This window comes from Erythrobacter sp. HL-111, assembly GCF_900105095.1.
Classification (GTDB): domain Bacteria; phylum Pseudomonadota; class Alphaproteobacteria; order Sphingomonadales; family Sphingomonadaceae; genus Erythrobacter.
The window spans coordinates 2,416,554-2,470,219 of record NZ_LT629743.1 but is presented as its reverse complement, the minus strand read 5'-3'; the positions used below and the strand labels follow the sequence as shown (position 1 = coordinate 2,470,219).

The 53,666-nt window shown below is 67.7% G+C and carries 63 protein-coding genes and 1 tRNA gene (1 of these 64 only partly in view); 30 read left to right on the top strand and 34 right to left on the bottom strand.

What is annotated here, in order from left to right; all coding sequences use genetic code 11:
* Positions 1 to 349: 349 nt before the first annotated feature.
* Positions 350 to 682, bottom strand: coding sequence for a UrcA family protein (locus tag BLU08_RS11725; protein ID WP_157674541.1), 333 nt, complete (start codon positions 680 to 682; stop codon positions 350 to 352).
* A 272-nt stretch (positions 683 to 954) separates the two neighbouring features.
* Between BLU08_RS11725 and guaA the strand changes: the two genes are divergently transcribed.
* The 5 genes from guaA (at position 955) to nth (BLU08_RS11700) (ending at position 5,015) form a co-directional block, all read left to right on the top strand.
* Positions 955 to 2,538, top strand: coding sequence for a glutamine-hydrolyzing GMP synthase (gene guaA / locus BLU08_RS11720; RefSeq protein WP_090199669.1), 1,584 nt, complete (start codon positions 955 to 957; stop codon positions 2,536 to 2,538).
* Between the two features lie 67 nt (positions 2,539 to 2,605).
* On the top strand, positions 2,606 to 3,250 hold the full coding sequence (locus BLU08_RS11715; protein ID WP_090199667.1) for a YceI family protein: 645 nt from the start codon (positions 2,606 to 2,608) through the stop codon (positions 3,248 to 3,250).
* A 103-nt stretch (positions 3,251 to 3,353) separates the two neighbouring features.
* Positions 3,354 to 3,518 (top strand): hypothetical protein, encoded by a 165-nt coding sequence (locus tag BLU08_RS11710; RefSeq protein ID WP_157674540.1) that lies wholly within the window; start codon positions 3,354 to 3,356, stop codon positions 3,516 to 3,518.
* 72 nt (positions 3,519 to 3,590) lie between these two features.
* Positions 3,591 to 4,292, top strand: coding sequence for an endonuclease III (nth, locus tag BLU08_RS11705; RefSeq protein ID WP_090199663.1), 702 nt, complete (start codon positions 3,591 to 3,593; stop codon positions 4,290 to 4,292).
* A 63-nt stretch (positions 4,293 to 4,355) separates the two neighbouring features.
* On the top strand, positions 4,356 to 5,015 hold the full coding sequence (gene nth / locus BLU08_RS11700) for an endonuclease III (protein ID WP_090199661.1): 660 nt from the start codon (positions 4,356 to 4,358) through the stop codon (positions 5,013 to 5,015).
* Between the two features lie 3 nt (positions 5,016 to 5,018).
* Here nth (BLU08_RS11700) and BLU08_RS11695 read toward each other — a convergent pair whose 3' ends face one another.
* On the bottom strand, positions 5,019 to 5,468 hold the full coding sequence (locus BLU08_RS11695) for a hypothetical protein (protein ID WP_157674539.1): 450 nt from the start codon (positions 5,466 to 5,468) through the stop codon (positions 5,019 to 5,021).
* Positions 5,469 to 5,632: 164 nt separating this feature from the next.
* Here BLU08_RS11695 and BLU08_RS11690 point away from each other — a divergent pair, with 164 nt between their 5' ends.
* Entirely contained in the window at positions 5,633 to 6,619 is a 987-nt protein-coding gene (locus tag BLU08_RS11690; RefSeq protein WP_090199657.1) for a nitronate monooxygenase family protein, read from the top strand.
* Positions 6,620 to 6,654: 35 nt separating this feature from the next.
* Here the strand turns inward: BLU08_RS11690 and BLU08_RS11685 are convergent, their stop codons facing one another.
* The 3 genes from BLU08_RS11685 to BLU08_RS11675 form a co-directional block, all read right to left on the bottom strand.
* Positions 6,655 to 7,110: a hypothetical protein gene (locus BLU08_RS11685; protein ID WP_233995959.1), complete on the bottom strand. Its 456-nt coding sequence runs from the start codon at positions 7,108 to 7,110 to the stop codon at positions 6,655 to 6,657.
* 85 nt (positions 7,111 to 7,195) lie between these two features.
* Positions 7,196 to 7,726, bottom strand: a complete 531-nt coding sequence (locus BLU08_RS11680; protein ID WP_157674538.1) for a DUF4402 domain-containing protein — start codon at positions 7,724 to 7,726, stop codon at positions 7,196 to 7,198.
* 171 nt (positions 7,727 to 7,897) lie between these two features.
* Positions 7,898 to 8,158: a zinc-finger domain-containing protein gene (locus BLU08_RS11675; protein ID WP_090199651.1), complete on the bottom strand. Its 261-nt coding sequence runs from the start codon at positions 8,156 to 8,158 to the stop codon at positions 7,898 to 7,900.
* 100 nt (positions 8,159 to 8,258) lie between these two features.
* Between BLU08_RS11675 and BLU08_RS11670 the strand changes: the two genes are divergently transcribed.
* Positions 8,259 to 9,221: an ABC transporter ATP-binding protein gene (locus BLU08_RS11670; protein WP_090199649.1), complete on the top strand. Its 963-nt coding sequence runs from the start codon at positions 8,259 to 8,261 to the stop codon at positions 9,219 to 9,221.
* A 24-nt stretch (positions 9,222 to 9,245) separates the two neighbouring features.
* Here BLU08_RS11670 and BLU08_RS15265 read toward each other — a convergent pair whose 3' ends face one another.
* A complete protein-coding gene (locus BLU08_RS15265) occupies positions 9,246 to 9,419 on the bottom strand; it encodes a hypothetical protein (RefSeq protein ID WP_157674537.1) in 174 nt (57 codons plus the stop codon).
* Between the two features lie 204 nt (positions 9,420 to 9,623).
* Between BLU08_RS15265 and nadB the strand changes: the two genes are divergently transcribed.
* From nadB to BLU08_RS11655, 3 genes are all read left to right on the top strand, one after another.
* Positions 9,624 to 11,255 (top strand): L-aspartate oxidase, encoded by a 1,632-nt coding sequence (gene nadB / locus BLU08_RS11665; RefSeq protein ID WP_090199647.1) that lies wholly within the window; start codon positions 9,624 to 9,626, stop codon positions 11,253 to 11,255.
* A 46-nt stretch (positions 11,256 to 11,301) separates the two neighbouring features.
* On the top strand, positions 11,302 to 12,282 hold the full coding sequence (locus BLU08_RS11660; protein WP_233995958.1) for a TraB/GumN family protein: 981 nt from the start codon (positions 11,302 to 11,304) through the stop codon (positions 12,280 to 12,282).
* A 62-nt stretch (positions 12,283 to 12,344) separates the two neighbouring features.
* On the top strand, positions 12,345 to 13,250 hold the full coding sequence (locus BLU08_RS11655) for an alpha/beta fold hydrolase (protein WP_090199646.1): 906 nt from the start codon (positions 12,345 to 12,347) through the stop codon (positions 13,248 to 13,250).
* Here the strand turns inward: BLU08_RS11655 and BLU08_RS11650 are convergent.
* Complete coding sequence (locus BLU08_RS11650; protein ID WP_090199644.1) at positions 13,247 to 14,704, bottom strand: sensor histidine kinase; 1,458 nt, start codon at positions 14,702 to 14,704, stop codon at positions 13,247 to 13,249. The genes BLU08_RS11655 and BLU08_RS11650 overlap by 4 nt on opposite strands.
* A 55-nt stretch (positions 14,705 to 14,759) precedes the next feature.
* Positions 14,760 to 15,113 carry a response regulator gene (locus tag BLU08_RS11645; protein WP_197676862.1) on the bottom strand — a complete coding sequence of 118 codons (354 nt, stop codon included), beginning with the start codon at positions 15,111 to 15,113 and terminating at the stop codon, positions 14,760 to 14,762.
* 153 nt (positions 15,114 to 15,266) lie between these two features.
* Here BLU08_RS11645 and dcd point away from each other — a divergent pair, with 153 nt between their 5' ends.
* Entirely contained in the window at positions 15,267 to 15,821 is a 555-nt protein-coding gene (dcd, locus tag BLU08_RS11640; RefSeq protein WP_090199642.1) for a dCTP deaminase, read from the top strand.
* A gap of 25 nt (positions 15,822 to 15,846) precedes the next feature.
* On the opposite strand, the gene BLU08_RS11635 is transcribed toward dcd, so the two are convergent.
* Entirely contained in the window at positions 15,847 to 16,200 is a 354-nt protein-coding gene (locus tag BLU08_RS11635) for a hypothetical protein (protein ID WP_090199641.1), read from the bottom strand.
* Between the two features lie 75 nt (positions 16,201 to 16,275).
* Complete coding sequence (locus BLU08_RS11630; RefSeq protein WP_090199639.1) at positions 16,276 to 16,818, bottom strand: hypothetical protein; 543 nt, start codon at positions 16,816 to 16,818, stop codon at positions 16,276 to 16,278.
* 233 nt (positions 16,819 to 17,051) lie between these two features.
* Here BLU08_RS11630 and BLU08_RS11625 point away from each other — a divergent pair, with 233 nt between their 5' ends.
* From BLU08_RS11625 to BLU08_RS11610, 4 genes are all read left to right on the top strand, one after another.
* On the top strand, positions 17,052 to 18,230 hold the full coding sequence (locus BLU08_RS11625) for a trans-acting enoyl reductase family protein (protein WP_090199636.1): 1,179 nt from the start codon (positions 17,052 to 17,054) through the stop codon (positions 18,228 to 18,230).
* Positions 18,231 to 18,344: 114 nt separating this feature from the next.
* A complete protein-coding gene (locus tag BLU08_RS11620; protein ID WP_172801032.1) occupies positions 18,345 to 18,563 on the top strand; it encodes a hypothetical protein in 219 nt (72 codons plus the stop codon).
* 88 nt (positions 18,564 to 18,651) lie between these two features.
* On the top strand, positions 18,652 to 18,885 hold the full coding sequence (locus BLU08_RS11615; RefSeq protein ID WP_090199633.1) for a hypothetical protein: 234 nt from the start codon (positions 18,652 to 18,654) through the stop codon (positions 18,883 to 18,885).
* 108 nt (positions 18,886 to 18,993) lie between these two features.
* The gene (locus BLU08_RS11610) at positions 18,994 to 20,364 is read left to right on the top strand and encodes an IS1380 family transposase (protein ID WP_090193770.1); all 1,371 of its coding nucleotides are present in this window, start codon (positions 18,994 to 18,996) and stop codon (positions 20,362 to 20,364) included.
* 185 nt (positions 20,365 to 20,549) lie between these two features.
* Here the strand turns inward: BLU08_RS11610 and BLU08_RS11605 are convergent, their stop codons facing one another.
* Entirely contained in the window at positions 20,550 to 22,772 is a 2,223-nt protein-coding gene (locus tag BLU08_RS11605) for a TonB-dependent receptor (protein ID WP_090199631.1), read from the bottom strand.
* Positions 22,773 to 22,999: 227 nt separating this feature from the next.
* Positions 23,000 to 23,074, bottom strand: a tRNA-Gly gene (locus BLU08_RS11600).
* A 213-nt stretch (positions 23,075 to 23,287) separates the two neighbouring features.
* Between BLU08_RS11600 and BLU08_RS11595 the strand changes: the two genes are divergently transcribed.
* From BLU08_RS11595 to BLU08_RS15260, 3 genes are all read left to right on the top strand, one after another.
* Positions 23,288 to 24,220, top strand: a complete 933-nt coding sequence (locus BLU08_RS11595) for a tetratricopeptide repeat protein (protein ID WP_090199629.1) — start codon at positions 23,288 to 23,290, stop codon at positions 24,218 to 24,220.
* A gap of 8 nt (positions 24,221 to 24,228) precedes the next feature.
* Positions 24,229 to 24,840 carry an LON peptidase substrate-binding domain-containing protein gene (locus BLU08_RS11590; protein WP_090199627.1) on the top strand — a complete coding sequence of 204 codons (612 nt, stop codon included), beginning with the start codon at positions 24,229 to 24,231 and terminating at the stop codon, positions 24,838 to 24,840.
* Between the two features lie 223 nt (positions 24,841 to 25,063).
* Positions 25,064 to 25,519: a hypothetical protein gene (locus BLU08_RS15260; RefSeq protein WP_157674535.1), complete on the top strand. Its 456-nt coding sequence runs from the start codon at positions 25,064 to 25,066 to the stop codon at positions 25,517 to 25,519.
* 124 nt (positions 25,520 to 25,643) lie between these two features.
* On the opposite strand, the gene BLU08_RS11585 is transcribed toward BLU08_RS15260, so the two are convergent.
* The 5 genes from BLU08_RS11585 to argB form a co-directional block, all read right to left on the bottom strand.
* Positions 25,644 to 26,282 carry a MarC family protein gene (locus tag BLU08_RS11585; RefSeq protein ID WP_090201335.1) on the bottom strand — a complete coding sequence of 213 codons (639 nt, stop codon included), beginning with the start codon at positions 26,280 to 26,282 and terminating at the stop codon, positions 25,644 to 25,646.
* Positions 26,283 to 26,328: 46 nt separating this feature from the next.
* Positions 26,329 to 27,096, bottom strand: coding sequence for a hypothetical protein (locus BLU08_RS11580; protein ID WP_233995957.1), 768 nt, complete (start codon positions 27,094 to 27,096; stop codon positions 26,329 to 26,331).
* Entirely contained in the window at positions 27,093 to 27,989 is an 897-nt protein-coding gene (folD, locus tag BLU08_RS11575; protein ID WP_090199625.1) for a bifunctional methylenetetrahydrofolate dehydrogenase/methenyltetrahydrofolate cyclohydrolase FolD, read from the bottom strand. The genes BLU08_RS11580 and folD overlap by 4 nt, the downstream gene beginning before the upstream one ends.
* Before the next feature lie 8 nt (positions 27,990 to 27,997).
* Positions 27,998 to 28,294 carry a YggT family protein gene (locus BLU08_RS11570; RefSeq protein WP_090199623.1) on the bottom strand — a complete coding sequence of 99 codons (297 nt, stop codon included), beginning with the start codon at positions 28,292 to 28,294 and terminating at the stop codon, positions 27,998 to 28,000.
* Between the two features lie 118 nt (positions 28,295 to 28,412).
* Positions 28,413 to 29,321: an acetylglutamate kinase gene (argB, locus tag BLU08_RS11565; protein ID WP_090199621.1), complete on the bottom strand. Its 909-nt coding sequence runs from the start codon at positions 29,319 to 29,321 to the stop codon at positions 28,413 to 28,415.
* Between the two features lie 191 nt (positions 29,322 to 29,512).
* Between argB and BLU08_RS11560 the strand changes: the two genes are divergently transcribed.
* Complete coding sequence (locus tag BLU08_RS11560) at positions 29,513 to 30,007, top strand: thermonuclease family protein (RefSeq protein WP_157674534.1); 495 nt, start codon at positions 29,513 to 29,515, stop codon at positions 30,005 to 30,007.
* Positions 30,008 to 30,067: 60 nt separating this feature from the next.
* Here the strand turns inward: BLU08_RS11560 and BLU08_RS11555 are convergent, their stop codons facing one another.
* From BLU08_RS11555 to BLU08_RS11545, 4 genes are all read right to left on the bottom strand, one after another.
* Positions 30,068 to 30,364 (bottom strand): hypothetical protein, encoded by a 297-nt coding sequence (locus tag BLU08_RS11555; protein ID WP_090199617.1) that lies wholly within the window; start codon positions 30,362 to 30,364, stop codon positions 30,068 to 30,070.
* Positions 30,365 to 30,445: 81 nt separating this feature from the next.
* A complete protein-coding gene (locus BLU08_RS11550; RefSeq protein WP_233995956.1) occupies positions 30,446 to 30,697 on the bottom strand; it encodes a hypothetical protein in 252 nt (83 codons plus the stop codon).
* A gap of 196 nt (positions 30,698 to 30,893) precedes the next feature.
* Positions 30,894 to 31,037, bottom strand: a complete 144-nt coding sequence (locus tag BLU08_RS15255) for a hypothetical protein (RefSeq protein WP_157674533.1) — start codon at positions 31,035 to 31,037, stop codon at positions 30,894 to 30,896.
* Positions 31,030 to 31,329 carry a YdcH family protein gene (locus tag BLU08_RS11545; protein WP_090199615.1) on the bottom strand — a complete coding sequence of 100 codons (300 nt, stop codon included), beginning with the start codon at positions 31,327 to 31,329 and terminating at the stop codon, positions 31,030 to 31,032. Before BLU08_RS11545 ends, BLU08_RS15255 begins: the two co-directional genes overlap by 8 nt.
* A gap of 500 nt (positions 31,330 to 31,829) precedes the next feature.
* Here BLU08_RS11545 and BLU08_RS11540 point away from each other — a divergent pair, with 500 nt between their 5' ends.
* Together BLU08_RS11540 and BLU08_RS11535 are read left to right on the top strand one after the other, a co-directional pair.
* The gene (locus BLU08_RS11540; RefSeq protein WP_233995955.1) at positions 31,830 to 32,333 is read left to right on the top strand and encodes a thermonuclease family protein; all 504 of its coding nucleotides are present in this window, start codon (positions 31,830 to 31,832) and stop codon (positions 32,331 to 32,333) included.
* 78 nt (positions 32,334 to 32,411) lie between these two features.
* The gene (locus BLU08_RS11535; RefSeq protein WP_090199611.1) at positions 32,412 to 33,233 is read left to right on the top strand and encodes a BglII/BstYI family type II restriction endonuclease; all 822 of its coding nucleotides are present in this window, start codon (positions 32,412 to 32,414) and stop codon (positions 33,231 to 33,233) included.
* Positions 33,234 to 33,242: 9 nt separating this feature from the next.
* Here the strand turns inward: BLU08_RS11535 and BLU08_RS11530 are convergent, their stop codons facing one another.
* A complete protein-coding gene (locus BLU08_RS11530; protein WP_090199610.1) occupies positions 33,243 to 33,890 on the bottom strand; it encodes an MT-A70 family methyltransferase in 648 nt (215 codons plus the stop codon).
* Between the two features lie 86 nt (positions 33,891 to 33,976).
* Positions 33,977 to 35,023: a ribonucleotide-diphosphate reductase subunit beta gene (locus tag BLU08_RS11525; protein WP_090199608.1), complete on the bottom strand. Its 1,047-nt coding sequence runs from the start codon at positions 35,021 to 35,023 to the stop codon at positions 33,977 to 33,979.
* A gap of 323 nt (positions 35,024 to 35,346) precedes the next feature.
* On the opposite strand from BLU08_RS11525, the gene BLU08_RS11520 reads away from it, so the two are divergent.
* The gene (locus BLU08_RS11520; RefSeq protein WP_090199606.1) at positions 35,347 to 35,691 is read left to right on the top strand and encodes a hypothetical protein; all 345 of its coding nucleotides are present in this window, start codon (positions 35,347 to 35,349) and stop codon (positions 35,689 to 35,691) included.
* A 122-nt stretch (positions 35,692 to 35,813) separates the two neighbouring features.
* Here the strand turns inward: BLU08_RS11520 and BLU08_RS11515 are convergent, their stop codons facing one another.
* The 4 genes from BLU08_RS11515 to ung all read right to left on the bottom strand — a co-directional run bounded on the left by BLU08_RS11515 (position 35,814) and on the right by ung (position 40,347).
* Positions 35,814 to 35,999, bottom strand: a complete 186-nt coding sequence (locus BLU08_RS11515) for a hypothetical protein (RefSeq protein ID WP_090199604.1) — start codon at positions 35,997 to 35,999, stop codon at positions 35,814 to 35,816.
* 294 nt (positions 36,000 to 36,293) lie between these two features.
* Positions 36,294 to 38,351, bottom strand: coding sequence for a ribonucleoside-diphosphate reductase subunit alpha (locus BLU08_RS11510; RefSeq protein WP_090199602.1), 2,058 nt, complete (start codon positions 38,349 to 38,351; stop codon positions 36,294 to 36,296).
* A gap of 479 nt (positions 38,352 to 38,830) precedes the next feature.
* Positions 38,831 to 39,616 (bottom strand): enoyl-CoA hydratase, encoded by a 786-nt coding sequence (locus BLU08_RS11505; RefSeq protein WP_090199600.1) that lies wholly within the window; start codon positions 39,614 to 39,616, stop codon positions 38,831 to 38,833.
* A 47-nt stretch (positions 39,617 to 39,663) separates the two neighbouring features.
* Complete coding sequence (gene ung / locus BLU08_RS11500) at positions 39,664 to 40,347, bottom strand: uracil-DNA glycosylase (protein WP_090199598.1); 684 nt, start codon at positions 40,345 to 40,347, stop codon at positions 39,664 to 39,666.
* Between the two features lie 116 nt (positions 40,348 to 40,463).
* Between ung and BLU08_RS11495 the strand changes: the two genes are divergently transcribed.
* Genes BLU08_RS11495 through BLU08_RS11485 form a run of 3 tightly spaced genes read left to right on the top strand, consistent with a single transcriptional unit; the run spans position 40,464 to position 42,323 of the window.
* Positions 40,464 to 41,084, top strand: a complete 621-nt coding sequence (locus BLU08_RS11495) for a ribonuclease D (RefSeq protein ID WP_090199596.1) — start codon at positions 40,464 to 40,466, stop codon at positions 41,082 to 41,084.
* Positions 41,085 to 41,103: 19 nt separating this feature from the next.
* On the top strand, positions 41,104 to 41,772 hold the full coding sequence (lptC, locus tag BLU08_RS11490) for an LPS export ABC transporter periplasmic protein LptC (RefSeq protein ID WP_090199594.1): 669 nt from the start codon (positions 41,104 to 41,106) through the stop codon (positions 41,770 to 41,772).
* Positions 41,769 to 42,323: an LptA/OstA family protein gene (locus BLU08_RS11485; RefSeq protein WP_090199592.1), complete on the top strand. Its 555-nt coding sequence runs from the start codon at positions 41,769 to 41,771 to the stop codon at positions 42,321 to 42,323. The genes lptC and BLU08_RS11485 overlap by 4 nt, the downstream gene beginning before the upstream one ends.
* A 32-nt stretch (positions 42,324 to 42,355) precedes the next feature.
* Here BLU08_RS11485 and BLU08_RS11480 read toward each other — a convergent pair whose 3' ends face one another.
* From BLU08_RS11480 to BLU08_RS11460, 5 genes are all read right to left on the bottom strand, one after another.
* Entirely contained in the window at positions 42,356 to 43,759 is a 1,404-nt protein-coding gene (locus tag BLU08_RS11480) for an exopolysaccharide biosynthesis polyprenyl glycosylphosphotransferase (RefSeq protein WP_090199591.1), read from the bottom strand.
* Positions 43,760 to 43,882: 123 nt separating this feature from the next.
* On the bottom strand, positions 43,883 to 44,947 hold the full coding sequence (holA, locus tag BLU08_RS11475) for a DNA polymerase III subunit delta (RefSeq protein ID WP_090199589.1): 1,065 nt from the start codon (positions 44,945 to 44,947) through the stop codon (positions 43,883 to 43,885).
* Between the two features lie 19 nt (positions 44,948 to 44,966).
* Positions 44,967 to 45,473, bottom strand: a complete 507-nt coding sequence (gene lptE / locus BLU08_RS11470) for an LPS assembly lipoprotein LptE (protein WP_090199587.1) — start codon at positions 45,471 to 45,473, stop codon at positions 44,967 to 44,969.
* 115 nt (positions 45,474 to 45,588) lie between these two features.
* Positions 45,589 to 48,186, bottom strand: coding sequence for a leucine--tRNA ligase (gene leuS / locus BLU08_RS11465; protein ID WP_090199585.1), 2,598 nt, complete (start codon positions 48,184 to 48,186; stop codon positions 45,589 to 45,591).
* 73 nt (positions 48,187 to 48,259) lie between these two features.
* Positions 48,260 to 48,712: a DUF3576 domain-containing protein gene (locus BLU08_RS11460; RefSeq protein WP_233995954.1), complete on the bottom strand. Its 453-nt coding sequence runs from the start codon at positions 48,710 to 48,712 to the stop codon at positions 48,260 to 48,262.
* Positions 48,713 to 49,060: 348 nt separating this feature from the next.
* On the opposite strand from BLU08_RS11460, the gene BLU08_RS11455 reads away from it, so the two are divergent.
* The 4 genes from BLU08_RS11455 to BLU08_RS11440 all read left to right on the top strand — a co-directional run bounded on the left by BLU08_RS11455 (position 49,061) and on the right by BLU08_RS11440 (position 51,933).
* Positions 49,061 to 49,816, top strand: a complete 756-nt coding sequence (locus BLU08_RS11455; protein ID WP_233995953.1) for a hypothetical protein — start codon at positions 49,061 to 49,063, stop codon at positions 49,814 to 49,816.
* Between the two features lie 117 nt (positions 49,817 to 49,933).
* Positions 49,934 to 50,656: an acetoacetyl-CoA reductase gene (gene phbB, locus BLU08_RS11450; protein ID WP_090201327.1), complete on the top strand. Its 723-nt coding sequence runs from the start codon at positions 49,934 to 49,936 to the stop codon at positions 50,654 to 50,656.
* Positions 50,657 to 50,887: 231 nt separating this feature from the next.
* Positions 50,888 to 51,529 carry a PilZ domain-containing protein gene (locus BLU08_RS11445; protein ID WP_090199581.1) on the top strand — a complete coding sequence of 214 codons (642 nt, stop codon included), beginning with the start codon at positions 50,888 to 50,890 and terminating at the stop codon, positions 51,527 to 51,529.
* 149 nt (positions 51,530 to 51,678) lie between these two features.
* Positions 51,679 to 51,933: a ribbon-helix-helix domain-containing protein gene (locus tag BLU08_RS11440; protein WP_090199579.1), complete on the top strand. Its 255-nt coding sequence runs from the start codon at positions 51,679 to 51,681 to the stop codon at positions 51,931 to 51,933.
* Here BLU08_RS11440 and BLU08_RS11435 read toward each other — a convergent pair.
* Both BLU08_RS11435 and murA read right to left on the bottom strand, forming a co-directional pair.
* Positions 51,930 to 52,154 (bottom strand): hypothetical protein, encoded by a 225-nt coding sequence (locus BLU08_RS11435; protein WP_090199577.1) that lies wholly within the window; start codon positions 52,152 to 52,154, stop codon positions 51,930 to 51,932. The genes BLU08_RS11440 and BLU08_RS11435 overlap by 4 nt on opposite strands.
* Before the next feature lie 67 nt (positions 52,155 to 52,221).
* On the bottom strand, positions 52,222 to 53,502 hold the full coding sequence (murA, locus tag BLU08_RS11430) for a UDP-N-acetylglucosamine 1-carboxyvinyltransferase (protein ID WP_090199575.1): 1,281 nt from the start codon (positions 53,500 to 53,502) through the stop codon (positions 52,222 to 52,224).
* Between the two features lie 151 nt (positions 53,503 to 53,653).
* Between murA and galU the strand changes: the two genes are divergently transcribed.
* Positions 53,654 to 53,666, top strand: partial view of a UTP--glucose-1-phosphate uridylyltransferase GalU gene (gene galU / locus BLU08_RS11425; RefSeq protein WP_090199573.1) — the start only. 869 nt of this gene lie beyond the right edge of the window; 13 of the gene's 882 nt are visible here — the first part of the coding sequence; the start codon lies at positions 53,654 to 53,656; its stop codon lies off the right edge, out of view.

The following is a 53,666-nucleotide window of genomic DNA, read 5'->3' as shown; positions in this document are numbered from 1 at the left end:
CGGGGAAGCGTTCGGCGATCCGTCATCCGTCTCTTCGCCGCGAAGGACAGCCAGGGCGCGGGGTACGCCGGGCTGCCTGCCGGGGCCAGCAGACTGCCTCCGGGCGGCCGTTTTCGGTCCGCCGGAAGGCCTGCATCGGGCGAGGAGGAGAGAGGAGCCTCGCCGCGCTGCAGCGCCTGAATGGCGCCGGGTTGCGCGAAACGCAAATGCGAAAATGCGTAATTATATTGCTATTATTGCAATCTTTTGAACAAACGCCTGATCTTTAAGACCTTTGTTTCGCAGATGCAAAACGGCCGCCGAACGCGAGTCCGGCGGCCGTTTCGGCATCGGGCGGGCGCGAAGCCGCTCAGTTGGCGGCGACGGTCCGGCCGCGGCGCGCTTCGGCGGCGGCGAGACGCTCGACCTCGGCGAGGGCGACGGTGCGCGCTTCCTTGACGCACTTCTCGTCGACCAGCGGGCCGACGACATAGGCCGGGCGCGAGGACATCGTGCAGGCGCGGCGCAGTTCGGCCTCGACGCGCTGTTCGAGCGCGGCGCGGTCTTCGGCCTTGGCGAGGTCGAGATCGTCGTAGGAGATCCGCACCTCGACGGTTTCGTCGGTGCCCTGCGGCGCGGCGACGGCCGGAACGGCGACGGCGGAGAGGGCTGCGAGGGCGATCATGGGCAGGGTGAAACGCATTGGTCGGGTTCCTTGGTTCGAAGAGGTTGCGATGCCGCGGACCGGCATTCAGTTGCTGTTTGAAACCATGGTGCACCGCACAAAATCATTTCGCAAATGCGAAAACCTCCAATATCGTTCCATTCTTTGCAACATGGCGGCGGGTTTTTGCGGGAACCGATTTCGATGCGGGCCTCCGGCGCTCCCGGGCTCCCGCGTCTGCCCGGGGCCGCTGGCAAAGGCGCGCGCAAGGACGCTGGACAGCCCCGCCATGCCGCGCCTAACTGCGCGCCATGCAGGACGACGCGACCCCTTCCGATCCGGATTCGATCCTGATCGTCGATTTCGGCAGCCAGGTGACCCAGCTCATCGCCCGGCGCGTGCGCGAGGCCGGGGTCTATTCGGAGATCGCCCCCTTCACCAAGGCCGAGGAGGCCTTCGCCCGGCTGAACCCCAGGGGCATCATCCTGTCGGGCTCTCCCGCCAGCGTGCCCGAAGACGGCAGCCCGCGCGCACCGCAGGCCCTTTTCGAGGCGGGCGTGCCGATCCTCGGCATCTGCTACGGCCAGCAGGTCATGACCCAGCAGCTCGGCGGCGAGGTCCGGCCCGGCCACGAAACCGGCGAAGGCGGCGAATTCGGCCGGGCCTTCCTCACCGTCACCAGGGATTGCGCCCTGTTCGACGGGCTCTGGCGCGAAGGCGAGCGGCACCAGGTCTGGATGAGCCACGGCGACAAGGTCACCGAGTTCGCCCCCGGCTTCGAGATCGTCGCCACATCCGACGGCGCGCCCTTCGCGGTGATCGCGGACGAGAAACGCCGGTTCTACGGCACCCAGTTCCACCCCGAAGTCGTCCACACGCCCGACGGCGGCAAGCTGCTCGCCAATTTCGTGCGCCATGTCTGCGGGCTCGCCGGGGACTGGACCATGGCCGAGTTCCGCAAGACCAAGATCGAGGAGATCCGCGCGCAGGTGGGCGACGGCAAGGTCATCTGCGGCCTGTCTGGCGGGGTCGATTCGGCGGTCGCGGCGGTCCTCATCCACGAGGCGATCGGGGACCGGCTCACCTGCGTCTTCGTCGACCACGGGTTGATGCGGATGAACGAGGCCGAACAGGTCGTCTCGCTGTTCCGCGATTCCTACAACATCCCGCTCGTCGCGGTGGACGCGGAGGAGACCTTCCTCGAAGGCCTCGCCGGCGTCACCGATCCCGAGGCGAAGCGCAAGTTCATCGGCAAGGCCTTCATCGACCTGTTCGAGGCCGAGGCGAAGAAGATCGGCGGGGCGGATTTCCTCGCCCAGGGCACGCTCTATCCCGACGTGATCGAAAGCGTCAGCTTCACCGGCGGGCCGAGCGTCACGATCAAGAGCCACCACAATGTCGGCGGCCTGCCCGAACGCATGAACATGAAGCTGGTCGAGCCGCTGCGCGAGCTGTTCAAGGACGAGGTGCGCGAACTGGGCCGCGAACTGGGCCTGCCCGAAGCCTTCGTCGGCCGCCATCCCTTCCCCGGCCCCGGCCTTGCCATCCGCATCCCGGGGGAGGTGACGAAGGAGCGCTGCGACATCCTCAGGAAGGCCGACGCGATCTATCTGGAGGAGATCCGCAATGCCGGGCTCTACGACGCGATCTGGCAGGCATTCGCGGTGCTGCTGCCGGTCAAGACCGTGGGCGTGATGGGCGACGGGCGAACCTATGACAGCGTGTGCGGCCTGCGCGCCGTGACCTCGACCGACGGCATGACGGCGGACGTCTATCCCTTCGACGCGGGTTTCCTGAACCAGGTCGCGACCCGCATCGTGAACGAGGTGCGGGGCATCAACCGCGTCGTCTACGACATCACATCCAAGCCGCCAGGCACGATCGAATGGGAATGACCGCAAGGGCCGCAACCGGCCCGCAGTGAACGCATTTGACTGCAACAGTTCCACCGGGGGAGTCGACATGAACCGGATTTCGAAGACCGCCGCTTTCGCCATCGCTGCGCCCGCGAGCCTCGCGCTGGCCGCCTGCGGGACACAGGCAGAGGAAGCCCCGCCCGCCAATACCGGCGAATGGCGGATCGTGCCCGAGGCCTCGCGCCTGACCTATGTCTCGGTAAAGTCGGGCGAGGTGCTCGAGACCAATCGCTTCACCGGCCTCGCCGGCTCGGTCAGCGAGAACGGCACGGCGACGGTGACGATCGACCTTTCGACCCTCGAAACCGGGGTCGACATCCGCAACCAGCGGATGCGCGACCTGTTCTTCGAAATCGCCGACCATCCGACCGCCACCGTCACCGCCGAGATCGATCCCGCAGCCTTCGCCGATCTCGCGATCGGGGAGACGAGGGTGCAGCCGCTCGCCGCGACGCTCGACCTCAAGGGCGTCGAAGGGCAGATCGACACGCAGGTCGACGTGACCCGCACCGCTCCCGACCGCGTGACGGCGGTTTCGAGCGAACCGGTGCTCGTCTATGCCGACGCCTTCGGGCTCGGCGAGGGGATCGAACAATTGCGCGAGCTCGCGGACCTGCCTTCGATCACCCCGGCGGTCCCCGTGACCTTCGCGCTGGCGTTCGAACGCGAGGAATCGCCCACAGCCGATTGATCGCCGTCAATGCGCGGCCCTGCACCGCCGGGCAGGTTCGCGGTCGCTTCCGCAAGACCGTAAGAGCGAAACAATGTTGAAGATCGCACTTGTCCTGTTTCCCATGATCGCGACGACCCTGATGGGGATCGCCGTAATTGCCGTGCTGACGATGGACCTTCAGGCCGGGATGCAACCGATCGCGATTGCGGCGCTCGTCGCTTTCGTGCTGTCGGTTCCGGCCTCCTGGTTCATCGCGCGTCAGATCCCGGGCGTCGGCAAGACCTGACCCCCGCCTGGCCGGGCACTTGCACGGGAGTGGCTCTTGCACGGGGGCGGGCGCTCGGCCATTCCTGCGCCGATGGAGCTCGATCTCGGCCCCGATCCGCGAAGCGACATCCTGCGCGCGATGCAGGCCGAGCTGATCGCGCGCTTCGGCCGGATCGTGCGTCCGCCGGACAAGCGCCGCACGCCCGAATGGGTCCTGGTTCACGGCGTCATCGGAGCGCAGACTAGGACCGCGGCCTCCAACGCCTCGACCGACGCGCTTCTCGCCGAATACGGATCGTGGGAAGCGGTCGCCGCCGCGCCGGTGGCCGAACTCGAAGCGCGCCTCGCCCGTCAGACCTTTCCCGCCGTCGCGGCCGGGCGGCTGAAGGCCTGCCTCGCGGCGATCATCGCCGAGCGGGGGAGCGTCGACCTGAGGCACCTCTCGAACGTTCCGACGGCGGAGGCGATGGCCTGGCTCGAACGCCTGCCCGGCATCGCGCGCAAGGTTTCGGCGGGAGTGATGAACGCGAGCACTTTCGAGCGCCGCGCGATGGTGATCGACGGGCACCACCGCCGCATCATGCAACGCATGGGGATCGTCCCCGCCCGCGCCGACACCGCGCGGACCTTCGACACGCTGATGCCGCTCGTGCCCGCCGAATGGAGCGCCGCGGACATGGACGAACATCACCTGCTGCTCAAGTCGCTCGGCCAGACCGCCTGCCGCCCGCGCGCGCCCCGTTGCGGCGGGTGCCCGGTGCGCGCGCTGTGCGAGACGGGCCGGACAGGGTGACGGGAACCGGGCCGGGGGCCTGTTCGCTGTCCTTCGCATGGGCGAAACCGGGCACCGGGGCGCATGATCGCCAAAGACGAGGTCGAGGAAGTCTATCGCCGCCTCGCCGAGGCGATGCCGGGCCGCGGAAAGGGCGCGAAAGGGCCGAAGGGGCAGCCCGACGCCTTCCGCTCGTGCATCGCCTGCATGCTTTCCGCGCAATCGCTCGACCGCAACACCGAAGCGGCGACCAAGGCGCTGTTCCGCCTCGCGGAAACGCCCGGGGAAATGCTCGCACTGGAGGACGACGCGATCCGCGACGCGATCAGGCCCTGCGGCCTCTACAACATGAAGACGAAGAACATCCGCCGCTTCTGCGAGACGCTGATCGAGGAGCATGACGGGATCATCCCCGACACCCGCGAAGGGCTGCTTGCGCTTCCCGGTATCGGGCGGAAATGCGCCGACATCGTGCTGAGCTTCACCTTCGGGAAGGACGTGATCGCGGTCGACACCGATGTCCACCGGGTGTGCAACCGGATCGGGCTGACGCGGGCCAAGACCGCCGAGAAGACCGCGCACCAGCTCGAGGAACGCAGCCCCCGGTGGGCGCTTGGCGAGGGGCATTTCTGGCTCATCCAGTTCGGCAAGAAGGTGTGCCGGGCGCGCACGCCGAGGTGCGACGCCTGCGTGGTCTGCGACATCTGCGAAACCGGCCCGATCGGGCGCGCGGCCGACGCCTGAAGCCTATCGTCCCGGCCGGGGCAGGACGATGCGCTGGGCCGTGTGCCCGGCGAGGGCCGCGACCCCGACGACGAGCGCCAGCGCGAGATAGTCGCCGCCGCCGTTCATCACGCCCGGCGGGGCGAAACCGAACAGGAACAAGGCGAAGAAGCCGAAGCCGATCGCCCCGCCCATCGCCGCTCCGAGCCATCGCGCCGGACCCGCGAGCCCGAGAAAGACGAGCACGAGGACCGTCCCGAGCGGAGCGATGACGCACACCGCCGCGGCCGCCGTGAACAGCAGGCCGTAGAAGCCGCCGACCAGGAGGACATCGAACGCCGCCTCGGGGCCCGCCTCGATCAGGGCGAGGACAAAGGCGAAGGCGAGAAGCACGAGGAAGACGAGGCCGCAAGCGACCAGGTTCGCGACGAAGATGCGGCCGATTCCCGGCCGCTCGCCTGCATTCCGGTCCACCATCGCCCCTTTCGCGACGTGTCATACAGCTTCTCCGGGGCCGCCGGAAGCCCCCGCGACGCTACGGCAGGCGCGCCCCTCGGCGGCCTTGCCAAGACCGGGCTTGCAAGCCGCGCCCAACTCCGCTTGTCTTGGGCGCGAACACGCCTTCGAGGGAGAGCCACATGAAGACCGCCATCACCGAAATGTTCGGCATCGAGCACCCCATCATCCAGGGCGGGATGCACTATGTCGGGTTCGCCGAAATGGCGGCCGCCGTTTCCAATGCGGGCGGGCTCGGCATCATCACGGGCCTGACTCAGGGCACGCCCGAAAAGCTCGCCAACGAGATCGCGCGCTGCAAGGACATGACCGACAAGCCCTTCGGCGTGAACCTGACCATCCTGCCGACCCTCACGCCGCCCGATTATCCGGGTCTGGTGAAAGCGGTGATCGACGGCGGCGTGCCGGTGGTCGAAACCGCCGGGCGCAACCCGATCGACCTGCTCGGGCCGTTGAAGGACGCGGGCATCAAGGTGATCCACAAGTGCACCAGCGTGCGCCACTCCCTGAAGGCGCAGGAGATCGGCTGCGATGCGGTCAGCGTCGACGGGTTCGAATGCGGCGGCCATCCGGGCGAGGACGATGTGCCCAATTTCATCCTGCTGCCCCGCGCGGCGGACGAGCTGGAGATCCCCTTCGTCTCGTCGGGCGGGATGGCCGACGGGCGCAGCCTCGTCGCCAGCCTCGCGATGGGCGCGCAGGGCATGAACATGGGCACGCGCTTCATCGCGACCAAGGAGGCGCCCGTACACGAGAACGTCAAGCGCGCCATCGTCGAGGCGAGCGAACTCGACACGCGCCTCGTCATGCGCCCGCTGCGCAACACCGAGCGGGTGATGACCAACGCCGCGGTGGAGCGGCTGCTCGAAAAGGAACAGGAACTGGGCGACGCGATCACGATCCAGGACATCCTGCCCGAGGTCGCCGGGGTCTATCCCGCGATCATGCTGGAGGGCGAGATGGACAAGGGCGCGTGGTCCTGCGGCATGGTCGCCGGGCTGATCCACGACATCCCGACCTGCAAGGAGCTGATCGACCGGATCATGCGCGAGGCGGACGAGATACTCGAGCGGATGAACGCGATGAGCCGGGCGCGCGTCGCGGCCTGACGCCGTCGGCGCCCCCGTCGTTGCAACCCTTCGCCCTAGCCCTCCTCGGCGTCCTCGACCAGGGTATAGGGCACGAAGTCCTCGAGGAAGACCGTGCCGGTGAAGAAGCCGAGGATGGGGTCGATCGTGGTCACGACGTCGAGCCGGCACAGCTCGCTCGCCCGGAAACGCTGCGTGACGAGCGCCTGCCTGCGGTCGATGTCCTCGGGATTGGCGGTGCGCTGGACATAGATCGTCTTGCCTCGCCCATAGACATAGGCGGTGCGGTCGATCGTGCGCATCGGCTGGTTGGGAAAGACGCGGATGCAGTCGACCGGCTCCCCGCGGACCCTGCCCTCGAGCAGCCTGGCGAGCTGCCTTTCCCCCTTCGTCATCTCCTCCGCCTCGGCCGGGGGCGGATCGTCCTGCGCCTGGAGCGCGGCCGGGGCCGCGAGCGCGAAGGCGGCGCCGATGACGAACATCGCGCGCGTCATGCGGAAAGGTCGTTTCACGGCTGCGTTCCTGTCAGACATGGCCGCAGGATTACCCCGTCCTGCCTGAACCGGCCATGAGCATCCGCCCGGCCCGATTTCCCGCTCACTCGTATTCGAGGCTGACCGTGAATTCGCCGCGATAGATCCCCGGCGTCTGGTTCGCCCCCACGCGCAGCCGGCCGACGATGGTGAAGGCGAAGTAGCCGTCGGGATTGGCGATCCGGAAGCGGGCGGGATTGGTGCGGATCCGCACCGGCGGCACGCTCCCGATCGAGAGCCGGTCGAGCCGCATCGTCTCGCCCCCGCCGTCGCGGGTGAGGATGTAATTGTTGCGATCGACATTGATCAGCAGGGTCTGGTTGAAGGTGCCGTAGCCCCAGAACAGCGCCGGGCCCGGATCGCCGCCGGCCGCCGTGACCCCGCCGGTGGTCGCCATGTTGCCGTTGGTGTCCATCGTCACCGTGCCGGAGGACTGCCCCGCGATGATGCCCCCGAAATCGAGATCGGTGTCCTTGACGAAGGAAAGCGGCGTCAGGACGAGGGTGCGCGCGTCGCTCGCGCTGGTGTCGCCGTCCTGCGCCGCTGCCGCGGTGCCCAGGACGGCCGCCAGCAGGGCGGCGATCGCCCGCAGCAAGCCGGCGCGTGAACAAATGCGCGAAAGGCGCGAAATGGCGGGAGCGAAGACCTGCGCGGCCCGCCCCTGTCTCGAAAATCCGGTCATCTGGCCTCGCCTGGTCCTGCGTGGTCCAAGCCTGTTAGACGCGATGGATTAACAATGCTTTGAGAGCGGCCCCCGCGGCCGGTTTCAGCGGTGCCCGGGGTCGGCCCCTTCGCTGATGTCCTTGAGCGCGGCCTGGTCCACCCCGTCCGCCGGCCCGCCCCTGAGGACGAAACGCCGGTCGCAATAGCCGCAATCGACATAGCCGTGCTCGTCGATCTCGAGATAGATGCGCGGATGGCCGAGCGCGGCGGGACGATAGCCGGCGCCGCCGCGGATGCCGCTCGATCCGTCGCAGCTCACCCGGCGCGTATCGACCAGCAGGACTTCGGGAGGGGGCGTGTTCATGGGCCGGTCCTCTATAACAGCTTGCGGGCAAGCTCAATCGCCCATCGTGCCCGGCTGCGGCGCTTGCTTTGCCGGGCGCGATCTTTCATGGGACGGGGCGATGTCCGCCGAGCCCGCCATCCGGATCGACAACCTGGTCAAGCGCTATGCCCCGCCCAAGGGGGTCAAGGGCGCGAAAAGCGCGGAGGAGGCGGAGGGCAAGCTCGCGCTGGCCGGGGTCAGCTTCGACGTGCCCGAAGGTTCGATCTTCGGCCTGCTCGGCCCCAATGGCGCGGGCAAGTCGACGCTGATCAACATCCTCGCAGGGCTGGTCAACAAGACCTCCGGCCGGGCCGAGATCTGGGGCTTCGACATCGACGAACACCGCCGCAACGCCAGTCGGGCGATCGGCATCGTGCCGCAGGAAATCGTGTTCGACCCGTTCTTCACCCCCTTCGAGGTGCTGGAGAACCAGGGCGGTTTCTACGGCATCCCCAAGGCGCGCCGGCGGAGCATGGAACTGCTCGAGGCGGTGCGCCTCGCGGACAAGCGCAACGCCTATGCCCGCACGCTGTCGGGGGGCATGAAGCGGCGCCTGCTGGTGGCCAAGGCGATGGTCCATTCGCCCCCGATCCTCGTGCTCGACGAACCGACCGCCGGGGTCGATGTCGAACTGAGGCGGCAATTGTGGGAACTGGTCGCCGAACTCAACCGCGAGGGCGTGACCGTCGTGCTCACCACGCACTACCTCCAGGAGGCGGAGGAATTGTGCGACCGCATCGCGATCATCAACCACGGTCGGTTGATCGCGAACAAGCCGACCCGCGAACTCGTCGAGATGGCGCGCGAGAAGGTCGTCGCGGTGACCGTGGCGAGCGAACTTTCCGAAGCGCCCCGGCACGAGGCCTTCATCCGCTCGGACCTGACCGGGGAACACTCGCTCGAGATCACCTATGACAAGGATCGCCTGAACGCAGGGCAGGTCCTCGCCATCCTGCAGGAGCAGGGCCTTAGGATCGAGGACGTGACCACGCGCGAAGCCGATCTCGAGGATGTCTTCGTCCAGCTGACCGGATCCGGCTGAACGCCCCCGGCCCGCCTGCCGCGGTCAGGGCCGCTCGGGCTCGTCCTCCCGTTCGCGCCATTGCCTGTGCGCGATGCGTTCGATCGGGGTGCGGCAGTGGCGACATTCCCCGACATACTTGCGCCCGTTCCACTTGACGTAGCGGCGCAGCGGCTCGTGGCGACCGAGGAGGCAGGTGATCGGCGAGAGGAAGGACATGTCTTGGCCCCGCGATTGGGAAAGGGGTTTCCGGCCGGCAGCGATGAGGGGCAACGCCCCGGCAATCCACCGCGAAGCTAGGGCGGCGGCGCGCCGCGCGCACCTCGTGGAGATTACTGAGGCCCGCCCGCCGGCGCCGGGCACCGCCCCCGCGGCGCGCGCTTTCCCTTGCCCGGCGCCGGTTTGCGCGCCAAAGCCTGCAGGATGAACGAGGCGAATGCAGGGGAAACCAGCGCGGCGGCGGGCGAACCGGACGTGGCCGGGCATGACGTGGTCGTGATCGGATCGGGCGCGGCGGGGCTGACCGCGGCGCTCGCGCTCGCCGTCTCGAAACGTGTGCTGGTGCTCGCCAAGGGCTCGCTTACGGGCGGGTCCACCGCATGGGCGCAGGGCGGCATCGCCGCCGTGCTCGACGCGGGCGACACCTTCGAGAACCACGTGCGCGACACGATGGTGGCGGGCGCGGGCCTGAACGACCGCGAGGCGGTGGAATTCGTGATCGAGCGTGCGCCCGCGAGCATCGACCGTCTGTGCGAACTCGGCGTGCCCTTCAACCGTGACGAGGATACGCTCCACCTCACCCGCGAGGGCGGCCATTCGCATCGGCGGATCGTCCATGTCGACGATGCGACCGGCTGGGCGGTGCAGGACGCGCTGCTGAGCGCGGCGCGCAAGAACCCCAACATCACCCTGCTGCCCGGGCGGACCTGCATCGACCTCATCACCGACCGCCACCGCGAGCACTATTCGGGCGCGGGCCACGTCTGGGGCGTCTATGCGCTGAACGAGGAGACCGGCCGGGTCGAGCGCCACGTCGCCCGCGCCACCGTGCTCGCGAGCGGCGGGGCGGGGCGCTGCTACCTCTTCTCCACCGCCCCGCGCGGCGCGACCGGTGACGGCATCGCGATGGCGTGGCGGGCGGGCGCGCGCGTCTCCAACATGGAGATGATGCAGTTCCACCCGACCTGCCTCTACAATCTCGACGTCAAGAACTTCCTCATCACCGAGGCCGTGCGGGGCGAAGGGGGGCGCCTCATCAATCCGCGCACGGGCAAGCGGTTCATGACCTATTACGATCCCGAACGCATGGAACTCGCGCCGCGCGACGTGGTGGCGCGCGCGATCGATGCCGAGATCAAGCGTTTCGGCCTCGACTACGTCCATCTCGACATCAGCCACGAGGACCCGGCCTTCGTCCGCCGCCATTTCCCGACCATCCACGAAAAGCTTTCCGGTCTCGGCATCGACATGACGACGGGGCCGATCCCCGTGGTCCCCGCGCAGCATTACACCTGCGGCGGGGTGGTGGTGGACCTCTACGCGCGCACCGACCTTCCCGGCCTGTGGGCGGCGGGCGAATGCACCGAAAGCGGCCTCCACGGCGCCAATCGCCTCGCGTCCAATTCCCTGCTCGAATGCTTCGTCTTCGGAGAGGCGGCGGCGAGCGACATCCTCACCATGTGGGACGAGCTCGACGAACCGCCCGCGATCCTGCCGTGGGACGAAAGCCGCGTGACCGATTCGGACGAAGAGGTCGTCATCAAGCAGAACTGGACCGAAATCCGCCGCTTCATGTGGAACTATGTCGGCATCGTGAGGACGACCAAACGCCTCGAACGCGCCGCGCACCGGATCGAACTCTTGAAGCGCGAGGTCGAGGACTATTATGGCTCCTTCCGCGTCACGACCGACCTCATCGAACTGCGCAATCTGCTGCAATCGGCCGAACTGATCGTGAAAAGCGCGCTCGCCCGCAAGGAGAGCCGGGGGCTGCACTACACGCTCGATTATCCGGAGACGCGGGCGGAGCCGCGCGATACGGTGCTGGTGCCGTAACTCCTGTCATCCCCGCGAACGCGGGGACCCGGAGCGTTCAAGCGCGATGCAGGATAGCAGGGATACCTATTCGATCATGCACACCCGCCACCTCGCTCTCCTGCTCGCAGCCCTCGCCGCCCCCCTTGGCGCACAAGGCACCGCGCAGGACCCCGCTCCCCAATCCGAAAACGCCATCCTCGTCACCGCGCAGCGTTCGGGCGCGCCGATGTGGACGATCGACACCGAAGAAGGCGCGATCATCCTTGTCGGGGAAATCCGCGCCGTTCCGCAAGCGACGCCGTGGCGGCCCGATAGGCTCGAGGAGGCGGTGGGCGAATCGCAGCGGGTGATCCTGCGCTCACGGCCCAAGTTCTCGCCCGGCGATTTCTTCCGCGTGATGTTCCGCGCCGGGCGGTTCCTGAAACTGCCGGACAAGAGCGTCGCGGGCGATTACCTCGACGAAGCACAGCGCGCCCGCCTCGCCGCGCTGGAGGCAGAATACGACAAGGACTACGACCGTTCGAGCTTCCTGATGACCGGGTTCGACCTGCTCGCCCGCAGGCTCGATTTCAACGACGATACGCTCGACGATGCAACCGAAGTGGTGAAGGATGCGGCGAAGAAGGCCGATGTGGAGATCATCCGCCCGCCCCGCTTCCGCGGCGAGGACCTGCTCGACAGCCTCTCCGAAGCCGATCCGCGCAGCCACATTCCCTGCCTCGAAGCCGCGATGACCGCGACCGAGATCGGCCCCGAGATCATCGAGGCGCGAGGGCTCGCGTGGCGCCGGTTCGACATTCCGGGCGTGATGGAAAACCCGCTCGAAATCGCGCTCGGATCGTGCTGGCCCTGGGCCGATCCGCAATTGGGCGAGGAGATCCGCGGCATCTGGGTCGATTCGATCACGCAGGCCATGGGCGAGGACGGCGTCACCGTCGCGGTCGTCCCCTTGCGCGTGCTGGCGGAGCCGGACGGCGTACTCGACATGCTCGAAGGCCAGGGCGCGGTCATCATGGGGCCGGACTGGCGCGGGCCGGACGAATGACGCGACGGCAGGCTTGAACTGATCCGCTCCATCGGCTTGGGTGGCGCCAGACAGGAGAGCCCATGCCCACGATCACGACGCCCAACACCGGAATCGAGCTTTTCTACGAGGATCACGGCGATCCCGCGCACCCGCCGGTGCTGCTGGTCATGGGGCTCGGCGCGCAACTCACCCTCTGGCCCGACGAAATGGTAGAGGCGCTCACCGGGCGCGGATTTCGCGTGATCCGTTTCGACAACCGCGACATCGGTTTGAGCCAGAAGATGGAAGGGGAAAAGGCGCCCAAGGTCGTGTGGCAGGTGCTGCTGACGAAGCTCGGCTTTCCCCCGCGCGTGCCCTACACGCTGACCGACATGGCCGACGATGCGATCGGGCTGCTCGATGCGCTGGGGATCGGGCGGGCGCACGTGGTGGGCGGCTCGATGGGCGGGATGATCGCGCAGCTGATGGCGGTGCACCATCCGGAGCGATTGCTGTCGCTCACCTCGATCTTCTCGACCACCGGCAATCCGAAACTGCCCAAGGCCGAGAAGGAAGCGATGGACGCGCTCACCGCTCCGCTCGAATCGCTCGACGAGGAAACGGTCGTCGCCCACGGGATGCGGGTGCAGCGCGCGATCGGCAGCCCCGCCTTTCGCCCGGACGACGAGGCGCTGCGCGAACGGGTGCTGAAATCGGTCCGCCGCAGCGTCTATCCCCCCGGCCTGCCGCGCCAGCTCGCCGCGATCATCGCCGACGGCGACCGGCGCGAGCGGCTTTCCCGGATCACCGCGCCCACCCTGGTGCTGCACGGCGAGGCCGATCCGCTGCTGAAGGTCGAGGCGGGCGAGGACACGGCGATGGCGATTCCGGGCGCGCGGCTGGTGACGATCCCCGGCTGGGGCCACGACCTGCCGGTCGAACTGGCGGACCGCCTTGCCGACGAGATCGCCGCCCACGCCCGCGCGGCCGAACCCGCGCTCGCCTAGCCGCGCTCCGCGCCGTCCGTGTCGAGCAGCACGTTCGCAGCCGCAGCAAGGTCGTAGGCCAGCCCTTCCGGTTCGAAACGCCACCGGGCCTCGGCCGCGAGCGCGTAGCGCGGCTGGTCGAGCATGAGCACGGAGCCGAACCCCTGCGCCCGCGGTTCGCGCACCTTCGGCCCGCCGGTCTCCCGCCAGGCGAAGCGGAACAGTCCCTCCCCGATCTCCCACGCGATCCGCACCCGCCCCGCCTCGCCAGAAAGCGCGCCGTACTTGATCGCGTTGGTCGCGAGTTCGTGCAGCGCCATGCCGAGCACCTGCGCCGCGCGGGAGGTGAGCGCGACGGCAGGCCCCGCAAGTTCGACCCGCGTGTCGATCAGCGGCCCGAGGAAACCGAGCTGCGAGCGCACCAGCGACGCCACCGGGACACACCGCCAGCTGTTCCGCACCAGCACGTCCTGGTTCGCGGCGAGCGCGGCCAGGCGTTCCTGGAATGCCCCGGGCGGGCCGTTGGCGGTCTGCTGCGCGATCGCCTGGACCAGCGCGAGCATGTTCTTCGAACGGTGGTTGACCTCGCCCATCAGCACCCGTTCGCGCCGCTCGGCCTCGCGGCGCTGGGTTATGTCGTTGATCGAGGCGAAGAAGACGTGGTCGGGCTGGGCGAAATATTGCAGCCGCACGGCGACATCGTAACAGGTGCCGTCCTTGCGCCGGTGGCGGCTCTCGAAACGGATGGCCTCGTCCTCCCCCGCGAGCAGCGGGGCGACCAGCGCGGAGAGGCTTTCCTCGGTGTGGTCCGGCTTGATGTCCCACGGCGACATCCGCACCAGTTCCTCCATCGTGTAGCCCAGGTTCTCGCGCGCGCCGCGATTGACGATCTCGAACCGGAAGGTGTCGGCGGAAAAGACATAGGCCTCGCTGAGCGATTCCTCGATGATCCGGCCGAGCCGTTCCATCAGCGGGCGTTCGATCAGGCGTTCGAGCTCGGCCCCGGCCCGAGGGCCCAGCAGGGCGAGCGCACGCTCGATCGCTTCGGGTTCGGCGATCGGCTTGTCGTCGAGCACGGTGGCGAAGCCGATCACGGCGCCGTCGGTTCCCCTGATCTGCCGGCCCACGCAGCCTTCCGCGCCCATCTGCCCGATCGCGCTGTCCTTTGGAAAAGAGGTCCGCAGCCGGTCGGCGAAGATGCAGTCGCCGGTCTCCAGCAGGTGTTCCCAGATGCTGTGGCGGAGGGGGAAGCGGTTGTTCTCGGCCAACCGCCGGTCCCAGAAGGCGATCGTGTTGGCCGATTTCTCGCCAGTAAGCGCATAGTGGCCGAACAGCACCCAGCGCACGCCGAAGACCTCGGCCAGCGCCTTGGCCGCCTCGACGAAGAAGCCTTCGCCCACCGCCCCGCCCGCGCCGAGCAGGATGCGGCCGGGAAGGTCGTCGGGGACGACGGAGGAACCGGATCGTTCGAGCATGAATTCGCTCTCCGAATGGCGGACGAAACCCGGTGGCCTCGCGCCTGGGCCGTGGTCAGGCGAACAGCGCCTCGCACACCGATCGCGGGAGGACCGGCTTGCGGTAATGCGGCACCTCGCGATAGAGCTGCGGCAATTCGTCCGCATCGTAGCCGGTCGAAAAGAGAAAGGGGACCCCCCGCGCGAGAAGCGCATCGGCCACCGGGAAGACCATGTCGCCGGCAAGGTTGATGTCGAGCACCGCCCCGTCGATCCGCGGTTCCCGCGCGATCAGGGCGAGCGCGGCTTCGACCCGGCCCACCGGTCCGAGCACCTCCGCGCCCTCCTCCTCGAAGGACTGGCAGAGCATGAGCGCGATCAGGTAGTCGTCCTCGACCACCATGACTTTCTTTCCCTCGAGCTTCGCCACTGCCGGCGCCCCCAATCCGTTTCGAACCGCAGGCTAGGCGATCCGGCCCGCAGGTTCCATCACATAAGACAACTCCGGCTACCCGCGACTTTCGCCGGATAAACCGCGACCACCGCTTGCCGGGCGCGCGGGCTTGGGGAATGACCATGAGCCATGGCGATTCTTTCCGACAAGTGGATCCGCACCCAGGCGCTCGAAAACGGCATGATCGAGCCCTTCGTCGAAGCGCAAAGGCGCGAAGGCTGCATTTCCTACGGCCTGTCCTCCTACGGTTATGACGCCCGGGTCGCGCCCGAATTCAAGATCTTCACCAATGTCGACAGCGCCATCGTCGATCCCAAGCATTTCGACGCCAACTCCTTCGTCGACCGCGAAACCGAAATCTGCGTCATCCCGCCCAATTCCTTCGCGCTCGCCCGCACGGTCGAGTATTTCCGCGTGCCCGAGGACGTGCTGGTGATCTGCCTCGGCAAGAGCACCTATGCCCGCTGCGGGATCATCGTGAACGTGACCCCGCTCGAACCGGGCTGGGAGGGGCACGTCACCCTCGAGTTTTCCAACACGACGCCGCTGCCCGCGCGCATCTACGCCAACGAGGGCGCGTGCCAGTTCCTGTTCCTGCAGGGCAACGAACGCTGCGAGACGAGCTACAGGGACCGCGCGGGCAAGTACATGGGCCAGCGCGGGGTGACCTTGCCCAGGCTTTAGGGTCGCGGGGGCAGGGGCGCGCCCGTCAGGAACCGGCGGCATCGCAGGTGTCGAGCGGGTCGGCGAGGACCCAGACGTCGCCGCTGCGCCGCAGTTCCGCCGAGTGGACGCTGCGTTCGCCGCCGTCGCTCAAGGCGAAATCGCACGAGAAAGGCCCCGCATCGGAGCCATCGGCTTCGCAGGAGGCCTCGCGCACATCCGCGCCCACGCCCTCGCACTGCACCACCCAGGCGGCGCGAAAGGCGATTTCGCCGGGTGGCCGGATGCCGCCTGCTCGGTCGCCCTGCGACGCGCGGGCAAGGGGCCGCTCCGATGCGGGACTTTCATCGCTGCCGCAGGCAGCCAGCAACATGACCAGCGCGAAGGTCGCAATACGCATGACTGATGCCCGTCGGATAGGTGGTTCTTGCGGAAAAAGGGGGCGCTCCGGTCGGGCGCCCCCTTCCTTGCACGGTCAGCGGGACTCGGGCGACGCGCTCATGGCTTCGCGGATCTGCGCCATGGTCGCGCGAACCGTAACCTCGCCCTGCTGGTTCAGCGCCAGCGACGCCTTCGGCAGCGTCATGGGGCCATTGTCGCCCTCGACGGTCACGTCGTTGCCGGAAACGGTCTGGATCGTGCCGAGCGAGCGATTGTCGACCGTCTGCACCGGTGCGCCCTCTTTCACGGCAGCATCGAACTCGGCTTCGTAAACCGCCTTTTGCTGTTCGAACTGAGCCATGAGCGCGTCGCGGGTCAGGTCGATCTGCGGACCTTCGGCCCCCTGGCTGATCGCTGCGCTGGGGATCGGGATCATCTCTTCTCCCACCTTGAGCAACACGACGTCGCCCTGTGCGCCGGCGACCGTCCCGACCTCCGCCCCGTCGGAGCCGTAGATCGCGGTCCCGGGCTGAATGGTGCTCGCCTCCGAAGATGCGGGCGGCATCCCCTCCTGGGCCACTGCCGGGGCGGTGAGGGCGAAAGCCATCGCGGCGCTCGCTGCGAGGAGTTTGTTCATCTGGTCGTCCTTTCATCAGGTCATTTGCGGGCGAGGCCGCGGGGTCCGGGAACGGGACCCGCAGATCAAGCGCGGACATGACGAACCGTGCATGAGACGCCATGTCCGGCATGGGAAGGCCGCATCGACCGGCGCGGCATTGCTCTGCCCGACGGGTCCGCGGCCCGACCTGCCGCCTTTGACTTGCATCCGCGCGCCCTGCATGACGGCAGAACCGCGAGGGAGACACGAGCATGAGCACAGGATCCGAATTCGACATCATCGTCTACGGCGCGACCGGCTACACGGGCCGCCTCGTCGCCGAATACCTGGGCGATCATTACGGCAGCCGCGAGGACGGGCCGAAATGGGCCATGGCCGGGCGCAGCCTGGCGAAGCTCGAAACGGTGCGCGACGCGATCGGCGCGCCCGCCGATACGCCGCTGGTGGTGGCCGATGCCGACGATCCCGCCTCGCTGAAGGCCATGTGCGAACGCACCCGCGTCGTGCTCACCACGGTCGGCCCCTACCAGCTCTACGGCGACAACCTGCTCGAAGCCTGTGTCGAAACCGGGACCGATTACGCGGACCTGTGCGGCGAACCGGCCTGGATGGCAGAGAAGATCGAACGGCACCACGAAAGGGCGAAGCAGACCGGCGCGCGGATCTGCTTTTCGAGCGGATTCGATTCGATCCCCTTCGATCTCGGCGTGATGATGGCGCAGGAGGCCGCGAAAGAGCGTTTCGGCCGGCCCGCCCCGCGCATTCGCGGCCGGGTGCGGGCGATGGAGGGCACGTTCTCCGGCGGCACCGCGGCGAGCCTCGGCGCGACCATGCAGGCGGCGATGCGGAAGCCCGCGATCCTCGGGATCCTGCGCGATCCCTTCGCGCTCACCCCCGGTTTCGAAGGGCCGGACCAGCCTTCGGGCCTGCTGCCGCGGCACGAGGACGACCTCGGAAAGTGGGCCGCACCCTTCGTCATGGCGCCGATCAACACCAAGAACGTGCACCGCACCAACTTCCTCCTCGGCCATCCCTATGGCGAGGATTTCAAGTATGACGAGATGGTGCTGACCAGCCCCGGCGAGGCGGGCCGCAAGATGGCCGAGGCGGCGCAGGAGATGATGAAGAACCCCTTCGGCGCGAATCCGCCCAAGCCGGGCGAGGGTCCGACGAAGGAGGAGCGCGAGAGCGGTTTCTACGACGTGCTGTTCGTCGCCGAGATGCCGGAGGGCGAGACGCTGCGCTACGGGGTCAAGGGCAGGTACGATCCGGGCTACGGCTCGACCAGCCGGATGCTCGCCGAAACGGGGATCGCGCTGCTTTCCTGCGAGGCGGACGGCGGGATCGGCACGCCCGGCTCCTTCCTCGGCAAGGCGCTGGTCGACCGCCTGCAGGAACACGCCGAGATCACCTTCGCCGCCGAGGACTGACCGCCGGGCCGCCGGCGCGGCGGGAACGCGATCGCGGCGCCGGGGTTGACGGCAGGAGGGGAACGGCCCCGCATTCGTGGAGACAATCCCATTTCACTCCCCTCGGTGCAGGCGATGCTGATGATCTTCAGCGCGACCTCCATCCTCTCCTCGGCCTGGCTGGTGCTGCACGCGCGCGACGTCGCGCTGCTGCTGCGCCACGTGCTGCCGATCGACCCCGGGCAGGGCAAGCGCCTCGCGAGCTTCCGGCAGGTCTGCGCCATGATCACCCTGTTCGGCTTCTCGCTGAGCGCAGAGGTGCTGATCGTGCTGCGCGTCTCGCTCGGCGGCTGACGGCCCCGCGCGCCACCTTTTGCGGAACCGGCGGCGAAATCCGCCCATTGGTCCTTCGCAAGCGCTTCAATTTGCAACGGAGGCGGACATGCCGCTCATCACCATGCAGGCCGCAATCTTCATCATCGGGGTCGTCACGCTCGGCAGCGGGGCCTGGCTGCTGGTCCACGCCCGCGATGTCGCCCGGCTGTTCAGGCGGGAACCCGATATCGCTGTCGGACCGGGACGCAAACAGGCGAGCAAGGCCACGACCTGGACCATGCTCGCCGTGTTCAACGCGGGCTGGATCATCGCCCTCGTGTTCTGGTCGCTGACGATCTAGCCCGGATTATTCACCGGCAGTGGTCTGACGGGTTGGCGGGAGTGGCGTAAGCATTTGCATTGTTGTAGGAATGTGGTTGCTTAAGCCAGACCTGCAACGGGGCAAAATATGCCACAGACCACACCCGCCGGATGCGATGATAGCGCGTCCGTATTTTCGTTTCCAGCAGTGCGCGGCAAGAAGGTCACAGCTGCGTTTGACGGCGGCAGGCTGACCTCGGATGGCGGGGTCCTGGTGCTGGCTCAGGCCGAGCGCATGATGGGGCTCTGCCAGCGGCTTGCGGCGTGTATTGCCGATCCGCGCGATCCTGCTCGGGTGGTTCATCGGCTTGAAGATATCCTGCGCGCGCGGATGTTCGCGATCGCCTGCGGCTATGAGGATGCCGATGATCTCGACGCTCTGCGCGATGATCCGGGCTTCCGCCTTGCGCTGGGCAAGCTGCCGGGATCGGGTGCGGGGTTGGCCAGCCAACCGACGATGAGCCGCTGGGAGAATGCGCCGAGCACGCGCGAGCTGGCAAAGATGCTGGGGATCATGATCGACATCTACTGCGCCAGCTACCCCACTCCGCCGGCGGCGGTGACGCTGGATATCGATGACACCTGCGACGTCGTGCACGGCTATCAGCAACTCTCCTTCTGGAACGGACATCATGGGGAGCGCTGCTTCCTGCCGATCCATGTCTACGACACGGCAACGGGCCGGCCGGTGGCGATGCTGCTGCGCACGGGCAAGACGCCTTCTGGCAAGGAGGCGGCAGGGCATATCCGGCGTCTGGTGCGCCATCTTCGCCGCCACTGGCCTGATACCCACATCACCATCCGCGGTGACGGGCATTATGGACGGCCCGAGGTCATGGCCTTCTGCGAGGCGGCCCATGTCGATTACGTGTTCGGTCTGCCGACCAACGCCGCGCTGCGCGCTGATCCGGTTATCGTCACTGCCGCCGATGCCTGCGCGGTCCGCCGCGCCGAGTGCCAACTCCCGGTCCTGCGCAGCTATGCCGAGACCCGCTACGGCGCGAAGAGCTGGAACCGCCAGCGCCGCGTCGTCGCCAGGATCGAGGCCAGCACGCTGGGCATGGATATCCGCTATGTCGTCACATCGCTAACCCAAGGCTCGGCTGAATACATCTATGACACGCTCTACTGTGCGCGCGGGCAGGCCGAGAACTTGATCAAGCTGCACAAGACCCAGCTGGCCAGTGACCGCACCTCGTGCCGGTCGGCGAACGCCAACCAGATGCGCCTGATCCTGCACACCGCTGCCTACTGGCTGCTGTGGCGCGTTCAGCAGGCGATCCCAAAGACCACCGCTCTGGCAAAAGCCGAGTTTACGACCCTGCGCCTGCGGCTGCTCAAGGTTGCTGCCCGCGTCATGGAAAGCGCCACCCGAATCCGCGTAGCGTTCGCCTCTGCGTGCCCCGATGCCGATCTGATGCGTGCCATCGTTCTCGCGCTCAAGCCTGCGCCGACGTAGCGGGCGCGGCAGTGCCGCAGAAACCCCGAGCCAAGTCCTTCAACCAGAAAAGCCCATCGATCACAGCGCGGTGAAACAGACGCCAGCGGTGCCGCACGCCCGCTCTACGCCGCCGCACGCAGCAGTGGCGTCAAGCTCGCGCCGAGAGGCGCCCAACCGCATCGCCGTGAATAAGAGAGGCTAGGTCAGAACGACATCCGCACGCTCGCCCGGATGTTGCGTCCGGGCAGGGGCACGAAATCCTTGGTGAAGCTGGTGTGGCGCCGGCCTTCTTCGTCGAACAGGTTCTCGCCCGCCAGCTGGACGACGACGTTGCGGTTGTTCTCCAGCGGCCGCCACGAGAGGTAGAGGTTGACGAAGGCGAAGGAATCGGTCGCGGTTTCGAATTCCGCGATCTCGTCCTGCTCGCCGAACCACTGCACCTCGCCGCGCAGGTCGAAGGCGTCGAACTGCGCCTCGAGCGCGCCGAACAGGCTGACCGGCGGGATGCGGGGCAGCTCGCCCGGGCCGTCGAGGTCGGCCTGGACGTAGGAGGCGCGCAGGTCGGTCAGGAGGGCGAAGCCGTCCCGTTCGACGAGCGGCAGCGCGACATCGGCCTCGAACCCGAAGAAATCGACATCGTCCTGCAGGAAGACGAAGACCGGCAGGTCGTCCTCCTCCTCGCCGGTGGGGGAGAGGTAGATGAAATCGTCGAAGGCCTGGAAATAGAGCGAGGCGCCGAAGGAGATGGCGCCGACATCGCCGCGCACGAAGGTTTCCACGCCCCACGCGGTTTCGGTCTCGAGGTCGACATTCCCGATCTCGAAAGCCTGGGTCGCGATGTGCGGACCGTTGGCGAACAGCTCCTCGCTCGCCGGTGCGCGCTGTGAGCGCGACCCGGTGATGCCCGCGCGCACCCCGCCCGGAGTTTCGGCCACGGCGGACAGCGCGCCCGAGAAGAGGTTGAAATCGCGCTCCACGCCGAGCGGTTCGGATTCGGTGTCGACGCGTTCATAGCGGCCCGCGGCCTCGACCTGGAAGCCGCCGAGGTCGATTTCCTGCACCGTGAAGAGCGCGAACTGGGTCGTCTCGTTCGGCGCGACGAAGGCTTCCGCGCCCTCCGCGCTGAAATCGCGCGTCTTGAACTGCGCCCCGACGATGCCGCCCCGGCGCTGGACGAGCTCGGCGCGCGCCTCGATCGTTTCGCTGTCGAACACGGTGCCGACTTCCGCACCCTCGAATTCGGTGTGGGTGTAGTCGGAATAGCCGCCGCGCAGCTTCAGGCGGGAGAATAACCCGTCGCCGAGCGCGATGTCGCCGCGCAGGTCGACGCGGAGCTGTTCGAGCCCGATCCGCACGTCCTCCTCGCCGTGTTCGTGATCGTGATCTTCGTCGTGATCTTCGTCGTGGTCATGATCTTCGTCGTGGTCATGATCCTCGTCGTGATCGTGATCGTCGCCATGCTCTTCCTCGCCGTGGGCGTGTTCGCTGCCCGGCCGCTTGAGCACGCCGTAATCCGTGTCGAAATAGCCGACGGAGGCCCCGAACGAGCTTTCGCCGAAGATGAAGCCCACGCCGCCATTGACGGTCCAGGTTTGCAGGTCGCTGTTGGGGATGAAACCTTCCTGCGCGGCGGCCTCGCGGAATTCCTCGGCCTCCTCGAATTCTCCTTCGGCCTCCTCCTCGGCGGCTTCGGCGAGCAGTTCGTTGCGCAGGCCCGGCGTGACCTGGAACCCGGGAATCTCCAGATTGCCGGTCTCGCGGAACGATCCGTCGAGGTGGAGCACCATGTTCTCGGTCACCGCCGCGTCGAGCGAGGCGCCGCCGCTGCGAAGGTCGGCCACCGTGTCGGCGGCGAAGAGCGCATCGACGTGGATCGTCTCCTCCGGCACCGCCACGGGAATGCGGCGGTCGATCACGTTGACGACACCGCCGATCGCCTGGCTGCCGAACAACAGCGCGCCGGGGCCGCGCAGCACCTCGACGCGCTGCACGGTGAGCGGGTCGATCGTGGTCGCGTGGTCGGCCGAGGTGTTGCCGACGTCCGCGGTGCCGATCCCGTCGATCAGCACGCGCACGCGCTCGCCGTCGAGACCGCGCAGGATCGGGCGCGAGGCACCCGGCGCGAAGCTGGTCGCCGAAACGCCCGGCACCTTGATCAGCAACTCGCCCAGCTGGCCGGCGAAGTTGCGCTGGATTTCCGCGACCTCCAGCACGTCCTGCCCGGCGATGAAGTCGAGTTCGCGCAGGCCCTCGGCCGAGACGAGGATGTCGCCGCGATCATGCACGTCGCGCTGCTCTTCCGGCTCGTCCGCGCGCGGTTCCTGCCGGGCCGCGGCAGCGGTTCCGGGCTGCTCGGCGAAAACAGGCGCGGCCAGCGCGAAGGACAGCGCCGTGGCGAGCGCGATGCGGGAAGTGAAGGATTTCATGGGAATGCCCGTCCTCGATCAAACATGATGTGATAATGTATCACGCGCATACAGGCTGCGACTGCACAATCAACCCCTTGCGGGGAGCCTTGCGGCGAATCGCGGACGGAGGATGCATCGGGTCGCGGGTGTGCGGCATTTCTGCAACATTCCCGGGCGGGGCAGGGGACGCGGCCCGATCGTCCCAAGGTCGCCCCGGGCACCGATACGCAGGAGGTGCGGGAGAATGGAGCGGGCGAAGAGATTCGAACTCTCGACCCCAACCTTGGCAAGGTTGTGCTCTACCCCTGAGCTACGCCCGCTCTGGCGCCGGGACAGGCGAGGGCGCATGGCCATCCCTGCCGGGGAGGCGGCGCGATTAGCAGCGGGCCTTGCGCCCTGCAAGCCCAAAAATCGCTTGATCGCATGCCGCCGAGGCTGCAGCGCAAATGCGCGCTTCACAATCCCCCAAAACCCACCACATTGTGGCATGTTGCCGCGATCCCCCAGACGACAGGAGCAATGCCTTGGCCAGCATGGGTCTCAATCTCGACGAACAGAAGGCGGTCGACCGCTTCCGCAAGAACGTGGTCGAACCGTCCCAGACGAAGCTCGTCATCCTCGATTTCTGGGCCGAATGGTGCGGACCTTGCAAGGCGCTCGCCCCCACTCTGGAAAAGGTCGCGGCGGATTACGCCGACAGGGGCGTGGTTCTCGCCAAGATCAACGTGGACGAGGAACAGTTCATTGCGGCCCAGTTCCAGGTCCGCTCGATCCCGACCGTCTATGCGATGTTTCAGGGCCAGCCGGTCGCCGACCTGACGGCCGCGCGGAGCGATTCGCAGCTGCGCCAGGTGCTCGACCAGCTGCTCGCGCAATTGCCGGTCGAGGGGGGCGCGGGCGGTGCGGACGGGCAGCAGCGGGGCCCCTCGCCCGAGGAGATCGCGCAGTTCGTGGCGATGGGCGAGGAAGCGCTCGCCGGCGGCGATGCGCAGCGCGCGGCGGGTATCTTCGGCCAGGTCACCGAATTCGCGCCCGACAACGCGCAGGCCGCATCGGGCCTCGTGCGCGCGCTCGTGCAGCTGGACCAGGTCGACGAGGCGCGCCAGGTCTACGAGGCGATGATGAACGATCCCCGCCTCGCCGCCGACCCGGCGATGGGCGCGGCGAAGAGCGCGCTCGACCTTGCCGGCACGAAAGTGGACGAGGGCGAACTCGCCGACCTCAAGGCCAAGGCCGAGGCGAACCGCGACGACATGGACGCGCAGCTCGCCTATGCCGAGGCCGCCTTCGCCGCGGGCAGGCGCGACGAGGCCGCCGACACCCTCCTCGCCATGATCGGCACGGACCGCGAATGGAACGAGGGCGCGGCCCGCACGCAGCTCATCAAGATGTTCGAGGCGATCGGGTTAGAGGACCCGTGGGTGGTCGCCACCCGTCGCCGCCTGTCCAGGCTGCTGTTCGGATAGGGCGCGCGATGACCACCCGCCTTTCGATCTTTCCCCTTCCCGGAGCGGTGCTCTTCCCCGGACTGCAACTGCCGCTCCACATCTTCGAGCCGCGTTACCGCTCGCTCGTCGGCGACGCGCTGGTGCGCGACCGGCGGATCGCGATGATCCAGCCGCAGCGCCCGCTCGAGGGCGCGCCGCTCTACACCGTCGGCTGCGTCGGGCGGATCGGCGAGATCGAGGCGATGGACGACGGGCGCTACAACCTCATCCTCGAAGGCGAGCAGCGCTTCCGGCTGATCCGCGAACTCGACGTGACCACCGCCTTCCGCCAGGTCGAGGCCGAGCTGATCGAGGACGACGAGGACGAGACGCTGACCCACGCCCAGCGCGGCGGGTTCGAGCGCGAGGCGCGCCATTTCGCCGACAGCCAGGGCTATTCGGTCGACTGGGATTCGGTAGAGCGGCTCGACGACCAGTCGCTGATCAACGGCGTCTCCCAGATCGCCCCGTTCGATCCGGCGTCGAAACAGGCCCTTCTGGAGGCGGAGAACCTGTCCGCGCGGTGCGAGCTATTGGTCCAGCTGATGCAGTTCTACGGCCGCCGCGATGGCGGCGAAGAGATCATGACCCTGCAATAGCGGCGGGTGTGCGGCGTCTGGTTTTGGGGCGATTCCTTGGCGGGTCGGATGCCGGAAGCGGGCGGGAACAAGCCGTCCTTGGGTCGCTCCGCTTCACACCTGCTTCGAACTGCGATTGCATTGCGAGATACAAACCCCATTTAAGTTGTATCGGCCTGGCATCCTTCTTGTAAGCGCCGCCGACTGAGAGACCTTGAGCTCCCGCTTACCCAGGGAGCATTTCATGTCTCAAGCATCAAACAAGAGCATTATCCCGTTCGCCAAGCAAAAGCCGGTTGCCTCAATGAGAACCGTCATCATCGCGGTTGGCCTTGCACTGTCCTTGGGCGCCTGCGCCACGGGTAGCTCCCCCAAAAGCACGGGCGAGCAGCTATCCGACAGAGGCAACGAAATTCGTGACTTTGGCACGGTCTGGTCGGAAGGGCAGGCACGCGTCGAGCAAGCAGAGCAAGCCATCAAGAAGAGCGATCGAACCCGAGCCAAAGCCGAGCGAGACTTGGAGCGGGCGCGCAAGGAGCTTGCAAAAGCAGAGCGACAGATCAGTGATGCATCCGCCTCAAGGGCAGCCGCTCTCAAGCATATCGAGACCGGAAGAGCACAAATGGGCAAGGCAGAGGCGGATTATGCGAAGACTAAAGCTGGCCCCTCTGCCATAAATCCAGGGGACGGAGGCGCTTGAGTAAATACGGCAAAAGCTTGCCTTGATTTATCCCTTGAATTGACCCCAGAACCTAACCGGCAAATGAGCCGACTGATTGGCTTCAACGGGGCCGCGAGCGGAAAGTCTGCTCACGGCCCCTCACTCAACCACCGAAGCTGCCCTTCACCCCGTCGATCACGTATTGCGCCGCCAGCGCCGCGAGCAGCACGCCGAGCAGACGCGTGATGACCGCCTCGACCTTGTCGCCGAGCACCCGGATCATCGGGCCCGCCGCGATCAGCGCTGCCGCCGTGATCGCGAGCACCGCGCCGAGTGCCGCGAAGACCTCGATCCGTTCGGCGGCGCTTGTCGCCTCGTTCATCAGCAGCATGATCGCCGCAATTGCGCCCGGGCCGGCCAGCATCGGCATTGCCATGGGAAAGACCGACACGTCCTCGACCTCCGGGCCGGGGCCGCTTTGCGCGGCGATCTTCTCGGCGCGTTCCTCGCGGCGCTGGGTGCGTTTCTCGAAGACCATGTCGAAGGCGATCCAGAACAGCATCAGCCCGCCTGCGATGCGGAAGGAGTCCAGCTCGATATGGAGGGCCGAAAGCAGCGGCTCGCCGAAGAAGGCGAAGATCAGGAGGATGATCGCCGCGATGCCGGTCGCGCGCAGCGCCATGCTCCGCGCCTGGGCCGTGGTCGCCTGCTTGGTCAGGCCCGCATAGATCGGCGCGCAGCCGGGCGGGTCGATCACCACGAACAGGGTGACGAAGGCCGAGACGAAGAGTTCGGAAAGGATCACGCGGTGTCAGGCCTCGGATGCTTGGCGGGCGAGCCGCCCCTCATCATTCCAGCGGGCCGGATGCAAGGCTTTCCTCGATCGCCGTCACCCATTCGCCCTCGTAGAAATAGTCGACCGCGACCTGTTTCGCTCCCTCCGCGCCGTGTTCCCAGCGCCAGCGCAGGGTCCCGTCGGGGGACAGGCGGGCATCGCCCGCGCCCTCGCCGATCGGGACGGGGGGCGGGGCGGGAACCTCGAGCCCGGCGGGCGGGCAGCTCGCGATCAGGCCGAGGATCGAATCCATCGCGGTGACGACGATGTCGCCCTCCTCCGCCTCGGGCCGCGGCGGGGGCTGCGGGTCGTCGCGCCCGGCGACGTCATAGGCCCACTTGTAACGGCCGTCCGGCTGGCGGGCCCAGGTCGTGACATAGGTGCCGACGAGGCCGCCGGGTTCGACGAACCGCCCCGCGCTCACCGCGAGCGCGCCGTCACAGCTCATCACGATCGTGCGCGGAGCCCACTGGACCGGCTCTTCCGGATCCTCGAGCGCGTCCGACAGCGCGGCGAAGGAAACGGGGCCGTCGCGGCCATGGAGGAGGGCGGTCGGTCCGGCGAATTCGCCCATCGCGGTGAACTGGCCGCGTTCGCGCGCGGCCCTCGCATAGGCACTTTCGACCGCGACGATGCGGCTTGGCTGGGCCTCGCCCGGGGTGCCGGTGAGGACCCGGCCGATCACCTCGTCCGACGGCCCGCGCGGCCGGTTCGAGGCGCAGCCGGCAAGGACCAGCGCGCCCGCGGCGAGCGACAGGGCGAATGCGGCGCGCCGCCTCACACGCCCTCCGGCGGGGCGAGCCCGGCGTTGCGGTGCGCCGCGACCAGCGTGTTCCTGAGCAGCACCGCGATCGTCATCGGGCCGACCCCGCCCGGCACCGGGGTGATCGCGCCCGCGACTTCGGCGGCTTCGCCGAACGCGACGTCGCCGACCAGCCGGCCCCTGTCGCTGCCCGGTTCGGGCGGGAGGCGGTTGATGCCGACGTCGATCACGGTCGCGCCGGGCTTGATCCAGTCGCCCCGCACCATTTCCGGCCGCCCCACCGCGGCGACGACGATGTCCGCCCGGCGCACGTGGGCGGCGAGGTCGCGGGTCCGGCTGTGGGCGATGGTGACGGTGGCGTTGGCATCGACGAGGAGCTGCGCCATCGGCTTGCCAACGATGTTCGAACGGCCGATCACCACCGCCTCCATCCCGGACAGGTCGCCGTGGAGATCCTTCAGCAGCATGATGCAGCCGAGCGGCGTGCAGGGGACGAAGCCCGCCTCCCCGACGGAAAGGCGCCCGGCATTGATGACGTGGAACCCGTCGACGTCCTTGTCCGGATCGATCGCGGCGATCACCGCCTGTTCGTCGATGTGATCGGGCAGGGGCAGCTGGACGAGGATGCCGTCGACCGCCTCATCGCGGTTCAGTTCCTCGACCAGCGCGACGAGGTCCGCCTCGCTCGTTTCGGCGGGCAGGCGGTGTTCGAAACTTTCCATGTTGGCGGCCAGCGTCGCCTTGCCCTTGGAGCCGACATAGACCTGGCTCGCCGGGTCCTCGCCCACCAGCACCACGGCGAGCCCCGGCCTGCGCCCGGCGCGCCGCGCGAAGGAAAGCGCGTGTTCGCCCACGGTTTCGCGCAGGCGCGCGGCGAAGGCCTTGCCGTCGATACGGGTCGCTCTCGTCATGCTTCGGTTCAATACGCGCTCTGGATCAGCGCCTGGATGATCCTCAGCAGGATCTGCAGCAGGATGATCAGCACCAGCGGGGAAAAGTCGATCGTGCCCGTGTCCGGCATCACCTTGCGGATCGGCCGCAGGATCGGGTCGAGCAGGTTGTTGATCGAGGTGTAGAACGCCATCAGGAACTGGTTCGAGGGGCTCACCACGTTGAACGCGAAGAGCAGCCCGATCACGAACTGGATGATGATCATCATCACGAGCGCGCTCGTGAGGATCGAGATGATGTCGTAGACTGCGAGTAATCCTTGCATGGGCCTGCCTGTTGTCCGTCTGGTGCGCCTGCTTGCGCTGGTGATCGCCGCTCGAGAAGCGTGTTGCAAGGGCAATACAGCTTGTGCCGGTGCCGCGAAAGGGGAGATGCGCCCCTAACTAGGGATTGGCCCCGGCGCGCACCAGCGTTCCGGCTCCGCGCGCGGTGAAGAATTCGATCAGCATGGCGTGCGGCACCCGCCCGTCGAGCACCACCGCCGCCTCGCAGCCCGCCTCGACCGCGGCGACGCAGGTCTCGAGCTTGGGCACCATGCCGCCCCTGATCGTGCCCTCTTCGCGCAGGGCTGCGATGTTCGCAGGGGTGAGGTCGGACAGCAGCTCGCCCGCCGCATCGAGCACGCCCGAAACGTCGGTCAGCAGGAACAGCCGCGCCGCGCCCAGCGCCGCCGCGATCGCGCCCGCCATGGTGTCGGCGTTGATGTTGTAGGTCGCCCCGTCCGCGCCCGCGGCGATCGGCGCGATCACCGGGATCATCCCGGCGGCGACCGCGGTGTCGATCACGCTGGTGTCGACCGCCTCGGGCTCGCCGACGAAGCCGAGATCGACCACGCTTTCGATCAGGCTTTCGGGGTCCTTCGTCGTGCGTTCGACCTTGCGCGCGGTGACGAGCCCGCCGTCCTTGCCCGACAGGCCGATCGCCTTGCCCCCCGCCGCCGCGAGCCAGCCGACCAGTTCCTTGTTGATCGCGCCCGACAGCACCATTTCGGCGACCTTGGCGGTCGCCTCGTCGGTCACGCGCAACCCGTCGACGAAGGTGCTCTCCACCCCGAGCCGCTTCAGCATCTCGCCGATCTGCGGGCCGCCGCCGTGCACCACCACCGGGTTGATGCCGACCGCCTTCAGCAGCACGATGTCCTCGGCAAAGTCGCGCGCGGCCTCCCTGTCGCCCATCGCGTGGCCGCCGTACTTCACGACGAAGGTACGCCCGGCATAGCGCTGGAAATAGGGCAGGGCCTCGATCAGCACTTCGGCCTTGGACAGGTTCTGGGCGAGATCGGTCCCGCTCATCTCATCGACTCCCTTTCGCGAGGAGCGCCCCCTAGCCGCTCGCGCGGCGCGTGCATAGCGCGGATGGATGCGCGGCGGCCGGGGCGGGCGAGTGGCGCAGGCCCGCGCGCGGTGCTAGGCCCTCGCGAATCATGCCGCCCCGCCGCTTTCGTTCCCGCCTGCGCCGGACCCGCTCCGGGCCTTCGCCCCGGATGCTGACGTGGTGGATGCTGTGGCGCGTGCCCGCCCTGCTCGGGATCGTCATGGCGGCGTGGTGGTTCGGCGTGCGTCCGGTGCTGCAGGAGCGCGGATGGGTGACGGTCGACACGCGCTTCGCCCTGTGCGGAGAGCGCGAGGCCGGCGCGGGCGGCTGCGTGATCGACGGCGACACGGTGATCCTGTTCGAAGGCGAGGAGTCCCGCCGCATCCGCCTGACCGGGTTCGATGCGCCCGAGCGGGACGGGGCGTGCGAGCGCGAGCGGGTGCTCGCCGAAAGGGCGCGGTCGGCGCTCCACGAATGGCTCGGCGCCGGCGCCTTCGAATGGAACGGCGGGGACGACCCGCCGCGCGATCGCTTCGGGCGCGAACTGCGCCGGGTGCGGCGGGTTTCGGAGGAGGGGACGGAGTACCTCGGCGACGCGATGGTCGCGCGCGGGCTGGCGGTGCGCGGTGGGCGGGATGCGGCGGACGCCGACTGGTGCGAGTGACGCGCCCGGCCGGGCTCGATCCCGGCGGCGGGCAAGACGAAGCCCGCCCGGCGCTGCGCCCTACTTGATCTCGACCTCGCTGGGGTCGTCCTCCTTGCCGTCCGGCCCGGCCCGGTTGGTCAGCGGCGGGCGCTCCTCCCCGGGATCGTTGATCCCGTCGGGCGAGCGGCCCGGTTCGTTGTCCTCGACCGGTTCGGAGCCGATGATCCGGTCCTGCGATTCCTCGGACAGCGGCCCGGTTTCCTCGGGATCGGGCTCGCAGGCGGCAAGCGCGGCCAGCGCTACGAGCGGTGCGGCGAGGCCCGCGATCCGGCGCGGCGCGGGGCGAGGTGCGGGGGACGGGCGGGTGCGGGTCATCGTCTTCTCCTTCGAAGACCCTACGCCCCTCGCCGCCGCGTGTTCCGCGCCCCTGCGCTGCCGGGCGCCCCGGCGGCGGGCCTATTCGGCCGCGTCTTCCTCCGTCGCTTCGGCGTCCTCGGCCGGGACATTGGTCATCTCGACTTCGGGCACGTCGACCGGGACTTCGCCCTCTTCGGGTTCGCGCACCTGGAGTTCGCCGCCGGAAAGGTCTTCGGCGCCGACCTCGTAATTGCGTTCCTCCTCTTCCTGCGCGCAGGCGGCGAGCAGGAGAGCGGGGGCGGCGAGGGCGAGCGCGAGCGCGGCGCGCGCGGGGATGGACTGCGTCATCATGGTTCTCCTCCTTGGCCCGTCACCCCTAACGCAGCGGCAGGCGGGCGCGCAAATGCGAAACGCGGGTTCCGGGCAGAGCGAGCGGCGCATCGCCTCATGCGCCGCTCGCCGGTTTTCCGCTGCCGTGGGATCTGACGGAAGCGGACACCCCCCGCTGTTCGAGGCGACGGGGAGAGGAAGGCGGGTTTCGCCGCGCTCAGCCGCGCCGGGCCTTCGCCGCCCGCCGCAGGGCGAGCGCGGTGGCGACCATGGCGAGCGTCGCGGTGCGGCGGCGATGGCGGCGGATGCGGCGGCGCAACCGGCCGATCGGTCCGCGCGGGCGGGGCAGCAGGTCACGCATGGGCCAGATTTCCTTCCGCGCGCTCCACCATCAGCGCGATCTCGTCGAGCAGGGCGAGGCGCTGGCGCTTCAACTGCTCGGCATAGGCATCGCTGGCCGGTTCGATCTCGCTTTCGATCCGGTGGATCGCCCGGTTCACCGCGTGATAGCGCGAGGCGAGGTTGTTGAAATGCGCGTCGCCCATCTTCAGCCGGTGGAGCACGTCGGCATCGTGCGGGAAGCTGTCCTCGAGCAGCGATTCGGTCGGACGACCGAAGAATTCGGCAAGTTCGTGCGGCGTGTGAGCGGACATGGCCTGTTCCCCTTCTGGTGGTGACGGGGACGCTATGCCGGGGCCTGCAAGCCGTCTTTGACGTGCATCAAAGGGGTTCGCCCGCCGCGCGGATGCGCTGCGCGAAGCGGGCGCGGCGGCGCAGTCGAGTCTTTCGGCGTGGCGCGGGAGGGCCGCGAAAAGGTGACAAAGTTTACACCCTGTAAACTTTTCCTCCCGCCGATTTCGCGTTTCGGATCAATGCTTTGGCTGCGTCCGCGCGAAGCGGACGGACACGGGGCGCGCGGCGGGAAGCGCGAGGCCCGGCGATGCGGCGCGGGCGCAGGGGGACGACGATCGGAAGGAGCCGGCCCGGACACTAGCGCCGCGCGCCGGTGTAGGAAAACCGGGTTTCGGGACGGTGTTAGCGCGATCTTGAGACCTGGCGCAGCAGGCTTGCCCGCATGGGAAAGGTCTTCCGCTTTCAATCCGCCAGGCGCCGCAGCCGCGCGTCGACCCGGGCGAAAGCCCGCACCTCTCGCGTGCCGGAGAAGCGCAAGGCGCGGCTGTTCCCGGTGCTGCTGGTCGCGGTTCCGGCGGCGGCGTTCACCGCGGTGCTGCTTGCGCCGGGGCTGGGTGAGCGCAACCCCGCCGAAGCCTTCGCCCCGCACGCCCGGACGAGCGACCGCGAGACGGCGCGTTTCCCGCTGTGCCCGGAGCGAGGCCGGCGCGTCACCTGCATCGTCGACGGGGACACGATCTGGTACCGGGGCGAGAAGATCCGGCTGGTCGGCTTCGACACGCCCGAAGTGTTCAGCCCCGCCTGCCCGCGCGAGGCCGCGCTGGGCGAGCGCGCGACGCGGCGGCTGCAGGAATTGCTCAACGCGGGACCGTTCAGCCTCGAGCCGAACCCCGAAGGCCGCGCGCGCGACCGCTACGGGCGGAGCCTGATGATGGTCACGCGCGGCGGCGCGAATCTCGGCGAGGTGCTGCTGCGCGAGGGACTGGCCGAGCGATACGGCGGCGCGCGGCGGGAGTGGTGTTGATGGGGTAGGTCTGGCGGCTCACGTCATTGTTCTCGCCAAAAGCTTGAAATCCGGAAGATTTAATGTTGATAGCAAACAATGACCGACGATTCATTGTCCGCAGAGCTTGATAAGCTGAAACACATCACCACCGAGGATGATATCCCCTCCGGCTTACTTCCGGCGGGCTTCATAAAGAAATATGAAACAAAAAGCTATCGGAATGCAGCCAACCTCTTGTGGTCGGCGCATCAGGCCGAGGCGAAGCAGCTATTCGATCTTCTAAATGGGTTTGAGATATTGATGGAAGATATCTTGAAGCCTGGGGGCAACAAGAGTCAAATCGCAAAAAAGCTCGAAGCGCAATTGCATCCTCTCGATTGGATCGAAACCAGAATATCGGGAGATCTCCTCGTGCGCAAACGAGGAAAGGCTTTAAATAGGGCGAAAAAGAGTCCGAAGTTTTTGAATGTCGACGAAAGTTCGATCATCCGAAATTTTCTCGATGGACACCAAATCGACTTTGTCAAAGGCCGAGTAGCCTTCGATCTTGAGTGGAATAGCAAGGACCAGACATTTGATCGCGACCTGTATGCGATGCGAGCTTTCTATGAGTGTGGAATCATAGACGTCGGGATAATTCTAACGCGCTCGACGAATCTTGCGTCAATGTTCGCAGACATTGCAAGCCGCGTGGACCAATCTAAGTCTTTCAAAGACAAGTATGGCGCTAGTACCACTTGGATGGGCAAGCTCGATTATCGGATAAATGCTGGCCGTGCCGGAGGATGTCCAATTTTAGCACTAGGATTTCAAGACGCTGCCTTCGTTGAGCTTGAGGATTGGAGAAAAAATAATAGAATAATTGATGGATCAATAACGGCGGATTCTTTGATTGATGAGGGTGATGTGCAAGAGTGAAGAAGTAATTTATTTGCCGCTATTTCCGCTGTGGTTTACGTAGGTAGCCCAATTGGGCTTATAGCTTTCTTCAGCCTGATTGCCCCAAACTGTCCAACCGTTGCGAACGCCACGACTGAAAAGCTCGATCCGAGGCCCCCAACTGCAACCTTCGATGATTGGATATTGCTCGTCAGGTTTGCGACTGTGCTCACGCTTCCGGCTTCGGATGATGTTCACTTGTCTCCGGCCCGGTGCGAGCGTGCGCGCGTTCTTCCCGCGTACACCGAACAAGAGGATTTCAGTGACGTTCCGGAAATAGAAGCCGACTCCCCGGCCGTCCGGGCCGCCATCCTTGCGCACCTTCTCCCAAACGATATTCGACACATAGCGGAAGCCCCAAGCCTCCATTACCCGCATGCCCTCCGGCAGAAGAGCATTAGGCACCCAGAGATAGAGATGAGAGGGATCGGCAGCGATCTCCTGGATTGGAAGCTCACAGATTTCATCGAGCGTCATGGTACCGTATCGGTTGAGCCGCTTATGCTCCGGGGCGACCTTTCCTGTCCGATTCTGAAACTGCCACGGCGGATCGGCGAGAATTGTGCCGAACTGCTCGCCATTCGCCGTGCGAAGCAAACTCGCAGCCGGTTCTTGGCTTCCTAAAGGATCAAGCATTTCGGCACCTCCGCTTTGGAACAAAACAAGATCTGAATCAAAGCGATTGCCGGGTCAAGAGTGCATGACTCGATATCGGCGCTTTCCTACTCCGCAGCCTCAACCCCGAACAGCCCGGCCTCTTCCTCGCCGGCGCCGTCCTCGTTGACCGCCTTCGCCTTCTGGCGCTTGTCGAAGCTCGACCACACGTCGTTCCAGTTGCCGCGCGTTGCGCCCTTGGAATATTCGGTCGCGCGGGTTTCGAAGAAGTTGGCGTGCTCGACCCCGTTCAGCAGCGGCGCGAGCCACGGCAGGGGGTGGTCCTCGACCATGTAGATCGGCGGCAGGCCGAGCTGGTTCAGACGCCAGTCCGCGATGTAGCGGATATACTTCTTGATCTCCTTCGGGCTCATCCCGTCGACCGGCCCCATCTCGAAGGCGAGGTCGATGAAGGCATCCTCCAGCCGCACGGTCTTCTGGCAGATGTCGATGATGTCCTCCTTCACCGCCTTGGTCAGGCAGCCGCGCTCCTCGCAGAAGGCGTGGAACAGCTTGATGATGCCTTCGCAGTGGAGCGATTCGTCGCGCACCGACCACGACACGATCTGGCCCATGCCCTTCATCTTGTTGTGGCGCGGGAAGTTCATCAGCATGGCGAAGCTGGCGAAGAGCTGCAGCCCCTCGGTGAAGCCGCCGAACATGGCGAGCGTGCGGGCGATGTCCTCGTCCGTGTCGACGCCGAACTGGTGCAGGTAATCGTGCTTGTCCTTCATCTCCTCGTAATCGAGGAAGGCGGCGTATTCGCTTTCGGGCATCCCGATCGTGTCGAGCAGGTGCGAATAGGCGGCGATGTGCACCGTCTCCATGTTGGAGAAGGCGGTGAGCATCATCTTGACCTCGGTCGGCTTGAACACGCGGCCGTAATTGTCGTGGTAGCAGTCCTGCACCTCGACATCGGCCTGGGTGAAGAAACGGAAGATCTGGGTGAGCAGGTTGCGTTCGTGCTCGGTGATCTTCTGCGCCCAGTCGCGGCAATCCTCGCCGAGCGGCACTTCCTCGGGCATCCAGTGGATCTGCTGCTGGCGTTTCCAGAAGTCGTAAGCCCAGGGGTATTCGAACGGCTTGTAGGTCTTGCGGGCTTCGAGCAACGACATCTTGTGTTTCCTTCGGTTCGTGTGCCTGACTCATATAGGGAATCAAACTACGGAATCGAAGGCAAGCAGCGATGATTCGGCGGGGATAAGCCGTGCATTTTGCGAGTCCAATCGAGTCCGGGGAAAGGGGCGCGACCCGCCCGATGCACCGCACGTGTCGTCGCGCGGTGCGCGGCCCGCAGGAGCGCGCGACACGGCGGCCCCGCACCCGCCCTTGCGCATGGTTCACGCCCGGTGTCCTTCATCGCAAGCGGGTTTCTCGGAACGCGGCCCTGCCCGGCCGGGTTGAATCGGTACGCCCGCAACGAGCAGGAGAGACACTCATGGCGAAGAACGAACCGATCACCGGCCCCTTCCCCGATGGCGACGCGCGCAACGTGACGCTGACGAAATCGACCCACCCGATGGAACCCGAACGCTCCGGCCCGGCCGAACCCGGCTATCGCAGCGAGGGTGCGCCCGAAAGCGTGATGGGCGATCTCGTCCACAGCGAATACAAGCCGGAAGCGCGGCCCCGCCGTGCCCCGGGCGAGGGCGACCTGCCCGCCACGGAAATGGGCTTCGGCTCGGTCGGCGGGGCGATCGACCCGGTCGCCCTGGGCGACTGCGGGGACGATCCCGCGACCCGCGTGCGGACCGACGCCATGCGCCCGATCGACGAGAAGTGAGCGGTCGGCCCTGACGGCCCCGCTTCCGGCGGCCCCGCTCCTGAACACGACCCGCCGCCTCCGGGTGCATCCCGGTGGCGGCGGCGTCGCACGGGGTCAGCCCCTGCGCCCGGGCGCGGCGGTCACTGCGCGGCGGCGAACATGATGAAAAGGCAGGCGGGCAGGAACAGGCCGGCCATGCCGACATGGATCATCGCCGCGTTCCTCAAGTGGCCCTCACGGTTCCTGCGCAGTTCGAGCCACGCCCGCAGGAGGAAAATTGCAGAGACGACAGCCCCGAATACACCCGCCCAGAACGGCAGACCCATGACATCCTACCCCTTTGTATTCCGCCGCCAAGTCGGTGCGGCGCACGCGAATATGTCACACGCCGCCGGGCTTGGCGAGTGCGCCGGGTGCATCGGGAATTGCGCGGTTTTCGCCCCCGCGCCCGGCGCAGGAGCGCAGCGCGTGACCGATTGCGGGGATCGGCGAAGGCGTTGCGCGCAGCCGCCCGCGAAGCGACCCGGAAACCAGGCGAGAAACAGGCGACGAGGACCATTGCGAGCCACGGATTGATCGGCTCGCTGTAGTCCTCGTCATGACGTCCCACGTATATCGCCTCACTGGCAGCTCAGGCATTCCTCGTAATCGGTCTGCTCCGGCCCGCCTGCCGCGTCGAGTTCGAATTTGGACGGTTCGGGCGTGTTGTCCGCCTCGACCCCGCCGGCGAAGCCCGCGCGCTGCACGCTCTTGGAACGCAGGTAATAGAGCGACTTGATGCCCTTCTCCCACGCCTGGAAATGCAGCATCATCAGGTCCCACTTGTCCACGTCGGCCGGGATGAACAGGTTCAGCGACTGCGCCTGGTCGATATAGGGCGCGCGGTCGGCCGCGAATTCAAGCAGCCAGCGCTGATCGATCTCGAAGCTGGTCTTGAACACCGCCTTTTCCTCGGGCGTGAGGAAATCGAGGTGCTGGACGCTGCCGCCCTTTTCCAGGATCGAGTTCCACACATTGGTCGAATTCTTGCTCTTCCGGTCGAGCAGTTTTTCGAGATAGGGGTTCTTCACCACGAAGCTGCCCGACAAAGTCTTGTGGGTGTAGATGTTCGCCGGGATCGGTTCGATGCAGGCGGAGGTCCCGCCGCAGATGATCGAGATCGAAGCGGTCGGCGCGATCGCCATCTTGCAGGAAAACCGCTCCATCGCGCCCATTTCGGCGGCGTCGGGACAGGGGCCGCGCTCCTGCGCGAGCAGCATCGAGGCCTCGGACGCCTTGGCCTGGATGTGCTGGAACATCTTGAGGTTGTGCGCCTTGGCCATGGCGCTTTCGAATCCCAGCCCCTTCGCCTGGAGGAAGGAGTGGAAGCCCATCACGCCGAGCCCGACGCTGCGTTCGCGCATCGCGGAATACTTGGCGCGGGCCATCTCTTCGGGGGCGCGGTCGATGTAATCCTGCAGCACGTTGTCGAGGAAGCGCATCACGTCCTCGATGAAACGCCTGTCGCCCTGCCATTCGTCCCATTTTTCGAGGTTGAGCGAGGACAGGCAGCAAACCGCGGTGCGATCATTGCCGAGATGGTCGATGCCGGTCGGCAGGGTGATTTCGCTGCACAGGTTCGAGGTCGAGACCTTGAGCCCGAGATCGCGGTGATGCTTGGGCATCATGCGGTTCACCGTGTCGGAAAAGACGATGTAGGGCTCGCCCGTCGCCAGCCGGGTTTCGACCAGCTTCTGGAACAGCGAACGCGCATCGACCGTGCCGCGCACGCTGCCGTCCTTGGGCGACTTCAGGTCGAATTTCTCGCCCGCGCGCACGGCTTCCATGAATTCATCGGTGACGAGCACGCCGTGGTGGAGATTGAGCGCCTTGCGGTTGAAATCCCCGCTGGGCTTGCGGATCTCGAGGAACTCCTCGATTTCCGGGTGGCTGATGTCGAGATAGCACGCGGCCGAACCGCGCCGCAGCGAGCCTTGCGAGATCGCGAGCGTGAGGCTGTCCATCACCCGCACGAAGGGAATGATCCCGCTGGTCTTGCCGTTGAGGCCCACCGGCTCGCCGATGCCGCGGACATTGCCCCAGTAGGTGCCGATCCCGCCGCCCTTGGAAGCGAGCCAGACGTTTTCGTTCCAGGTGCCGACGATCCCGTCGAGGCTGTCCTCGACCGAGTTGAGGTAGCACGAGATCGGCAGGCCGCGCGCCGTGCCGCCGTTCGACAGCACCGGGGTCGCGGGCATGAACCACAGGTTCGAGATGTAGTCGTAGAGCCGCTGGGCGTGCTCCTCGTCGTCGGCATAGGCATCGGCGACGCGGGCGAAGAGGTCCTGGTAGCTCTCGCCGGGCAGGAGGTAGCGGTCGGTCAGCGTCTCCTTGCCGAAGGCGGTGAGGTTCGCATCGCGCAGCGGGTCGGTGCGGATCGCGAAGCGGCGCGGGTTGACGGTCTTGCTGTCGGGCCGCGCGGCCTTTGCGGCCTCCTCGATCGCGGCGGTGCCGGCTTTCGCCATCGCCTCGCCCGCCTTTTGCGCGATCAGTTCGGCGCTGCCGGGGTCGTCCTTGGTCATGGTCACGGCCTTTTCCTGTTCGTCCATCGCCCCGCCATTGTCGAGGTCATGCGCCCCGCCCTGGGTGTCGCCGGTCACGTTGTCGCCGGTCACGTTGTCGCTCGTCTTGAAATCCATCGTCTCACCCACTTGTCCCGCGAATCGACCCAGGCCCGCAAGGGGGCTTGTTCCAATTCTGTTCTATACCGGCCCATCGACAGGCCACCAACAGCTTGCCCCCGGAAAGGGGACAGGATTGTCCCCGCTGCGCCCCGCTTCGCCCGACGCCGAGATCGCCTCGCCGGGGAATCCGGTCCCGCACCCGCCCCGAAGGGCCGGCGGGGGGATTCACCATGGCTTGGGGGTCCCTTGCGAGCTTGACCACTAGATGATGAATCGCACCGCGTTCCCCGTCAACGGGGGATTAACCCTCAGTCCCGCGATCCGGGCCGGTGCCGGCGGGCAAGAGGCCATGCGACGCGCGGAGCAAGCTTGAGTCGCGGATCGCGCAAGGGGCAAAATGAAACTGTGAAGAAAAATTTGGTGATTGAATCTTTTGAATCAACGGGTGAATCCTTCGCACCCGCGGCGGCAAGAATCTTGCACGCGCCCTCGCGTCAGGCCTGCTGCCGACCGCGCGCCTGCACCGCCGCGCGGCGCGCCTCGATCTCTTCCGGGGATACGCCGCCATTCGCCGCGCTCGATCGCTCCGCCTCGATCGCCATCCCCTCGCCGAAGCTCCTGGCGTAGCCGTCGTCGATCAGCCTTTTGTACTGCGCCAGGAAGGCGGGATCGACCTGCGCCATGTCCCCCGCCAGCCTGCGCGCGAGCGGGATCAGCGCACAAGGTTCGACGACGTGGTTGACGAGCCCCCATTCGAGCGCACGCGCGGCGTCGAGGAAATTGCCGGTGAAGGCGAGCTCCTTGGCCCGGCCGATGCCGATCATGCGCGAAAGCTTCTGCGACAGGCCCCAGCCCGGCACGATCCCGACCCGCGCATGGGTGTCGGCAAAGCGGGCCGCGGTGCTCGCCACCAGCACGTCGCAGGCGAGCGCGACTTCGAACCCGCCGGTGATCGCCACGCCGTTGATCGCGCCGATCACGGGCTTGGAACAGAGTTCGATCGCGCGCACCGGGTTGTCGGCGGGGTCGACCGCGTTGGCGCTGCCGAGCGCGCCTTCCTCGCTGCCCAGCTCCTTCAGATCGAGCCCGGCGGTGAAGGCCCGCTCGCCCGCGCCGGTCAGGATCACGGCGCGCACGTCCTCGCGCGCGTCCACCTCGATCATCACCGCGTGGAGCCGCCGCCGCAGCGCGCGGTTGAGGGCGTTCATCGCGTGCGGGCGGTTCAGCGTCACCGTCGCGATGCCGCCTTCGACCTCGATCAGCACGGTTTCCTCGGTCATGGGCGCTCTTCTCCTCCTGCGCCTGTCTAGCTCGGCCTTGCCGCCGCTCAAAGCGCCCAGTCGATGCTGCCGCGCCCGTGCGCCTCGAGAAAGGCGTTGGCCTGGCTGAACGGGCGCGAGCCGAAGAAGCCGGCGTGGGCCGACAGCGGGCTTGGATGGGGCGAGGCGAGGACGAGGTGGTGCGGCGCCTTGCCGAGGCCGGGCACGCGGCCCGCCTTCTTCCTCGCATGGCTGCCCCACAATATGAACACGGTCGCCTGCCCGCTTGCCGCCACCGCCGCGACGCAGGCATCGGTCACGGCGTCCCAGCCCCGCCCGGCATGGCTGCCCGCCTTGCCCGCCTCCACGGTCAGCGTGTTGTTGAGCAGCAACACGCCCTGTTCGGCCCAGCGCGTGAGATCGCCGCCATCCGGACGCGGCAGGCCAAGGTCGCTTTCCAGCTCCTTGAAGATGTTGACGAGCGAGGGCGGCGGCCTGACGCCATGACGCACGGAGAAGGCGAGGCCATGGGCCTGCCCCTCGCCGTGATAGGGATCCTGCCCGAGGATCACCACGCGCACCTTCTCCAGCGGCGTCATGGCGAGCGCCGCGAGCCGCAGGCCGCGCGGCGGATAGACGACCTTGCCCGCCGCCTCCTGCGCCGTGAGCCAGCCGCCGAGCCGCCGCGCCTCGGGGCTTGCCAGCACCGGGTCCAGCGCCGGGCGCCAGCTTTCGGGGACGGGATCGGGCACTTCGGTTCATCCTCGTTCGGGCGAGAGGTCTCGCGCTTTCCGGTCTATCGCGAGCGGCCCGCACCGCGCCACTCGGCCCTTCCCCTCTATCCCCAATCGGCGTAGGGCGGATGCCCATGACCGTCCATTTCCACGAAGAAGACCTGCCTGTCGGCGTCCTCGAAGGCACGGGCGCGCTCGCCGTCGATACCGAGACGATGGGCCTCGTCACCCACCGCGACCGGTTGTGCCTGGTGCAGATCTCGGACGGCGGGGGCGAGGAACACCTCGTGCGCTTCGCCCCCGGCAGCGCCTATGCCGCGCCCAATCTCAAGGCCCTGCTGGCGGACCCGGCGCGGGTGAAGCTGTTCCACTACGCCCGCTTCGACCTCGCCGCGCTCCACCACTACCTCGGCGTGATGGCGGCACCGGTGTTCTGCACCAAGATCGCGAGCAAGCTGGTGCGGACCTACACCGACCGCCACGGGCTCAAGAACCTGATCGACGAACTGCTCGGCGAAAGCATTTCCAAGCAGCAGCAGAGTTCGGACTGGGGCGGGCCGGACCTGTCCGAGGCGCAGCGCGAATACGCCGCTTCCGACGTGCGCTACCTCCACCGGCTGCGCGACGAGCTGACCGTGAGGCTGGCGCGCGAAGGGCGGATGGACATCGCGCAGGCCTGTTTCGATTTCCTCCCCACCCGCGCCCTGCTCGACATCGCCGGCTGGGCCGAGCACGACATCTTCAGCCATTCCTGAACGGCCGGCGGCGAACCCCATGGCGACGAAGAACCGCATCGAAACCGACGAGGCCCGGGCGCTGCGTTCCCGGCGGCAGCGTTTCGCCGCGCCCGGCGGATCGCACGACCGGCTGGTCGGCTTTCTCGCCCGCGCGCTGCCCATCGGGGTCGGGATCGTCGCCGGGCTGATGGTCATCACGCCGCTGTCGCCCCGGGGCGAGGTCAGCTTCCTGCTCGACCGCAACCGGGTGGCGATGATCGACGAGCGGCTTTCGGTCGACAACGCGATGTATCGCGGGCGCGACGACCGGGGCCGGCCCTTCTCGCTGATGGCGGGCGAGGCGGTGCAGCGCTCGAGCGTGGAGGGGCTGGTGCGGATGCAGGACCTCGTCGCGCAGATCCTCCTGCCCGAAGGCCCCGCGCGGCTCGCCGCGGAGGGCGGCATCTACGACATCGACGAGGACGTCGTCGACGTCACCGGCGCCGTCAGGCTGACCGCGGCAGACAGCTATTCGATGACCGCGCGCGGGGTTTCGGTGAATATCAGGGAGCGGATTATGACCGGCGACGACGGGGTCGAAGGGGCGGTCCCGGCGGGGACTTTCTCCGCCCGCGCGATCCGCGCCGATCTCGCCGCGCGCACCGTCGCGCTCGAAGGCGATGCGCGCCTGACCATGATTCCCGGCGAGCTGAGGATGCCGCAATGACCCGCAAGCCGACCGCACTGACGCGCACCGCCATCGCCTGGGGCGCGGCGGGCTTTCTCGGCACCGTGGCGCTGATGGGCGGGATCGCCACCCACGCCCAGTCGATCGCGAGCCACGATTCGCGCGCCCCCGTCAACTACGCCGCCGACCGCATCGAACTGCAGGACCGCGCCAACCGGGTGGTGCTGGCGGGCGGGGTGGAGATCGACCAGGCCGGCCTCACGATGCGCGCGGCGCGCACCATCGTCAGCTACGACGACAGCGGGGAGCTCCGGATCGACCGGATCACCGCGACCGGCGGCGTGGTCGTTACCCGCGGCAACGAACGCGCGAGCGGGAACACCGCGATCTACGATTTCAACCGCCGGGTCATTACCCTGGCGGGCGACGTCAGCCTCAGGCGCGGGACCGACACGCTCAACGGCGGGCGGCTCGTGATCGACCTGAGGAGCGGGCTGTCGAGCGTCGACGGGCGCGCCTCGGGCGGCGTGCCGGGCGGTTCGCCCGGCGGCCGCGTCTCGGGCCGTTTCCAGGTCCCGCAGGAGGACTGACCGCGGACCGACCGACCCCCGCGCTCCGCCTATCAATAGGCGTTGGCGTGGCGCAGGACGAAGACGGTCTTCAGCAGGATCCCGATGTCGCGCTGGAGCGACCAGCCGGTGATGTATTCGAGATCGGCCTGCAGCCGGTCGGTCAGGTCCTTTTCCCGTTCTGTCGCGCCGCGATAGCCGCGCACCTGCGCGAGCCCGGTCAGGCCCGGCTTCAGGCAGTGGCGCTGCCAGTAATTGGCGTCGATGTCCCAGAACAGCTTGTTGTTCGCCTTGCTCCCGAGCGCGTGCGGGCGCGGGCCGACGATCGACATCTCGCCCTTGAGCACGTTGATGAGCTGCGGCAGTTCGTCGATGCTGGTGCGGCGGATGAAGGCGCCGATCCGGGTGATCCTGTCATCGTCGCGCGCGGTCGAACGATCGCCGTTCGAATCGAGCCTTCCCTCGCGCATCGAACGGAACTTGTACATCTCGAAGAAGCGGTTGCCGCGGCCCATCCGGCGCTGGACGAAGAAGACCGGCCCGCGGTCCTCCACCTTGATCAGCACCGCGACCACCACGAACAGCGGCGCGAGCGCGACCAGCGAGACGAGCGCGAAGCACGTGTCGAAGGCGCGCTTGAGCAGGCGCGAACGCAGGCTGAGCGGCCCGTGCGACACGACCAGCGCGGTGCGGCCCTGTTCCTCGTAGCGGTGCACCCCGATCGCGCCGATCCGGTGCACCGGCTCGCTCACGATCTCGCCGAACACGCCGGCCGACTTGAGCAGCACCGCCCACGCCTCGCGCGATTCGATCGGGCAGCTGACCACCACCTTGTCGCGGTTGCGGAGCAGCTTTCCCAGCCGGTCGCGCATGTGGGGATCCTGGCTCGCGGGGTCGAGGTCGTATGTCGCCGCCGAGATCGAGGTCGCCCCGCCCAGCGCGAAGCCCGGCCCGCCGTCCTCGATCACCAGTTCGTTGCGGACCTGCCCGCGCCAGAACCGCCGGACCGCGAGCGGGACGAGCCACCGCAGGCCGAGCATCGCGAGCCCCGTCAGGATCATGCCGAGCGTCACCGAAACGCGCGAGAATTCCGCGTTCGACTTGGTGTAGAAGGCCACGAAATTGAGCAGGGCCGCCGACACGGCGAGCGCGGTCAGCGACTTGCGCGCGCCATGGTACGAGTCGGTCAGCGAGCGCACGCCATAGGTCCCGTTGTAGAGCGCGATCGTGAAGAAGAGCGGAATCATGGTCTGCGCCGCGAGCATGGTGCGCCGTTCCCACCAGTTGCCTTCGTAGATCCGCCCGCTGAGCGAGAAGCCGGCCTGCACCAGCAGCGCATCGAGCAGGAGCAGCACCGCGTAGGCCTGCAATCGCCGGCGTTCGAGCGACGGCGCCACCTTCCGATTGTCGCGATCGGGATCGACCGCGCCCATCAAACCGCCGGGAAACTCGTTCATTGCGCTTATCGCAGCCCCCCGAGCGTGCGACCCCTGACGGGTTAATTAATAAAACTGAACCCGGCCCGCGCAAGGCATTTCTATACTGGTCTGTGCTGGCAAAATGGTGGGTGTCCCGTTTTCTTACCGCCGGGCGGCGAAACGGGCGATCTGGGTCAGGTCGTGCGCCAGCAGGAGCTCGGCCGACTGGCTGTTGGTGACGAGCGCCCGGTGAAGCGCGACCAGCCGCGGCACCAGCCGGTCGAGCTTGCGCGTCGCGGAGCCGGGGCGTTCGGGCCGGGTCCAGCGCGCGTATTGGTGCGCGATCTCGCCCTGCTCCTTCTGGTAGATGCCGAGCCGCATCCTGGCCCCGTAATCGAGCCGGTCGATCGCCCCGCGCGGGCCGAGCTGGGCGAGGATCCGCGCGAGCAGCGCCGCCCGCCGTTCGAGCGCGAGGACGAGGCCGACCGGATTGAGCCCGTGCTCGCGCATTCGCCGCAGTTCCCCCGGAAGCGCGGCGACTTGCCCGCCGAGCACCGCGTTGACGAGCGGCTGGAAGCCGTCCTCTTCGGTGGCGGCGCCGATCGCGGCGTGGTCCTCGGGGCTCGCGGGGCGGGGCGCCTGCGGATCGGCCCCGACGTAAAGCGCGAGCTTGTCGACCTCCGACCGGGCGAGCCTGAGATCGAGCCCGGAGGCCCGCGCGATCCGTTCGGCAAGGTCGCCGCCGAGGCGCAGGCCCGCCGCATCGGCCATCGCCCGGACCGCGGCGGCGACGGTCGCGAGGTCGGGCGGATAGAACATCGCGACCAGCGCATCGGCGCGCTTTTCGAGCAGTTTCGCGGTGCGCGACTTGTCGGTGGCGCTGGTGGCGACGACGATCACCGGGGCCGCTTCGCCCGCTCCCGCCTCGCCCGTCTCGACCAGCGCGGCAAGCGCGTCATGCGCCTCGTCGCCGACGGCGCGCACGATGATGTGGCGCGCGCCCCCGAACAGCGAGGCGGAGCGCGCCTCGTCGCCCAGTCGCGCCGGGTCCTGCTTCACTTCCGCGCCCGACAGCTCGATCCGCTCGCCCGCCTGCGGAAGGGCGGCGACGACCCGGTTAGCCGCCTCCCACGCGCCCGCCTCGTCCGGGCCGCAGAAGAAGAAGATCGAGGCCTGCCCGGCGCTGCGCGGCAATCCGCGGGCGAAATCGGTCTGTTTCGCCTTCACCTCGCCCTCGCCCGCCCGGTCACTCGGCCGCCGCGCCGCGCGCCCGTTCCCTCAGCGCCAGCGCGATGCTCGTCGCCATGCGGTCGGCGACTTCCTCGGCGAGGTTCTCGAGCGCCTTCTGCTCCGCCGCGATGGTGGCGTATTCGGAGGAGACCACGTCGATCCCCGCATCCGAGCCCGCGGTCGCATCGAGCACGATTTCGCCGCTGGAGGTGTCGACCAGCTGGTAGCGCGCGCGCAGGATGCGCCGTTCGCGGCTGATCGTGTCGTCGTTGAGCACGCCCAGCGCCTCGAGCGAATCGTCGAGCCGCACGTCGAGCCGGTAGCGGGTCGATTCGTCCCCGGCGATGCCCAGCCGGTCCTCGAGCGCGTTCTGCACCAGCCACCCGCCGCGCCCCGGAATGGCAGGCACGGCGACCGCGGCGAGCCCCTGCGCGACACCCGCGTCCGGCCCGCCCGCATACATCGGCTGCAATCCGCAGGCTGCGAGCAGGGGCAGGACGAGGCAGGCGACGATCCTCTCCATCACGGCATTGCTCCTTCCGTCATGCCGAACTCGTTTCAGCGTCCATTCGCCTCCTCGAACCGCGTTGCCTTGCCGCGCGGTAGCCCCCGAAACGGGTTCAGGGTGACGATACCTGTCAGGTGACGATGTTCACCAGCCGGTCGGGCACGACGATGACCTTGCGAATTTCCGCTCCGTCGAGCGAACGCTGGACCTTCTCGGAAGCGAGCGCAAGCGCTTCGAGGTCCTCCCTGGAGGCGCCCTTGGGCGCGGCCAGCGTGTCGCGCAGCTTGCCCTTGTGCTGGACGGCGATGGTGACCTCGTCCTCGACCAGCAGGGCAGGGTCGTGCGCGGGCCACGCGGCATCGGCGATCAGGCCTTCCCCGCCCAGCGCCGCCCCCAGCATCGACCACGCCTCTTCGGCGAGATGCGGCATCATGGGCGAGGCGAGGTGGAGGATCGTGCGGATCGCGAAATTGCGGCTTTCACTGGGCGCGGCCTTCTCGGTCGCAGCGGTCAGTTCGTAGATCCGCGCGACCGCCTTGTTGAAGGACAGCGCCTCGATGTCCTCGGCCACCGCGACGATCGCCTGGTGCGTCTTGCGCAGGAGAGCCTTGTCCTCGCCAGTGGCCGCCGGATCGTAGGCCGAGAACAGCCGCCAGAGCCGCTGGACGAAGCGCGAGCAACCCTCGATCCCCGCATCCGACCACGGCAGGTCGCGCTCGGGCGGGGAATCGGACAGCATGAACCAGCGCACCGCGTCGGCGCCGTATCGTTCGATGATGCGGTCGGGATCGACGACGTTCTTCTTCGACTTCGACATCTTGACGACGCGGCCAATCTCGACTGGCTGTCCGTCAGCCTTGAGAGAAGCGCCTTCCGAGGTGCGTTCAATCTCGTCGGGCGAGAACCAATTCCATTCGCTTACCTCGACGTCGATGCCTTTTTCGGCCGACTTCCGAGTGTAATCCGTTCGCCGGCCATAGGTCTCGTGCGTCACCATCCCTTGCGTGAACAGCGCGGCGAAGGGCTCCTTGACCGACAGCCTGCCGATGCGTTCGAGCGCGCGGGTCCAGAACCGGGCGTAGAGCAGGTGCAAAATCGCGTGCTCGATGCCGCCGATATAGTGCTGCACCGGCATCCACCTGGCGACTTCTTGGGGGTCGAAGGGCCGGTCGGCGGGCTGCGAGGCGAAGCGCAGGAAATACCACGAGGAATCGACGAAGGTGTCGAGCGTGTCGGTCTCGCGCCGGGCGGGCCTGCCGCATTTCGGGCAATCGACGTGCTTCCACGTCGGATGCCGTTCGAGCGGGTTGCCGGGGGTTTCGAAATCGACGTCCTCGGGCAGCTTCACCGGCAGCTGGTCCCTGGGAACGGGCACGATGCCGCAGCCGCCGTTGTCTTCCGGGCAATGCACGAAGGGGATCGGCGTGCCCCAGTAACGCTGGCGCGAAACGCCCCAGTCGCGCAGGCGCCAGACGGTCGTGCCCTTGCCCCAGCCGCCCTTTTCGGCGCGGGCGATGACCTCGGCCTTGGCTTCCTCGACGCTCAGCCCGTCGAGAAAGCCGGAATTGACGATCACCCCGTCGCCGCTTTCCGCCTCGCCCTCGAACGGTTCGCCGGCCTTCGATGGATCGGAGGCGACGACGCGGGCGATCGGCAGGTCGTATTTCGTCGCGAATTCGAAATCGCGCTGATCGTGGCCGGGCACGCCCATGACCGCGCCGGTGCCGTAATCCATCAGGACGAAGTTCGCGATGAACAGCGGCAGCGGCTCGCCGGTGAAGGGATGCCGCGCGGTGATGTCGGTGCGATAGCCCAGCTTCTCCGCCGTCTCCAGCGCGGCCGCGGTGGTCGCCCCGCGCTTGCATTCGGCGATGAAGCCGGCGACTTCGGAATCCTCGGCCAGGCCCTGCGCGACCGGGTGGTCCGCCGCGACCGCGACGAAGCTCGCGCCGAAGATCGTGTCGGGCCGCGTGGTGTAGACCGGCAGTTTCGCGCCGTCCGACAGGTCGAACGAAAACTCCAGCCCCTGCGACTTGCCGATCCAGTTCTCCTGCATCAGCTTGACCTTGTCCGGCCAGTCCCCGAGCGCGCCCAGCCCGACAAGGAGATCCTCGGCAAAGTCGGTGATCTTCAGGAACCACTGATCGAGCTTGCGCTTCTCGACCTCCGCCCCCGAACGCCAGCCCTTGCCGTCGATCACCTGTTCGTTGGCGAGCACGGTCATGTCGACCGGGTCCCAGTTGACGGTCGATTCCCGGCGATAGACCAGCCCCGCCTCGTAAAGGTCGAGGAACAGCGCCTGTTCGTGGCCGTAATATTCCGGCTCGCAGGTGGCGATCTCGCGGCTCCAGTCGAGGGCGAAGCCGATCCGCTTCAGCTGCGCCTTCATCTGCGCGATGTTCGCCCGGGTCCATTCGCCGGGATGGACCTTCTTTTCCATCGCCGCGTTTTCCGCCGGCATCCCGAAGGCGTCCCAGCCCATCGGGTGCAGCACCTCGTCCCCCCGCATCCGGCGATAGCGCGCGAGCACGTCGCCCATCGTGTAGTTGCGGACATGGCCCATGTGGATGCGCCCGGAGGGATAGGGGAACATCTCGAGGATGTAGCTCTTGGGCCTGGGACTGGCGGAATCCGCGGTGAAGGTGCCCGCTTCCTCCCACGCCTTCTGCCAGCGCAGGTCCGCGCTCGCGGGATCGAACCGCCCCGTGTCCTTCGTGTCGTCGCTCATGGGCCGTGCCTTTATGGATTTCGGCGGCAAATGGAAGCGCCGCTGGAAGCGCCGCGCCGGGGCTCCCGCCCGATCAGCCGGCGACGGCCTTGCGCCTCAGGTCGCGCGCCTTGGTGAGGATGATGTCCTCGAGCTTCTGCACCGTCGCCGCCTGCACCGGCGCATCGACCCAGGTCCCGGCCTCGCGCACCTGGCGGCTTGCCGAAACGCGCAGCGCGTCGGCGCGCAGCTGCTGGTCGAGGATGGTGACCGTCAGCTTGACCCGCTCGTCCGGGTTGCCCGGGTTGGCGTACCAGTCGGTCACCACCACGCCGCCCGCGCTGTCCGCGCTCGCCAGCGGAGCGAAGCTTACCGTGTCGAGCGTGGCGCGCCAGAGATAGGCGTTGACCCCGATCGCGTTGATCTCGGCCGCCTGCAGTTCGCTGGTCGGGCGTTCCCGGCCGCCGCAGGCCGCGAGCAGGCCGAGCGCGGCGCAGGCCGCGACGAGGCGCACGGGGATGGAATGGGCGAGTCTGGCGCGGGTCACTGGCTTTACCTTGTTCAAGTCCGTCTGGGTCGGGCCCGTCTATACCTTTCGCGGGCCGCGCGGCAAGCGCTGCGCTTTTCCCGGCCCGATCGCCGCCGGGGCCTTTCGCCCGCCTGAACCGCCGCCCCGCCCGGCCCGCCCGCCTGTGTGACCGGAGCAACAGGTCGCGCCCGAAGCGCGGCCGCAGCCGTGCGAGGCATTGCGCCGGGGCGGGGGACGGGCCTATTTCCCCGGGGTCATAACATGGGCGACTGCTAAGGCAGCGTTCATCCGTAAGGTGTAGGGGACTCGCCGGAAACGCCGTGATGGCGTAACACCGCCGGGCAACAGGGAACCGAAATGAAGGGCGTGGCGAACAGGACAGCGACGAAGCGGGAGGGCGCGGTGCAGCCCCGCCTGCCGATGCTCGCCCTGCTCGGCGCACTCGCAGTCGCCCTGCCCAGCGCTGGCCTCGCGCTCGTCACCTCGGGTTCGGACGGATCGCCGGTCGTGCCGGCCGGCTTCGATCTCTTCACCCCCGCCTCGGTCGATCCGCAGCTTGCCGCGCGCGTCGCGGAAAGGGCGGCGGCGAGCGGCATCCGCTTCACCCCCGCCGCTTCGCCATCGGCCGAACGCGCGCGCACCGTCACCGTCGCGGTGCGGATCGACGACGACACGAAAGCCCGCGCGATCTCGGTGCGCGAAGGGATCAAGCAGGCGCCCGGGACCGGCCCCGGCCTCGCCGCGCTGACCCAGACCAGGTTCAATCTCGGCACCGCGCGCGGGTACCAGCGCTTCGCGCGCGCGGTCGAACTGCCTTCGTCGGTGCGGAACATGACGGTGCCCGACCTGTCGGAATTCGAACCCGCCCGGCGCAAGGAAAAACCCTCGCGCCTCCAGCCCCGGATCGAGCTCGAGCCGGAGGCGATCGCCGGGCGCTCGCCCAACACGCTCGATTCGATATCGGCCCAGACGGTCGGTGTCGGCGGCAGTTTCAGCCTGTCGCCCAATCTCGACGTGACGGCGGGCGTGCGCTACTCGCAGGAGCGCGAACGGCTCGATCCGCTGACCAATGCGGTCAAGGACAGCCAGGCGGTCTATGTCGGCACGCAGATCAAGTTCTGACCCGCCGCCCCTTCCCCGACCCCGCAAGACCCCGCCCCGGCGGGGTTTTTCTTTGCGCCCCGCCCGCCGCGCGCTAGGTTCCCCCGCGGGAGCAGGACGAGAGGAAGGGGAATGCCGATGAGCCGAGTCGCGATCGTGACCGGGGGGACGCGCGGGATCGGCCGCGCGATCTGCGAACAGCTGAAACAGGACGGGCTCACCGTCGTCGCCAATTACGCCGGCAACGACGAGGCCGCGCGCCATTGCGAGGAAACGCTCGGCGTCCACTGCTACAAGTGGGACGTGGGCGACCACGAGGCGACACTCGAAGGCTGCGCCAGGGTCGAAAGCGAGGTCGGGCCGATCGACATCGTCGTCAACAATGCCGGGATCACCCGCGACGCGACGCTCCACAAGATGAGCTTCGACGACTGGAACGAGGTGATGCGGATCAACCTCGGCGGGTGCTTCAACATGGCCAAGGCCTGCTTTCCCGGGATGCGGACCCGCGGCTGGGGCCGGATCGTCAACATCGGTTCGATCAACGGGCAGGCCGGGCAATACGGCCAGGTCAACTACGCCGCCGCCAAATCGGGCATCCACGGCTTCACCAAGGCGCTGGCGCAGGAAGGCGCGAAGTCCGGCGTCACCTGCAACGCGATCGCGCCGGGCTATATCGACACCGACATGGTCGCCGCCGTGCCCGACGCGGTGCTGGAAAAGATCGTCGCCAGGATCCCGGTCGGACGGCTCGGCCAGGCGAGCGAGATCGCGCGCGGGGTGAGCTTCCTCGTCAGCGAGGAGGCGGGTTTCGTCACCGGGTCGACCATGAGCATCAATGGCGGCCAGCACATGTATTGACGGCCGCCGCCGCTGTGCCGGTCGCCCGCACCCTGCCCGGCGTGCGCGAACGCCGTGCGCCCGAAATGCCGGTCGAGATCGATGAGATCGAGGCGGAAGCCGCGTTAACCGGGGGAAGGCACGGATAAGCCCGTTTCGCCGGGCCTTCTTCGCGATTCGTTAACTACGCGCGCTTACCTTTCGTCGCAGCAAGGCAGGCAGGCAGCCAAGGGGGCAGCGCGCGCGATGAAAGTGAACCGGAGCCAGGAAGCCCGCGGGGACCGCCGCGCCGCACCGCGCGGCCGGCTCGTGCTCAGGATCGCCAAGCTCGTCTGCGAGACCGGCGAATATCCCTGCATCCTGCGCGACGTGTCGCTGACCGGCGCGGAGCTCGCCTTCTGGCACGAAGTGCCCCCCGCCGAGCGCGTGATCCTGCAATTGTCGAATGGCCACACCTTCCCGATCGAACGCGTGTGGAGCGGTGCGGGCCGCGCGGGCTACCGTTTCGCCGTGCCGGTGGCGGAGGAGGACTTCATCGCCGGGGATGCCGAATTCGGCCACCGCCCGCTGCGCCTTTCGATCGACGCCGGGGCGCGCGTCGTCGACGGGCGGGTGATGGTTTCGGCGCGGCTGGCCGATCTTTCCGCCGAAGGCGCGCGCATCGAGATCGAGGGGGCGCAGCGGTCCTGCGCGCGGTTCGATGCGGGCCGCCTCGTCAGCCTCGCCATTGCCGGGGGAGAGCCGCGGCTTGCCGAAGTGCGCTGGGCCGAGGAGGCGTCCGTTGGCCTGCGCTTCGTCGAGCCCATGGCCATGCCCGACCTCGCCGCGCTGGCGCTGGCGCTGCAACCCTTCGCCGCGCCGGGCGAGAGCGACCGGACGATCCGCGCCGCCTGAGGCCCGCGGTCCCGGCCCGCGGTGTTGGAAAGGGGGTCCGAAAAGGCGCTCGCCGCGCCTTGGGAAAGCGAAATCGGCGGAGGATCGCCCCCCGCGCGTTTCCCGGGCCGCACGCTTGGGCTTGCACGCTCCGGCTTGATCGACCCCGGATGAACTCTATCAACCCGGCGGTGAGCCCGATTCCCTATCATCCGCCGGTCAAGCGCTCGATCGCGATCCACGGGCACAAGACCTCGATCAGCCTCGAACCCGTGTTCTGGGACATGCTCCGCGCGGCGGCCGAGGCGGAGGGGCTCGCGATCAGCACGCTCGTCGCCCGGATCGACGCCGAACGCATCCGTGCCGCCACCCCGCCCGGCCTTGCCAGCGCGATCCGGGTGTGGCTGGTCAGCCGACCGGACTAGTATTTCGCGGTCGCGTCGCTCGCCGGGTAGGTTTCGTCGAGCGCCTCGTCCTGCTTCGACATGGCGGCCTTCGACCGTGTCGCGTCGGCCCCGGCATTGCGGAACGGGCCGTCGGGTTCGCCCTCGGCATAGGCGGCGCGGTGCCTCTTCGCGCGGTCCTTCGCGAAGAGCGTGTATCCGGCATATCCGAGACCGGCGAGAGCGGCGAGCCTGACGAGCATGGTAAGTCCTCCTGGTGCGTTCCCTGTCTTTCTGGATCAGCGCGCCAGCCCGGTCGTTCGTTCCCGCCTAGTCGTCGACCCGCTCGATATCCGCACCCGCCAGCCGGAGCTTTTCCTCGAGCCGTTCGTAGCCGCGGTCGAGGTGATAGATGCGCCGCACCTGCGTCTCCCCTTCCGCGGCGAGGCCGGCGATGACGAGGCTCATCGAGGCCCTGAGGTCGGTCGCCATGACCTCCGCCCCGGTCAGCCGTGCGACGCCCTTGACGATCGCGGTGCGCCCCTCGGTCGCGACATCCGCCCCCATGCGGCCGAGTTCGGGCACGTGCATGAAGCGGTTCTCGAAGATCGTCTCCTTGAGCACGCTGGTCCCCTCGGCCCGGCACAGCAGCGCCATCAGCTGCGCCTGCATGTCGGTGGCGAGCCCGGGATAGGGCGCGGTGGTGAGGTTGACCGGCTTCAGCGCGCCATTGGTTTCGATCGCGATCCCGCGCGCGTCCTCGGTCACGTGGACGCCGATGTTCCTCAGCGCATGGATGGTCGCGTGCATGTCGTCGGCCCTCGCCCCTTCGAGCCGGACCGACCCGCCGGTGATCGCCGCGGCGCAGGCATAGGAGCCCGCCTCGATCCGGTCGGGCATCACCCGGTAGGTCGCCCCGTGCAGCCGCTTGGCCGGGTGGATCACGAGGTCCGATGTCCCCACGCCCTCGATCTCGGCGCCCATCGCGGCGAGGAGGTTGCACAGGTCGATGATCTCGGGCTCGCGCGCGGCATTGAACAGGCGGCAGGTTCCTTCGGCCAGCACCGCGGCCATCAGCGCGTTCTCCGTCGCTCCGACCGACACCACCGGGAAGTCGAAATCGCCGCCCTTCATGCCGCCGTCGGGCTGGAACGCCTTCACGTAGCCCTGGGCAAGCTCGATCTGCGCGCCGAACGCCTCCAGCGCCTTGAGATGGAGGTCGATCGGCCGGTTGCCGATCGCGCAGCCGCCCGGCAGCGACACCGTCGCCTCCCCGGCTCGTGCGAGCAGGGGGCCGAGCACCAGGATCGAGGCGCGCATCTTGCGCACGAGGTCATAGGGCGCGACCGTGCTGGTGAGGCGCGAGGCTTCGAACGTCACGACCCGGCCGAAATCCTCCGGCCGCTTGCCGTGGATCTCCACCGAGGCGCCGAACTGGGTCATCAGGTGCTGGAACCCGTCGATGTCGGCAAGCCTGGGAAGGTTGCGCAGGGTCAGCGGCTCGTCGGTCAGCAGGGCGCAGGGAATGAGGGTGAGCGCGGCGTTCTTGGCCCCGGAAATCGGGATCGTGCCCGACAGGCGGTGGCCCCCGCGAATGATCAGCTTGTCCATGGCGGAGCATTTAGCCGATCCCGCCTCCAGCGCAACCGCGAGGGCGGGCCGCGCGCCGCGCGATTGCGCCGTTGACCTTGATCCACGTGAAGGCCAACACGCTTCGCGTCGCCCATCGCACGTGCAGTCTGCCTCAACCAGCGAGAGACCGATGACCTCCCACA

Coding starts and splice junctions, on each gene's coding strand:
- BLU08_RS11725 (WP_157674541.1), bottom strand. CDS start 682: ATGCGTTTCACCCTGCCCATGATCGCCCTCGCAGCCCTCTCCGCCGTC.
- guaA (WP_090199669.1), top strand. CDS start 955: ATGCAGGACGACGCGACCCCTTCCGATCCGGATTCGATCCTGATCGTC.
- BLU08_RS11715 (WP_090199667.1), top strand. CDS start 2,606: ATGAACCGGATTTCGAAGACCGCCGCTTTCGCCATCGCTGCGCCCGCG.
- BLU08_RS11710 (WP_157674540.1), top strand. CDS start 3,354: ATGATCGCGACGACCCTGATGGGGATCGCCGTAATTGCCGTGCTGACG.
- nth (WP_090199663.1), top strand. CDS start 3,591: ATGGAGCTCGATCTCGGCCCCGATCCGCGAAGCGACATCCTGCGCGCG.
- nth (WP_090199661.1), top strand. CDS start 4,356: ATGATCGCCAAAGACGAGGTCGAGGAAGTCTATCGCCGCCTCGCCGAG.
- BLU08_RS11690 (WP_090199657.1), top strand. CDS start 5,633: ATGAAGACCGCCATCACCGAAATGTTCGGCATCGAGCACCCCATCATC.
- BLU08_RS11675 (WP_090199651.1), bottom strand. CDS start 8,158: ATGAACACGCCCCCTCCCGAAGTCCTGCTGGTCGATACGCGCCGGGTG.
- BLU08_RS11670 (WP_090199649.1), top strand. CDS start 8,259: ATGTCCGCCGAGCCCGCCATCCGGATCGACAACCTGGTCAAGCGCTAT.
- BLU08_RS15265 (WP_157674537.1), bottom strand. CDS start 9,419: ATGTCCTTCCTCTCGCCGATCACCTGCCTCCTCGGTCGCCACGAGCCG.
- nadB (WP_090199647.1), top strand. CDS start 9,624: ATGAACGAGGCGAATGCAGGGGAAACCAGCGCGGCGGCGGGCGAACCG.
- BLU08_RS11660 (WP_233995958.1), top strand. CDS start 11,302: ATGCAGGATAGCAGGGATACCTATTCGATCATGCACACCCGCCACCTC.
- BLU08_RS11655 (WP_090199646.1), top strand. CDS start 12,345: ATGCCCACGATCACGACGCCCAACACCGGAATCGAGCTTTTCTACGAG.
- BLU08_RS11650 (WP_090199644.1), bottom strand. CDS start 14,704: ATGCTCGAACGATCCGGTTCCTCCGTCGTCCCCGACGACCTTCCCGGC.
- dcd (WP_090199642.1), top strand. CDS start 15,267: ATGGCGATTCTTTCCGACAAGTGGATCCGCACCCAGGCGCTCGAAAAC.
- BLU08_RS11635 (WP_090199641.1), bottom strand. CDS start 16,200: ATGCGTATTGCGACCTTCGCGCTGGTCATGTTGCTGGCTGCCTGCGGC.
- BLU08_RS11630 (WP_090199639.1), bottom strand. CDS start 16,818: ATGAACAAACTCCTCGCAGCGAGCGCCGCGATGGCTTTCGCCCTCACC.
- BLU08_RS11625 (WP_090199636.1), top strand. CDS start 17,052: ATGAGCACAGGATCCGAATTCGACATCATCGTCTACGGCGCGACCGGC.
- BLU08_RS11620 (WP_172801032.1), top strand. CDS start 18,345: ATGCTGATGATCTTCAGCGCGACCTCCATCCTCTCCTCGGCCTGGCTG.
- BLU08_RS11615 (WP_090199633.1), top strand. CDS start 18,652: ATGCCGCTCATCACCATGCAGGCCGCAATCTTCATCATCGGGGTCGTC.
- BLU08_RS11610 (WP_090193770.1), top strand. CDS start 18,994: ATGCCACAGACCACACCCGCCGGATGCGATGATAGCGCGTCCGTATTT.
- BLU08_RS11605 (WP_090199631.1), bottom strand. CDS start 22,772: ATGAAATCCTTCACTTCCCGCATCGCGCTCGCCACGGCGCTGTCCTTC.
- BLU08_RS11595 (WP_090199629.1), top strand. CDS start 23,288: ATGGGTCTCAATCTCGACGAACAGAAGGCGGTCGACCGCTTCCGCAAG.
- BLU08_RS11590 (WP_090199627.1), top strand. CDS start 24,229: ATGACCACCCGCCTTTCGATCTTTCCCCTTCCCGGAGCGGTGCTCTTC.
- BLU08_RS15260 (WP_157674535.1), top strand. CDS start 25,064: ATGTCTCAAGCATCAAACAAGAGCATTATCCCGTTCGCCAAGCAAAAG.
- folD (WP_090199625.1), bottom strand. CDS start 27,989: ATGACGAGAGCGACCCGTATCGACGGCAAGGCCTTCGCCGCGCGCCTG.
- BLU08_RS11570 (WP_090199623.1), bottom strand. CDS start 28,294: ATGCAAGGATTACTCGCAGTCTACGACATCATCTCGATCCTCACGAGC.
- argB (WP_090199621.1), bottom strand. CDS start 29,321: ATGAGCGGGACCGATCTCGCCCAGAACCTGTCCAAGGCCGAAGTGCTG.
- BLU08_RS11560 (WP_157674534.1), top strand. CDS start 29,513: ATGCTGACGTGGTGGATGCTGTGGCGCGTGCCCGCCCTGCTCGGGATC.
- BLU08_RS11555 (WP_090199617.1), bottom strand. CDS start 30,364: ATGACCCGCACCCGCCCGTCCCCCGCACCTCGCCCCGCGCCGCGCCGG.
- BLU08_RS11550 (WP_233995956.1), bottom strand. CDS start 30,697: ATGATGACGCAGTCCATCCCCGCGCGCGCCGCGCTCGCGCTCGCCCTC.
- BLU08_RS15255 (WP_157674533.1), bottom strand. CDS start 31,037: ATGCGTGACCTGCTGCCCCGCCCGCGCGGACCGATCGGCCGGTTGCGC.
- BLU08_RS11545 (WP_090199615.1), bottom strand. CDS start 31,329: ATGTCCGCTCACACGCCGCACGAACTTGCCGAATTCTTCGGTCGTCCG.
- BLU08_RS11535 (WP_090199611.1), top strand. CDS start 32,412: ATGACCGACGATTCATTGTCCGCAGAGCTTGATAAGCTGAAACACATC.
- BLU08_RS11530 (WP_090199610.1), bottom strand. CDS start 33,890: ATGCTTGATCCTTTAGGAAGCCAAGAACCGGCTGCGAGTTTGCTTCGC.
- BLU08_RS11525 (WP_090199608.1), bottom strand. CDS start 35,023: ATGTCGTTGCTCGAAGCCCGCAAGACCTACAAGCCGTTCGAATACCCC.
- BLU08_RS11520 (WP_090199606.1), top strand. CDS start 35,347: ATGGCGAAGAACGAACCGATCACCGGCCCCTTCCCCGATGGCGACGCG.
- BLU08_RS11515 (WP_090199604.1), bottom strand. CDS start 35,999: ATGGGTCTGCCGTTCTGGGCGGGTGTATTCGGGGCTGTCGTCTCTGCA.
- BLU08_RS11510 (WP_090199602.1), bottom strand. CDS start 38,351: ATGGATTTCAAGACGAGCGACAACGTGACCGGCGACAACGTGACCGGC.
- BLU08_RS11505 (WP_090199600.1), bottom strand. CDS start 39,616: ATGACCGAGGAAACCGTGCTGATCGAGGTCGAAGGCGGCATCGCGACG.
- BLU08_RS11495 (WP_090199596.1), top strand. CDS start 40,464: ATGACCGTCCATTTCCACGAAGAAGACCTGCCTGTCGGCGTCCTCGAA.
- lptC (WP_090199594.1), top strand. CDS start 41,104: ATGGCGACGAAGAACCGCATCGAAACCGACGAGGCCCGGGCGCTGCGT.
- BLU08_RS11485 (WP_090199592.1), top strand. CDS start 41,769: ATGACCCGCAAGCCGACCGCACTGACGCGCACCGCCATCGCCTGGGGC.
- BLU08_RS11480 (WP_090199591.1), bottom strand. CDS start 43,759: ATGAACGAGTTTCCCGGCGGTTTGATGGGCGCGGTCGATCCCGATCGC.
- lptE (WP_090199587.1), bottom strand. CDS start 45,473: ATGGAGAGGATCGTCGCCTGCCTCGTCCTGCCCCTGCTCGCAGCCTGC.
- leuS (WP_090199585.1), bottom strand. CDS start 48,186: ATGAGCGACGACACGAAGGACACGGGGCGGTTCGATCCCGCGAGCGCG.
- phbB (WP_090201327.1), top strand. CDS start 49,934: ATGAGCCGAGTCGCGATCGTGACCGGGGGGACGCGCGGGATCGGCCGC.
- BLU08_RS11440 (WP_090199579.1), top strand. CDS start 51,679: ATGAACTCTATCAACCCGGCGGTGAGCCCGATTCCCTATCATCCGCCG.
- BLU08_RS11435 (WP_090199577.1), bottom strand. CDS start 52,154: ATGCTCGTCAGGCTCGCCGCTCTCGCCGGTCTCGGATATGCCGGATAC.
- murA (WP_090199575.1), bottom strand. CDS start 53,502: ATGGACAAGCTGATCATTCGCGGGGGCCACCGCCTGTCGGGCACGATC.